General features: G+C 72.3%; 42 protein-coding genes and 1 tRNA gene. 25 read left to right on the top strand and 18 right to left on the bottom strand.

Going from position 1 to position 49,092, the window contains the following annotated elements:
• Positions 1 to 293 (top strand): tetratricopeptide repeat protein (locus tag VFV89_RS14320; protein ID WP_329706626.1); only part of this gene is annotated, 293 nt, incomplete at its 5' end.
• A 39-nt stretch (positions 294 to 332) separates the two neighbouring features.
• Here the strand turns inward: VFV89_RS14320 and VFV89_RS14315 are convergent.
• From VFV89_RS14315 to VFV89_RS14290, 6 genes are all read right to left on the bottom strand, one after another.
• Positions 333 to 1,103: an NUDIX hydrolase gene (locus VFV89_RS14315; RefSeq protein ID WP_329706625.1), complete on the bottom strand. Its 771-nt coding sequence runs from the start codon at positions 1,101 to 1,103 to the stop codon at positions 333 to 335.
• 30 nt (positions 1,104 to 1,133) lie between these two features.
• Entirely contained in the window at positions 1,134 to 4,745 is a 3,612-nt protein-coding gene (locus tag VFV89_RS14310) for an ATP-binding protein (RefSeq protein WP_329706624.1), read from the bottom strand.
• Between the two features lie 88 nt (positions 4,746 to 4,833).
• Positions 4,834 to 7,047, bottom strand: a complete 2,214-nt coding sequence (gene glgB, locus VFV89_RS14305) for a 1,4-alpha-glucan branching protein GlgB (protein ID WP_329706623.1) — start codon at positions 7,045 to 7,047, stop codon at positions 4,834 to 4,836.
• The gene (locus VFV89_RS14300) at positions 7,044 to 8,450 is read right to left on the bottom strand and encodes a maltokinase N-terminal cap-like domain-containing protein (RefSeq protein WP_329706622.1); all 1,407 of its coding nucleotides are present in this window, start codon (positions 8,448 to 8,450) and stop codon (positions 7,044 to 7,046) included. The genes glgB and VFV89_RS14300 overlap by 4 nt, the downstream gene beginning before the upstream one ends.
• On the bottom strand, positions 8,447 to 10,291 hold the full coding sequence (gene treS, locus VFV89_RS14295; protein WP_329706621.1) for a maltose alpha-D-glucosyltransferase: 1,845 nt from the start codon (positions 10,289 to 10,291) through the stop codon (positions 8,447 to 8,449). The genes VFV89_RS14300 and treS overlap by 4 nt, the downstream gene beginning before the upstream one ends.
• 2 nt (positions 10,292 to 10,293) lie before the next feature.
• Positions 10,294 to 12,270, bottom strand: a complete 1,977-nt coding sequence (locus VFV89_RS14290; protein ID WP_329706620.1) for an alpha-1,4-glucan--maltose-1-phosphate maltosyltransferase — start codon at positions 12,268 to 12,270, stop codon at positions 10,294 to 10,296.
• Positions 12,271 to 12,578: 308 nt separating this feature from the next.
• Here VFV89_RS14290 and glgP point away from each other — a divergent pair, with 308 nt between their 5' ends.
• Positions 12,579 to 15,155: an alpha-glucan family phosphorylase gene (glgP, locus tag VFV89_RS14285; RefSeq protein WP_329706619.1), complete on the top strand. Its 2,577-nt coding sequence runs from the start codon at positions 12,579 to 12,581 to the stop codon at positions 15,153 to 15,155.
• A gap of 13 nt (positions 15,156 to 15,168) precedes the next feature.
• Here glgP and VFV89_RS14280 read toward each other — a convergent pair whose 3' ends face one another.
• Positions 15,169 to 15,993 (bottom strand): MarR family winged helix-turn-helix transcriptional regulator, encoded by an 825-nt coding sequence (locus VFV89_RS14280; protein ID WP_329706618.1) that lies wholly within the window; start codon positions 15,991 to 15,993, stop codon positions 15,169 to 15,171.
• Positions 15,994 to 16,112: 119 nt separating this feature from the next.
• On the opposite strand from VFV89_RS14280, the gene VFV89_RS14275 reads away from it, so the two are divergent.
• Complete coding sequence (locus tag VFV89_RS14275) at positions 16,113 to 17,399, top strand: alpha/beta fold hydrolase (protein WP_329706617.1); 1,287 nt, start codon at positions 16,113 to 16,115, stop codon at positions 17,397 to 17,399.
• A gap of 12 nt (positions 17,400 to 17,411) precedes the next feature.
• Complete coding sequence (locus tag VFV89_RS14270; RefSeq protein ID WP_329706616.1) at positions 17,412 to 18,056, top strand: class I SAM-dependent methyltransferase; 645 nt, start codon at positions 17,412 to 17,414, stop codon at positions 18,054 to 18,056.
• A gap of 12 nt (positions 18,057 to 18,068) precedes the next feature.
• Here the strand turns inward: VFV89_RS14270 and VFV89_RS14265 are convergent, their stop codons facing one another.
• Positions 18,069 to 21,158, bottom strand: coding sequence for an ATP-binding protein (locus VFV89_RS14265; RefSeq protein WP_329706615.1), 3,090 nt, complete (start codon positions 21,156 to 21,158; stop codon positions 18,069 to 18,071).
• Positions 21,159 to 21,322: 164 nt separating this feature from the next.
• On the opposite strand from VFV89_RS14265, the gene VFV89_RS14260 reads away from it, so the two are divergent.
• The 6 genes from VFV89_RS14260 (at position 21,323) to VFV89_RS14235 (ending at position 28,519) form a co-directional block, all read left to right on the top strand.
• Positions 21,323 to 21,787: a MaoC family dehydratase gene (locus VFV89_RS14260; protein ID WP_329706614.1), complete on the top strand. Its 465-nt coding sequence runs from the start codon at positions 21,323 to 21,325 to the stop codon at positions 21,785 to 21,787.
• An 11-nt stretch (positions 21,788 to 21,798) separates the two neighbouring features.
• Positions 21,799 to 22,371, top strand: a complete 573-nt coding sequence (locus VFV89_RS14255) for an OsmC family protein (RefSeq protein ID WP_329706613.1) — start codon at positions 21,799 to 21,801, stop codon at positions 22,369 to 22,371.
• Positions 22,372 to 22,448: 77 nt separating this feature from the next.
• Positions 22,449 to 23,738 (top strand): NAD(P)-binding domain-containing protein, encoded by a 1,290-nt coding sequence (locus VFV89_RS14250; RefSeq protein ID WP_329706612.1) that lies wholly within the window; start codon positions 22,449 to 22,451, stop codon positions 23,736 to 23,738.
• Entirely contained in the window at positions 23,735 to 24,904 is a 1,170-nt protein-coding gene (locus VFV89_RS14245; protein WP_329706611.1) for an NAD(P)/FAD-dependent oxidoreductase, read from the top strand. Before VFV89_RS14250 ends, VFV89_RS14245 begins: the two co-directional genes overlap by 4 nt.
• Before the next feature lie 64 nt (positions 24,905 to 24,968).
• Positions 24,969 to 28,097: an ATP-binding protein gene (locus VFV89_RS14240; protein WP_329706610.1), complete on the top strand. Its 3,129-nt coding sequence runs from the start codon at positions 24,969 to 24,971 to the stop codon at positions 28,095 to 28,097.
• Positions 28,098 to 28,354: 257 nt separating this feature from the next.
• Positions 28,355 to 28,519 (top strand): hypothetical protein, encoded by a 165-nt coding sequence (locus VFV89_RS14235; protein WP_329706609.1) that lies wholly within the window; start codon positions 28,355 to 28,357, stop codon positions 28,517 to 28,519.
• Here VFV89_RS14235 and VFV89_RS14230 read toward each other — a convergent pair.
• From VFV89_RS14230 to VFV89_RS14220, 3 genes are all read right to left on the bottom strand, one after another.
• On the bottom strand, positions 28,500 to 29,786 hold the full coding sequence (locus VFV89_RS14230) for an NAD(P)/FAD-dependent oxidoreductase (protein ID WP_329706608.1): 1,287 nt from the start codon (positions 29,784 to 29,786) through the stop codon (positions 28,500 to 28,502). The two genes, VFV89_RS14235 and VFV89_RS14230, sit on opposite strands and share 20 nt — an antisense overlap.
• Positions 29,783 to 30,277 carry a PaaI family thioesterase gene (locus tag VFV89_RS14225; RefSeq protein ID WP_329706607.1) on the bottom strand — a complete coding sequence of 165 codons (495 nt, stop codon included), beginning with the start codon at positions 30,275 to 30,277 and terminating at the stop codon, positions 29,783 to 29,785. Before VFV89_RS14225 ends, VFV89_RS14230 begins: the two co-directional genes overlap by 4 nt.
• Before the next feature lie 113 nt (positions 30,278 to 30,390).
• Positions 30,391 to 30,879, bottom strand: a complete 489-nt coding sequence (locus VFV89_RS14220; RefSeq protein ID WP_329706606.1) for a DUF2867 domain-containing protein — start codon at positions 30,877 to 30,879, stop codon at positions 30,391 to 30,393.
• 57 nt (positions 30,880 to 30,936) lie between these two features.
• Between VFV89_RS14220 and VFV89_RS14215 the strand changes: the two genes are divergently transcribed.
• Positions 30,937 to 31,530: a TetR/AcrR family transcriptional regulator gene (locus VFV89_RS14215; RefSeq protein WP_329706605.1), complete on the top strand. Its 594-nt coding sequence runs from the start codon at positions 30,937 to 30,939 to the stop codon at positions 31,528 to 31,530.
• 29 nt (positions 31,531 to 31,559) lie between these two features.
• Here VFV89_RS14215 and VFV89_RS14210 read toward each other — a convergent pair whose 3' ends face one another.
• Positions 31,560 to 32,015, bottom strand: coding sequence for an HNH endonuclease signature motif containing protein (locus VFV89_RS14210; protein WP_329706604.1), 456 nt, complete (start codon positions 32,013 to 32,015; stop codon positions 31,560 to 31,562).
• A 593-nt stretch (positions 32,016 to 32,608) separates the two neighbouring features.
• Positions 32,609 to 33,505, bottom strand: a complete 897-nt coding sequence (locus VFV89_RS14205; protein ID WP_329706603.1) for a LysR family transcriptional regulator — start codon at positions 33,503 to 33,505, stop codon at positions 32,609 to 32,611.
• A gap of 83 nt (positions 33,506 to 33,588) precedes the next feature.
• Here VFV89_RS14205 and VFV89_RS14200 point away from each other — a divergent pair, with 83 nt between their 5' ends.
• On the top strand, positions 33,589 to 34,482 hold the full coding sequence (locus VFV89_RS14200; RefSeq protein ID WP_329706602.1) for an EamA family transporter: 894 nt from the start codon (positions 33,589 to 33,591) through the stop codon (positions 34,480 to 34,482).
• Between the two features lie 21 nt (positions 34,483 to 34,503).
• Here the strand turns inward: VFV89_RS14200 and glgX are convergent, their stop codons facing one another.
• Entirely contained in the window at positions 34,504 to 36,651 is a 2,148-nt protein-coding gene (glgX, locus tag VFV89_RS14195; protein WP_329706601.1) for a glycogen debranching protein GlgX, read from the bottom strand.
• Between the two features lie 50 nt (positions 36,652 to 36,701).
• On the opposite strand from glgX, the gene VFV89_RS14190 reads away from it, so the two are divergent.
• The 4 genes from VFV89_RS14190 to VFV89_RS14175 all read left to right on the top strand — a co-directional run bounded on the left by VFV89_RS14190 (position 36,702) and on the right by VFV89_RS14175 (position 39,774).
• Positions 36,702 to 37,502, top strand: a complete 801-nt coding sequence (locus VFV89_RS14190) for an enoyl-CoA hydratase/isomerase family protein (protein ID WP_414690389.1) — start codon at positions 36,702 to 36,704, stop codon at positions 37,500 to 37,502.
• Positions 37,503 to 37,517: 15 nt separating this feature from the next.
• Entirely contained in the window at positions 37,518 to 37,889 is a 372-nt protein-coding gene (locus VFV89_RS14185; RefSeq protein ID WP_329706599.1) for a hypothetical protein, read from the top strand.
• A gap of 79 nt (positions 37,890 to 37,968) precedes the next feature.
• The gene (locus VFV89_RS14180) at positions 37,969 to 38,781 is read left to right on the top strand and encodes an electron transfer flavoprotein subunit beta/FixA family protein (protein WP_329706598.1); all 813 of its coding nucleotides are present in this window, start codon (positions 37,969 to 37,971) and stop codon (positions 38,779 to 38,781) included.
• Positions 38,782 to 38,811: 30 nt separating this feature from the next.
• Positions 38,812 to 39,774: an electron transfer flavoprotein subunit alpha/FixB family protein gene (locus VFV89_RS14175; protein ID WP_329706597.1), complete on the top strand. Its 963-nt coding sequence runs from the start codon at positions 38,812 to 38,814 to the stop codon at positions 39,772 to 39,774.
• Between the two features lie 127 nt (positions 39,775 to 39,901).
• Here the strand turns inward: VFV89_RS14175 and VFV89_RS14170 are convergent, their stop codons facing one another.
• Together VFV89_RS14170 and VFV89_RS14165 are read right to left on the bottom strand one after the other, a co-directional pair.
• Positions 39,902 to 40,342 (bottom strand): hypothetical protein, encoded by a 441-nt coding sequence (locus VFV89_RS14170; RefSeq protein WP_329706596.1) that lies wholly within the window; start codon positions 40,340 to 40,342, stop codon positions 39,902 to 39,904.
• On the bottom strand, positions 40,339 to 40,812 hold the full coding sequence (locus VFV89_RS14165; protein ID WP_329706595.1) for a hypothetical protein: 474 nt from the start codon (positions 40,810 to 40,812) through the stop codon (positions 40,339 to 40,341). The genes VFV89_RS14170 and VFV89_RS14165 overlap by 4 nt, the downstream gene beginning before the upstream one ends.
• Positions 40,813 to 40,851: 39 nt before the next feature.
• Here VFV89_RS14165 and ligD (VFV89_RS14160) point away from each other — a divergent pair, with 39 nt between their 5' ends.
• Together ligD (VFV89_RS14160) and ligD (VFV89_RS14155) are read left to right on the top strand one after the other, a co-directional pair.
• Positions 40,852 to 41,802, top strand: a complete 951-nt coding sequence (gene ligD / locus VFV89_RS14160) for a non-homologous end-joining DNA ligase (RefSeq protein WP_329706594.1) — start codon at positions 40,852 to 40,854, stop codon at positions 41,800 to 41,802.
• 16 nt (positions 41,803 to 41,818) lie between these two features.
• Positions 41,819 to 42,709 carry a non-homologous end-joining DNA ligase gene (gene ligD, locus VFV89_RS14155; RefSeq protein WP_329706593.1) on the top strand — a complete coding sequence of 297 codons (891 nt, stop codon included), beginning with the start codon at positions 41,819 to 41,821 and terminating at the stop codon, positions 42,707 to 42,709.
• 282 nt (positions 42,710 to 42,991) lie between these two features.
• Here the strand turns inward: ligD (VFV89_RS14155) and VFV89_RS14150 are convergent, their stop codons facing one another.
• Positions 42,992 to 43,456 (bottom strand): DNA polymerase ligase N-terminal domain-containing protein, encoded by a 465-nt coding sequence (locus VFV89_RS14150; protein ID WP_329706592.1) that lies wholly within the window; start codon positions 43,454 to 43,456, stop codon positions 42,992 to 42,994.
• A gap of 32 nt (positions 43,457 to 43,488) precedes the next feature.
• Between VFV89_RS14150 and VFV89_RS14145 the strand changes: the two genes are divergently transcribed.
• From VFV89_RS14145 to VFV89_RS14115, 7 genes are all read left to right on the top strand, one after another.
• Positions 43,489 to 44,733: a glutamate-5-semialdehyde dehydrogenase gene (locus VFV89_RS14145; RefSeq protein WP_329706591.1), complete on the top strand. Its 1,245-nt coding sequence runs from the start codon at positions 43,489 to 43,491 to the stop codon at positions 44,731 to 44,733.
• A gap of 53 nt (positions 44,734 to 44,786) precedes the next feature.
• The gene (locus VFV89_RS14140) at positions 44,787 to 44,921 is read left to right on the top strand and encodes a hypothetical protein (protein ID WP_329706590.1); all 135 of its coding nucleotides are present in this window, start codon (positions 44,787 to 44,789) and stop codon (positions 44,919 to 44,921) included.
• Between the two features lie 16 nt (positions 44,922 to 44,937).
• On the top strand, positions 44,938 to 45,555 hold the full coding sequence (gene nadD, locus VFV89_RS14135; RefSeq protein WP_329706589.1) for a nicotinate-nucleotide adenylyltransferase: 618 nt from the start codon (positions 44,938 to 44,940) through the stop codon (positions 45,553 to 45,555).
• The gene (gene rsfS / locus VFV89_RS14130; protein ID WP_329706588.1) at positions 45,552 to 45,932 is read left to right on the top strand and encodes a ribosome silencing factor; all 381 of its coding nucleotides are present in this window, start codon (positions 45,552 to 45,554) and stop codon (positions 45,930 to 45,932) included. Before nadD ends, rsfS begins: the two co-directional genes overlap by 4 nt.
• A 3-nt stretch (positions 45,933 to 45,935) precedes the next feature.
• Positions 45,936 to 46,556 (top strand): histidine phosphatase family protein, encoded by a 621-nt coding sequence (locus VFV89_RS14125; RefSeq protein ID WP_329706587.1) that lies wholly within the window; start codon positions 45,936 to 45,938, stop codon positions 46,554 to 46,556.
• A 59-nt stretch (positions 46,557 to 46,615) separates the two neighbouring features.
• Positions 46,616 to 46,688: transfer RNA gene (locus VFV89_RS14120), tRNA-Ala, on the top strand.
• Between the two features lie 165 nt (positions 46,689 to 46,853).
• Entirely contained in the window at positions 46,854 to 48,284 is a 1,431-nt protein-coding gene (locus VFV89_RS14115; RefSeq protein ID WP_329706586.1) for a site-specific integrase, read from the top strand.
• Between the two features lie 19 nt (positions 48,285 to 48,303).
• Here VFV89_RS14115 and VFV89_RS14110 read toward each other — a convergent pair whose 3' ends face one another.
• Positions 48,304 to 48,480 carry a helix-turn-helix domain-containing protein gene (locus VFV89_RS14110; protein WP_329706585.1) on the bottom strand — a complete coding sequence of 59 codons (177 nt, stop codon included), beginning with the start codon at positions 48,478 to 48,480 and terminating at the stop codon, positions 48,304 to 48,306.
• Between the last annotated feature and the right edge of the window lie 612 nt (positions 48,481 to 49,092).

Here is a 49,092-nt window from a genome sequence, read left to right as displayed (position 1 = left end):
GGGCACGCGCGCTGCTGATGCAGCGCACCGCCGGGGTGGACCTGCAGGCTGCCCGGGACGCCGCGGCCGCCGCACCCGACGACGTGGAGGCCCAGATCCTCGTCGCCGACCTCGACCTGCTCGGAGGCCACGTCGACGACGCCTTCGGTCGGCTGCTCGACGTCGTACGACGTACCGCGGGGGAGGAGCGTGACCGCGCTCGGCTCCACCTGATCGAGCTGTTCGCCGTCGTCGGCAACGACGACCCGCGCGTGCTCAAGGGACGCCAGCAGCTGGCGTCCGCGCTCTTCTAGAGCCGGACGAGTCAGCGGGCGGACGGCTGCGGCACCAGCTCAGACCGGGCGCCCGGACTCGGTGTAGACGGGCCCGCCCCCCGACTCGAGCGCGGCGAGCGCGGAGTCGATCCGCCGGGCCGTGAAGTCGGCGCAGAGGTGGTGCACCTCGGTCATCGTGCAGAACCTGACCTGCACGATCTCGCGCGCCTGCGGCACCACGTCGGCCACCAGCGAGGCGTCGTGCACCCCGCCGTCGAACACCAGGCAGACCGCGTCGTCCCAGCCGCTCCACGGTGGCAGCCAGTCGGTGAGCAGGAGCCGGCCGGCCGGGAGCTGCAGCGCCAGCTCCTCCTCGACCTCGCGGGCCACGGCCAGCTGCGGTGACTCACCCACCTCGACGACCCCACCGGGCAGGTCCCAGTCCTGCTTGTAGGTCAGCCGGCACAGCAGCACCCGGCCCTCGCGGTCGCGGATCAGCATCTGGCTGATCGCGCGCTTGCGGGGGAGGAAGGAGTTCAGCAGAGCGCGGAAGCCCTCGGGCTCGTGCGCAGGCAGGTCGTCGGCCAGCCGTGCGTAGACGATCCGGTCCACCGGCTCTCCCTCGACGGTGACCCCGCGCATGATCCCCTCGCGCCGTAGCCCCGACCACGTCGCCACCCGCTGGGCGGTCTTGTCGTCCGGGTCCACCCAGGCCTCGACGCGGCGGTGGTCGGCGAGCGCGGCGGCCACCGCGGCCTGCACGTCCTCGATCGGCTGGCCCGATGGCCACTCCAGCCGGGCCACGCCGGCGCCCACGGTGGTCACGCGCACGGCGGCTGGGTCGGTCACTCCGCCGAGGCTAGCGGGACCATCGGTGCCTCAGGGCAGGAGGCGCTGGGCCAGCGGGACGAGGCCCTCGGCGCCCATGTCCTGGAACAGGTCCCGGACCGTCGTGGCCGCGTCGGTCGCGGTCTCGCCGAGCGCGTGCCGGCACCGGGCCTCACCGAGCCTGGCGTAGGCCTCCTCGAGCGGACACTCGTGCTCGGCCCAGGCCGACGCGGCTTCGGCGTGCAGCGCGACGGCGGTGGTGAGGTCTCCGCGGGCCTCGGCGAGCTCCGCCCGGGCCGAGGCGACGTTGTTGCGGTAGTAGCGCATCGTCGTCGGAGTCTGTGCCACCAGCTCGTCGATCACCTCAAGGTGGTCGGGATCGCCCCCGCCCGCGACCACTCGCGCGATGCGCGGGAGGTACTGGAGCAGGTTCGCGACGGCCTCGGGCGTCCGGACCAGGGCGACGAGGTCCTCCAACAGCTCACCGTGGCGCGCGGTCCCGGGAGGGTGGCACTCCGCGCTGAAGAGCACGAGGGAGGTGAGGAACTCGTGTGTCCCGCCGCGGGCCAGGTCGTACATGGCGGCGCTGAGCGACCGCGCCTCCATCTCGTCCCCGCCGATCCGGAGCGCCCACGCGCGGTAGACCTGGAAGACCACCCTCGACTCACCCTCGTCGACCGCGGACTGGCGCGTGTCGGCCTCCGCGCACCACCGCAGCGCCTCGGCCACCCGGCCGGCCATCAGCAGGCCCTCGATGTGGTTGCCCGCGTTGAGGAGATAGGTCGCCCACAACCCGCTCCGTTCGGCCAGGAGGATCGCGGCCTCACTGTAGGGAAGCGACGCCGTGACCGACGTCGTGAAGTACTCCAGGGTGGCCAGCTCGTCGTGCAAGGAGCTCATCGGGCCGGAGAGCTGCAGCTCCTCGGCCAGCGCCAGGCCGGCGGTCAGATACTGCCGCGCGCTCGGCTCACCGGCCCACAGGGCGCCGTGCCCACGCTGCTGCAGAGCCCGCACCTTGATGTCGCCGGGCAGATCGGGAAGGCGCTCCAGCAGCTCGAAGACCTTCTCCGTGACTCGCGCGGCCTCCGCAGGCAGCCCTGCCGAGTCGTGGTCCGAGGAGAGGTTGAGGTAGGCCTCGACCAGCTCCGGTCCGGGCGGTAGCGCCTCGAGCATGGCGACCGCCTCCCGGGCCGCGGCCGTCGCCTCGGGAGTGCGGAAGAGCTGCCGAAGCTCGATGGAGACGCGGATCATCGCGGCGCCCGCGACCAGCCGCTGGCCGTGATCGTCGGCAGACGCCTGGGCTTCGGTGTAGGTCGCCAGCGCGGCCTCCTCCCGGCCCAGCTTGGAGAGCGCACTGCCCAGGACCAGCAGGCGTGGGGCCCGCTCCGGGTCGTCCCCCGGAGTCAGCGCCAGCGACGCCTCGGCGTGCGTCAGCGCCGCCGCAGGGTCGTGGGAGATCGCCTGGAGTGCGGCCCTGTGCTGCCAGGTCGCTGCGAGCCCCGCGAGACGAGCGTGCGCCTCCGGGTCGGCGTCGACCGAGGTCCACCGGAGGGCCTCCGAGAAGTGGTGCGCCACCAGGGCGGCGTCACCGCTGCGCATCGCGTCGCCGACCGGCTCGGCCAGCCAGCGTCCGGCGAGCTCGTGGAACCGGGCGCGGTCGGCGCGCGGCAGCTCTCCGTAGGCGACGTCTGCGACCAGCGCGTGCGAGACGGCGTACTCCGACTCTCCGGCGATGCTGCTGCGCCGCGAGCGGCGGACGAACTCGCGGCGGGCCAGGTCGCGCATCCGGTCCTCGACGAGGGGACCGGCCGCCGCCGTCAGGTGCCCGACCGCGCCGGACCAGAAGGTGTGGCCGAGCACCGACGCGGCCTGGAGCGAGCGCTTCGCGTCGCCGCCGAGGGTGTCGATCCGGGCCGCGACCAGCGCCTGGAGCGAGCCGGGCGGCGCCGCGAGGTCCGCCTCGGCCGCACCGGCGAGCATCGCGAGGTACTCGCGGACGTAGAACGGGTTGCCGGCCGACCGCGTCAGCACCAGCTCGCGGAGCTCGTCGGGGAGCGGCTCCGACTCAAGCAGGGTCTCCACCAGTGCCGCGGTCTCGTCCTCGCTCAGGGCGGACAGGCTCACGGTGGTCGCGTTGCGGCCGGCGCCCCACGCCGGCACCCGTTCGTACAGCTCGGGCCGGGCCGTGGCCACGACCAGCAGCGGCACTCCGACGGTCCACTCCAGCAGCCGGCCGAGGAAGTCGAGCGTCGACCGGTCCGCCCAGTGCAGGTCCTCGAGGACGAGGACCACGGGGTCGTGCTCGGCGAGGAGCTCGAAGAAGCGGACCCACGCCTGGTGCAGCTCCTCCGGGGCTGCCTCCGCCACCGGCAGCCCGACCAGGGGCGAGAGCCGCGACACGAGCCAGGCTGTCTGGTCGGCCGGTGAGTCGCCGACGAGCTCGGCGACGGAGTCGGTCAACCGGCGCCGGGCCAGGTCGTCGGCATCGCCGTCCCGGACGCCGGTGTACGTCCTGACGATCTGCGCCAGCGCGGCCTGCGCGACCGAGACGCCGTAGGGCGGGCACGTCCCCGTCAGCCAGGTCGTCGGGGTCTCCCCGGCGGCCACCAGGTCGGCGAAGGCCTGCACCAGCCGCGACTTCCCCAGGCCGGGCTCGGCCACGACGGTGACCAGCTGCACCGACGACTCCCGCACCGAGCGGTTGAAGGAGCGCCCCAGCTGAGCCAGTTCCTCCTCCCGGCCCACCATGGGCGGGTCGTCCCCGAGGCGCAGGCCGGCGTCGCGAGTGCCGACGGCCACCCAGCCGTCGCCCCGCTGCTCGAACTCGACCACCGCCGCCGCCGCCGCGCGGGTAGATGCGTCGACCAGCACCGCGCCCGGGGGCGCGTCCGAACGCAGCCGGCGGGCGGTGGGCACGACCGGACCACTGACGGAGGGGCCGGTGACCAGCGCCGCGCCGGTCGCCACCCCCGCGTGCGAGCCCCGGCCGCCGAGCTCGGACACGCCCGCCAGCAGGACGAGCGCGGCCTGCACCGCGCGAGCCGGATCGTCCTCGTGGGACTGCGGTGCGCCGAAGACCGCCGTGAGCGAGACATCCCCGCCCTGCTCGAGCCGTCCGCCGTACCGCTCCACCGAGACGCGGACGAGGGACTCGAACCGGCGCACCAGGTCCTCGTAGTCCTCGGGGTCGAGCCCGATGTCGGGCTCGAGCTCGACGGACAGTGCCGTGACGACCTTGCGCTCCTGACGGGCCGGCGTCGGGGCCGTGACGGCGCCCGCGGGGCCGAGGTCCGGGGCGGTCAGGGCGACGACGGCGCGCAGCAGCGCGTCGGTGTCGTCGAGGAGCGGGCAGTGCAGCGCGTCGAACGGTGCCGGGAGGTCGTCGATGGTGACGTCGGCGGTCCGCACCTGGACGAGCGCGCCCCGCTGGTGTCCCCGACGGGCCTCGGAGTAGACCCACTCCGAGTCCACCGACTGCCGGGTCCAGAGCACGACGACCGCCTGCGCCGCGCCGAGCTCGCGCTGGATGGTCTGCTGGAACCGCTCCCCGGAGCGCAGGTGCCGGTCCCACCACACAGCGAGGCCCTGGCCTTCCAGCGTGGCCGCCACCCGCCGGGCCAGCTCCGCGCTCGCGGAGGCGTAGCTGAGGAAGACGTCAGCCACCGGCGCTCCCCGACCTGGCTCTCATGTCGCCAGATCGTAGGGCTCCGGTTCACCGGACCGCCTCGCGACGCTCAGGGGCTTCGCAAGCTCAGCCCGCAGCTGCTCGTCGGAACCACACCGTCGCCAACGGCGGCACCACGATGTCGGCGTACGCCGGCTGGCCGAGGTGGTCGCCCTCGAGCGCGGTGACCCCGCCCATGTTGCCCACGCCCGAGCCGGTGTAGCCCTCGGCGTCGGTGTTGAGCACCTCTTCCCAGATGCCCGCGGACGGCAGGCCGAGCCGGTAGCCCTCGTGGGGGATCGCCGCGAAGTTGGAGACGCAGACCAGGTCAGGGCCCGACCGGGCGCGCCGGATGAACGAGAAGACGTTGCGGCCGGCGTCGTTGGCGTCGATCCACTGGAAGCCGCCCCGGTCGTCGTCACGCTCGAACAGTGCGGGCGTGCCCTTGTAGACCGAGTTGAGGTCACGGACGAGGTGGGCGACCCCGAGGTGCTCGGGGTGGTCGAGCAGCCACCAGTCCAGCTCGCGGGACTCGGCCCACTCCGACTCCTGGCCGAGCTCGCAGCCCATGAACAGCAGCTGCTTCCCCGGGTGCGCCCACATGTAGCCGAGGTAGGCGCGCAGGTTGGCCAGCTGCTTCCAGCGGTCGCCGGGCATCTTGCGCAGCAGCGACCCCTTGCCGTGCACGACCTCGTCGTGGCTGATCGGCAGGACGTAGTTCTCCGACCAGGCGTAGACGAGGGAGAACGTCATCTCACCGTGGTGGTAGGACCGGTGGACCGGGTCCTGCTCGACGTAGCCCAGCGAGTCGTGCATCCAGCCCATGTTCCACTTGAAGCCGAAGCCGAGACCGCCCGACGAGGTCGGCCCGGTGACCTGCGGCCACGAGGTCGACTCCTCGGCGATCGTGGTGATGCCGGGGGCCCGCTTGTAGGTCGTGGCGTTCATCTCCTGGAGGAACTGCACCGCCTCGAGGTTCTCGCGACCGCCGTATTCGTTCGGCGTCCACTCGCCCTCCTCGCGCGAGTAGTCGAGGTAGAGCATCGAGGCCACCCCGTCGACCCGGAGCCCGTCGGCGTGGAACTCCTCGAGCCAGTAGAGGGCGTTGGCGTAGAGGAAGTTGCGCACCTCGTTGCGCCCGAAGTTGAAGATGTGCGAGCCCCACTCCTTGTGCCAGCCGCGCTGGGGGTTGGGGTCCTCGTAGAGCGGCGTGCCGTCGAAGCGCGGCAGCGCCCACTCGTCGGTGGCGAAGTGGCCCGGGACCCAGTCGAGGATCACACCGATGCCGGCCTGGTGCAGCCGGTCGACGAGCAGCCGGAAGCCGTCCGGCTCGCCGAACCGCGAGTCCGGCGCGAAGTACGACGTGACGTGGTAGCCCCACGAGCCGCCGAACGGGTGCTGCATCACCGGCATCAGCTCGACGTGGGTGAACCCCAGCTCGGAGAGGTACGCCGGCAGCTCCTCGGCGAGCTGCTCCCAGCTCCTGCCGCGCCGCCACGAGGCCAGGTGGATCTCGTAGATCGACATCGGCTCGTGCACGTGCTGCTTGCCCGGCCGTGACGACATCCACTCGTCGTCGCCCCACTGGTAGTGCGACTCGTAGACCTTCGACGCCGTGTCCGGTGGCACCTCGGCCCAGAAGGCCATCGGGTCGGCCTTCTCGCGCCACTGGCCGTCGGCGCCCAGCACGACGTACTTGTAGGCGTTGCCGGCGCCCACTCCGGGCACGAACAGCTCCCAGACACCGGACTGGCCGAGCTGGCGCATCGGGTGCTCGCGGCCGTCCCAGCTGTTGAAGTCGCCCTTGAGCCGCACCGCCCGCGCGGCCGGTGCCCAGACGGCGAACGACGTGCCGGTGACGGGCTCTCCCAGCGGCGGCTGGTAGTGGTGCACGCGGGCGCCGAGCACCGTCCACAGCAGCTCGTGGCGGCCCTCGTTGACCAGGTGCAGGTCCATCTCGCCCAGGGTCGGCAGGAACCGGTAGGGGTCGTCGACGGTGTGCGTGTGGCCGTCGTCGTAGGTCACGTCGACGCGGTAGTCCGGCACGTCCTCGCCGGGGAGCACGCCGACCCAGATGCCCTCGTGCTCGTGGGCGAGCTCGTAGGTCGTGCCGTCCCCGTGCCGCACCACCACCCGCTTGGCGAGCGGCTTGAGGACCCGGACCGTGACGCCGCCCTCGTAGGGGTGCGGTCCGAGGATCGAGTGCGGGCTGCCGTGCTCACCGCGGGCCAGCTGTGTCAGCAGGCCGGCGTCGACGGGGAGGACCGGGGGATGGGTGATGCTGTCCTTCGATGAGGTCATGCCGCTCCGATCCTGGCCACGGCCTGGAGCGGGATCGCCACCCAGGACGGGCGGTTGCGGGTCTCGTAGACGGTCTCGTAGACGGCCTTGTCGGCGAAGTAGGCGTCGAGCAGCACCCGCTGCTCGGGGGACAGCTCGCCACCGGCGTAGGCGTGGAGGAAGTGGAACTTGTTGCGCTCTGACCACTCCTGGGCGCGGGTGTCGATCAGGTCGGCGTCCGCCTCGCTGGTGCTCAGCGAGCGCTGCACCACGCGCGCGGCGTAGTCGAAGCTGCGCAGCATCCCCGCGACGTCGCGCCACGGCGAGTCGGGGAGCTGTCGCTCGGCCAGCGGCTTGGCCGGCTCGCCCTCGAAGTCGACGATCTTCCAGCCGTGCGACGTGCGCAGGGTCTGGCCGAGGTGCAGGTCGCCGTGCACCTGCTGGACCTCCAGCCCGTCCAGCTTCGCGACCGCGGCGAACGCCGCACGCAGCGTCGCGGCGTGCTCCCGCAGCTCCGGTACGACGCCCAATGCGGTCTCGAGCCGGCCGGTCATCGCCGCGGCGAGCTCGGCCGCCTCGGACGCGGGCCTGGTCTCGGCCGGGAAGTGCTCGCGCAGCGTGTGGTGCACCTCGCGCAGCGCCTCGCCGAGCCGGGACGACTCCCCGGCGAAGTCGCCGCCGGAGTCGCGCGCGTGCACCTCGGGGTCGGCGTAGAGCGCCCGGACGCTGGCCAGGGCAAGGTCCCACCCGTCGCTGGCCGTGCGCAGGAACTGCTGGAGCATCGCGAGCTGGAGCACGTCGTCGCCCTCGTCCAGCCGGGTCTCGAGCCAGCCGTAGAGCGCCGGGACGTGCTCGGACCCGGCGCGGGTGAGCACCTCGTGGACGGCGATGTCCGGGTTGACCCCGGGCGTCACCTTGCGGAACACCTTCATCAGCGAGTCCTCGCCGTAGGCCACCGAGGAGTTGGACTGCTCCCCGCTGAACAGCGTGGAGGAGGCCTCGAGGTCCAGCTCGTGGCCCGGCAGCCGGTGGAACTCCAGGCCGCCCTCGGTCGACTCGGCGGCGAACGCGCGCAGCCAGAGCGCCATCGCGTCACGGTCGTGCGCGGCGTCGTAGGCGTGTTGCCAGCCGCGGTCCGGGTCCTCCCACCAGCCGACGAACGCGTGGTCGAGCCGGTGCTCCGCGTCCTGGTAGTAGACCAGCGGCACCTGGTAGAGCTCGGTCTCGGTCGCCTCACCCGGGCTTGCGCCGGCGTCGGTGTAGGTCACCTCCACCAGGTGGATGAGGACGAGGGGTGGGCCTCCCGGCAGCTCGCCCACGGTGCGTACGTCGGTGACCGAGTAGGGGCGGCCCTTGCCGCCGAACCAGCGGGTCCGGTCGAGGAACTCCGAGAAGACGGAGGGGTCGAGATGGGAGGGGGTCACAGCAGCTGCGCCTCCTCGACGTCGGCCGGCACGAGCCGGAACCAGTAGAAGCCGTAGCCGCCCAGCGTCAGCAGGTAGGGCAGCTCACCGATCCGCGGGAACTCCACCCCGCCGATCAGCTCCACCGGCCGCAGCCCCTCGAACCGCCGCAGGTCGAGCTCGACCGGCTGCGGGAAGCGGGACAGGTTGTTGACGCAGATGATGACCTCGGTGGACCCGTCGTCGGTGACGTGCTCGCGGGCGTAGCTGAGGACCGACGGGTTGGAGCCGCCGAGGTCGGCGAAGGAGCCGAGCCCGAACGCGTCGTAGCGCCGCCGCGCCTGGATCATCCGCCGGGTCCAGTGCAGCAGCGAGGACGGGTTCTCGAGCTGTGCTTCCACGTTGACACTCTGGTACCCGTAGACCGGGTCCTGGATCGCGGGCAGGTGGAGCCTCCCGGGCGTGGCCGACGAGAAGCCGGCGTTGCGGTCCGGCGTCCACTGCATCGGGGTGCGGACGCCGTCGCGGTCACCGAGCCAGATGTTGTCGCCCATCCCGATCTCGTCGCCGTAGTAGAGGACCGGCGACCCGGGCAGCGACAGCAGGAGCGCGTTGAACAGCTCGATCTGGTTGGTGTCGTTGTCGAGCAGCGGCGCCAGACGTCGGCGGATCCCGATGTTGGCCTTCATGCGGGGGTCCTTGGCGTACTCGTCCCACATGTAGTCGCGGTCCTCGTCGGTGACCATCTCGAGCGTCAGCTCGTCGTGGTTGCGCAGGAAGATGCCCCACTGGCAGCCGGAGGGGATCGGCGGCGTCTGCTCGAGGATCTCCGAGATCGGGAACCTGGACTCCCGGCGTACCGCCATGAAGATGCGCGGCATCACCGGGAAGTGGAAGCACATGTGGCACTCGTCGCCGCCCGACTCGTAGTCGCCGAAGTAGTGCACGACGTCGGCCGGCCACTGGTTGGCCTCGGCCAGCAGGATCTTGCCGGGGTACTTCTCGTCGACGTACCTGCGCAGCCTCTTGAGGAAGGCGTGGGTCTCGGGGAGGTTCTCGCCGTTGGTGCCCTTGCGCTCGTAGAGGTAGGGCACGGCATCGAGCCGGAACCCGTCCAGGCCCATGTCGAACCAGAACGAGACCGCGTCGAGGATCGCCTGGTGGACCGCCGGGTTGTCGAAGTTGAGGTCGGGCTGGTGGCTGAAGAACCGGTGCCAGTAGTACTGCTGGCGGACCGGGTCCCAGGTCCAGTTGGACGGCTCGGTGTCGACGAAGATGATCCGGGCGTCGGGGTAGTTGTCGTCGGTGTCGGACCACACGTAGAAGTCGCCGTAGGGGCCGTCCGGGTCCTCGCGGCTGGCCTGGAACCACGGGTGCTGGTCGCTGGTGTGGTTCATGACGAAGTCGATGATCACGCGCAGGTCGCGCTGGTGGGCCGCGTCGAGGAACTCGTGGAAGTCCTCGACGGTGCCGATCTCGGGGAGGATGTCGGTGTAGTCGGAGACGTCGTAGCCACCGTCGCGCAGCGGGCTGGAGAAGAACGGCGGGATCCACAGGCAGTCGACGCCCAGCCACTGCAGGTAGTCGAGCTTCTCGATCAGCCCCTGGAAGTCCCCGACGCCGTCGCCGTTGGAGTCGCGGAACGAGCGGACCAGCACCTCGTAGAACACCGCGGTCTTGAACCAGTCGGGCGTGCTGCCCTCGGAGTCGGGGAACGGGTCGGTGTCCGGCGGTGCCTCGGTGTTGACGTGGGTGGGCTCCACGCCGTCGACGGTCGCGACCTCGACCGGCGGCGCCGCCATCGCGTCCGTGGCTCCGGGGGCCTGCGTGGTCTCGGTGTCGGTCCTCGCCTTCGGGGTCACCGTCAGCTCCTCACGCTCAGGATGTGCGCGGGCTCGTAGCCGGGGTCGAGCCGGACGTAGTTGTGCTGGCTCCAGCTCCAGTCCTCCCCGGTGATCTCGTCGTGGACCGCGAACGAGTCGCCCCAGCTGCGCCCGAGGGCCGGCAGGTCGAGGTGGACCGTCGTCTCGCGGGTCGCGTGGGGGTCGAGGTTGACCACGGTGATGACGGTGTCGGTCCGCCCGTGCTCGAGGGTCGCGCTCTTGGAGAAGACCAGCACGTTCTCGTCGTCGCTGTGGTGGATGACGGTGTTGCGCAGGAGCTGCAGGGCCGGGTGGTCGCGGCGAATCTCGTTGAGCCGCGTGAGGTACGGCGCCAGGGTGCGTCCCTCGGCCGCGGCGGCGTCCCAGTCACGGATCCGGATCTGGTACTTCTCGCTGTCGAGGTACTCCTCGCTGCCCGGCCGGACCGCGACGTGCTCGAACAGCTCATAGCCCGCGTAGACGCCCCAGCTCGGCGAACCCGTGGCGGCGACGGCCGCGCGGACCTTGAACGCCGCCGGGCCGCCGTACTGGAGGTAGGCGTGGAGGATGTCGGGGGTGTTCACGAAGAAGTTCGGCCGCATCACGTGGTCGGACTCGTGGGACACCTCGTGGAGGTACTCCTCGAGCTCCCACTTGGCGTTGCGCCAGGTGAAGTAGGTGTAGCTCTGGTGGAAGCCGACGGCGCCGAGGCCGTGCATCATCGGGGGCCGGGTGAACGCCTCGGACAGGAAGACGACGTCGGGGTCGGTGCGGCGGACCTCCTTGAGGAGCCACTCCCAGAACGCGACCGGCTTGGTGTGCGGGTTGTCCACCCGGAAGATCCGGACCCCGTGGTTCATCCAGTGCTTGACGACGCGGAGCACCTCGCGGCAGATGCCGACCGGGTCGTTGTCGAAGTTCATCGGGTAGATGTCCTGGTACTTCTTCGGCGGGTTCTCGGCGTAGGCGATCGTGCCGTCGAGCCGGGTGGTGAAGAACTGCGGGTGGCTGGTCACCCACGGGTGGTCGGGAGCCGCCTGGAGTGCGAGGTCGAGGGCCACCTCGAGGCCGAGGTCGCGGGCCCGCGCCACGAAGTCGTCGAAGTCCTCGATGGTCCCGAGGTCGGGGTGCACGGCGTCGTGGCCGCCGTGCCTGGAGCCGATCGCCCACGGTGAGCCCGGGTCGTCCGGCCCGGGGTCGAGGGTGTTGTTGGGCCCCTTGCGGTTGACCTCGCCGATGGGGTGGATCGGCGGCAGGTAGATCACGTCGAAGCCCATCGCGGCGACCGCGTCGAGCCGCTTCGCGGCGGTCTTGAAGCTGCCGCTGACGACCTTGCCGTCGGGGCCGATGCTCGCCCCCTCCGAGCGCGGGAAGAACTCATACCAGCTGCCGAACAGCGCTCGCTTGCGGTCGGCGTACGCCGGGTAGGGGCCCTCGACCGTGAGCAGCTCGCGGATCGGGTGTGCCTCCATCGCGGCCACGAGCTCCGGGTCCTGGAGCACCGCGAGCCGCGCGGCGGGGGGCCGGCCCGGGTCACCGGCCGCGTCGATCGCCCCCTGCAGCAGCCTGCCCTCGCGGCTGGCCGGGTCGACCTCGGCGAGCACCTTCTCGCAGAGCAGCTTGCCCTCCTCGAACATCAGGTCGACGTCGACGCCGGCCGGGATCTTGAGCCCGGCGTTGTGCTCCCACGTGGCGATCGGGTCCGACCAGGCCTGGATCTCGAAGGTCCAGGCGCCGGGGGCGTCAGGGGTCACCCACGCGTCGTACCGGTCGGGGACGGACTCGTGCTTGACCATGCGCACCGGTGGCCGCCGGCTGCCGTCCGGCGCGGTCAGCACCACCTCTGCGGCGAGCCGGTCGTGGCCCTCGCGGAAGACGGTCGCGCGCACCGGGAACGGTTCGCCGACGGTCGCCTTGGCCGGCTGTCGACCCAGGTCGACCACGGGCATGACGTCCATGACGGGGATGCGTCCGACCATTTCTCCAACCTAGCGAGGGCGCGGGGTGGCGGCGCAAGGCCGCTACGCGCCGCGCAGTACCCATGTGGGGGGCGAAGCTCGCGGGGGTAGACGACACGAGAGGCGGGCGGGTGCGTCCCCATGTCGCACCCACCCGCTCCAGACGTCCAACGAGATCGCATCCGTTGCGTTATGCCGTCCCTGACGGACTGGACCACCCGGGATGAGACGGGCGTGACCTGGGCGTGGCGAGAGCGTGACGAGAGCGTGATGAGTTCGCGTGGGTGAGGGCTTGGAACGATCAAACAACTCACGCTAGCGTCGGGCGGGTGCGTGCGATCCGACGTTTCACCGTCCGCCCCGTGCTCCCGGAGCCGATCTCGGCGCTCGGTGACCTGGCCAACAACCTGAGGTGGTCGTGGCACCCGCCGACCCAGGACGTCTTCGCCTCGGTCGACCCCGACCTGTGGGAGTCCACCGGGCGTGACCCGGTCAAGATGCTCGGCGAGGTGACCAAGGCCCGGCTCGAGGAGCTGGCCGCGGACGAGGGGTTCTGCGAGCGGCTCGGCGCCGTGGAGCGCGACCTCTCGGGCTACCTCTCCGAGGACCGGTGGTACCAGCGCCGGGTCCAGGACGGACCGCACGCGATCGGCTACTTCTCGCCCGAGTTCGGCATCACCGCGGTGCTGCCGCAATACTCCGGCGGCCTCGGCATCCTGGCCGGAGACCACCTCAAGGCGGCCAGCGACCTCGGGGTGCCGATCGTCGGTGTCGGGCTGCTCTACCGGCACGGCTACTTCAAGCAGTCGCTCTCGCGCGAGGGCTGGCAGCAGGAGAGCTACCCCGTCCTCGACCCCGACGGGCTCCCGATCTCGCTGCTGCGCGAGCCGGACGGCAGCCGGGCCACGATCGCGATCGACCTGCCCGACGGACCGCCGCTGGTCGCCCGGATCTGGGTGGTCCAGGTCGGCCGGGTGCCGCTGCTGATGTTGGACACCGACGTCGAGGGCAACCCGCAGCACTACGTCGACGTGACCGACCGCCTCTACGGCGGCAACAGCGAGCACCGGCTGCGCCAGGAGCTGCTGCTCGGCGTGGGCGGCGTCCGGGCGCTGCGCGTCTACTGCCGGCTGACCGGGCACCCGATGCCGGAGGTGTTCCACACCAACGAGGGCCACGCGGGCTTCCTCGGCATCGAGCGGATCCGCGAGCTCACCGTCGAGGACGGCGGTCCGCAGGTGGACTGGGACACCGCGCTCGAGATGGGCCGCGCCTCGACCGTCTTCACCACCCACCCGCCGGTGCCCGCGGGCATCGACCGGTTCCCGCGGACTCTGGTGGAGCAGTACTTCGGCGACAAGGGCGCCACGCCCGGCGTACCGCTGGAGAAGCTGCTCGCACTCGGCACCGAGGACTACGACGGTGGGGACCCGACGGTGTTCAACATGGCGGTGATGGGGTTCCGGCTGGCCCAGCGGGCCAACGGCGTCTCGAAGCTGCACGGTCACGTCAGCCGGGAGATGTTCAACGGGCTCTGGCCGGCCTTCGACGAGGCCGAGGTCCCGATCGGCTCGATCACCAACGGTGTGCACGCCCCGACGTGGGTGGCCCGGGAGCTGTTCGACCTCGCGGCCGCGCAGGGCGCCGACACGCACACCGATGACGTCGACGCCTTCTGGGCCGCCGTCGACAAGGTCCCTGCCATCGACGTCTGGGCGGCGAAGCGGCAGCTGCGCGAGCGGCTCGTCCTCGACGCACGCCGCCGGCTCACGAAGTCGTGGCAGGCGCGCGGCGCCGCCAAGGCCGAGCTCGCCTGGATCGACAACGCGCTCAGCCCCGACGTGCTGACGATCGGCTTCGCCCGGCGCGCCGCCTCCTACAAGCGGCTCACGCTGATGATGCGCGACCCGGAGCGGCTCAAGAGCCTGCTGCTGCACCCCGAGCGGCCGATCCAGATCGTCATCGCCGGCAAGGCGCACCCGGCCGACGACGGCGGCAAGAAGCTGATCCAGGACATCGTCAAGCTCTCCGACGACCCGGAGATCCGGCACCGGATCGTCTTCCTGCCCAACTACGACATCGCGATGGCGCAGCCGCTCTACCCGGGCTGTGACGTCTGGCTCAACAACCCGCTGCGCCCCTACGAGGCGTGCGGCACCTCCGGGATGAAGGCGGCGCTCAACGGCGGCCTCAACCTCTCGGTGCTCGACGGCTGGTGGGACGAGTGGTACGACGGCGACAACGGCTGGGCCATCCCGACCGCCGACGGGGTCGACGACGTCGACCAGCGTGACGACCTCGAGGCCGCCGCGCTCTACGACTTGATCGAGAACGACGTGGCCCCGCGCTTCTACGACCACGACCACGACGGCGTACCGACCCGCTGGCTGGAGATGGTCCGACACACGCTGAAGTCGCTCGGGCCGAAGGTGCTGGCGACCCGGATGGTCCGCGACTACGTGCGCGACCTCTACGCGCCCGCCGCTGCCAACACCCGGCTGCTCAACGCCGACTACGCCGGCGCGGCGCGGCTGGCGGCCTGGAAGAAGCGGGTCCGGGCCGGCTGGCCGTCGGTCCGCGTCGAGCACGTCGAGTCCTCCGGGGTCGGCGACGCCGCCGAGGTCGGCGCGGTCCTGAGCGTGCGGGCGTTCGTCTCGCTGGGCGACCTCGAGCCGGACGACGTCCACGTCCAGGTGCTGCACGGCAAGATCGACAGCAACGACGTGCTCACCGACATCACGGTCAAGGACCTCGCGATGGCCGAGTCCTACGACGGCGGCCGGTTCCGGTTCGACGGCGACGTCGAGCTCGACCGCGGTGGACCGTTCGGCTACACGGTGCGGGTGATCCCCAAGAACGACCTGCTCACCTCGGTGGCCGAGCTGGGCGTCGTCGCGGTCGCCTGACGGCGCACCGGGGCTAGAGATCCGCGGCAGCGACCGCCGCGGACAGCGGCTCGAGCGCGGCGACCAGCTCGTCGAGCTCGGCCGGGCTCAACGCGTCGTACGCCGGCGCCGCGAGCTCGTCGGTGAGCGCCTCGATGCTCCGCTTCCGCTCGCGGCCCGCGTCGGTGAACCCGCCCTCGGCGGTCACCAGCCCACGCTCACGCAGGCCGTCCACGACCGCGGCGAGCTGCGCCCTGGGCAGGTGCGAGACCCGGCCGAACTCCTCGGCCGGCATGTCGAGGGAGAGCGCGAGGAGGACGTGCGCCTCGGTGCGCCCGATCCCGTGCGCGGCCAACGCCACGTTGTGGCCGTCCCCGCGGTGCTCACGGAGCAGGGTCGTCGCGTGCCACAACCTGGCCACCGGCTCCTCGGGCACCGGCACCGCCCGGAGCCCGGCGTAGAGCACCCGGCCCTCGGTCGGTGCGCTGGTGCCGGCCCGGAGCGCGAGCTCGGCGGCACGCTCGACAAGGAGGGAGTCGGCGAGCTCGCCCAGGCCGTGCCGCACCGCCCGGGCGCTGCCCTGCTCCCGGACCGCGAGCGCCTTCTCCGGCGTCATCAGCGACCAGACGTAAGGGATGTGGCGTGCCACCTCACCCGGGGCGAAGTTGTAGAAGACCGCGTCCACGACCTCGGCCGGGGCCTGGCCCAGGGGCGCCGCCCGGCCGGCGAAGTAGCCGTCCCAGTAGTTGCGGCAGCCGAGGGCGAGGAACTCGTCGTTGCAGATCCCGGAGAACGTGGCCGTCGCCATCGGCTCGATGAGCTCGAACATCCGGCGGACCTGCGGCTGAGGGTGCGACATGGCGGCTGTCTCCCTGTGGTCGTGACGGCGCCCGGTAGGTGCCCGTTCACCACCTCCACGAACGGGCCGGCCCGGATCCGACACTGCTGCCCGATTCTTCGCTGCGCAAGAATCGATCCGTGCCGACCACGCGGATCCCCGGCTTCGTGCTCACCGACCACGTCGTCGAGGTGCCCCTCGACCACTCCGCACCCGACGACGGGCGCACGATCGAGGTCTTCGCCCGGGAGGTGGTCGCCGCCGGACCCGACCGACCCGAACGCCCCGAGCTCCCGTGGCTGGTGTTCCTCCAGGGCGGGCCGGGCGGGAAGTCGCCGCGGCCCGGCGACGGCGTCGGCGACGGCTGGCTCCGGCAGGCGACCCAGACCCACCGGGTGCTGCTGCTCGACCAGCGCGGCACCGGCCGGAGCACGCCGCTGACCCGGCGCACGGTTGCCGGCTGGTCGGACGCCGAGATCGCGGCGTACCTCCGGCAGATGCGCGCCGACAGCATCGTGCGGGACTGCGAGGTGCTGCGCGAGCGGGTGGCCGGCGGTCGGCCCTGGGAGACGCTGGGCCAGAGCTACGGCGGGTGGGTCACGATGACCTACCTGTCGCTGGCGCCGGAGGGGCTCGAGGCCTGCTACGTCACCGGTGGCCTGCCCGGCCTGACCGCCACCGCCGACGACGTCTACGCGCGGACCTACCCGAGGGTGGCGGCCAAGAACGCCGAGTTCTACGCGCGCCACCCCGGTGACGCGCAGGTGGTGCGCCGGATCGCCAACCACCTCGACGCGCACGTGGTCGAGCTGCCCGACGGCGACCGGCTGACGACGCGGAGGCTGAGGCGGCTCGGCAGCGAGTTCGGGATGAGCTACGGCTTCGAGCGGGTGCACTGGCTGCTCGACGAGGCGTTCCACGGCCACGAGCTGGCGGACGTCTTCCTCCACGGGGTGCAGGCGCTCACCGGGCACATCGAGGGGCCGCTGTTCCCGCTCCAGGAGTTCCTCTACGGCCAGCCCGGCTCGGGTGCCAGTGCCTGGGCCGCCGAGCGCGCCATGCAGCAGCACCCGGAGTTCGAGGAGCACCGCGACCCGCTGCTGTTCACCGGCGAGATGTTCTACCCCTGGATGTTCGAGGAGGTCCGGGCGCTCCGGCCGTTCCGTGGGGCGGCCGAGCTGCTGGCGGCCTACGACGACTGGGGGCCGATCTACGACCTCGACGTGCTGGCCGCCAACGAGGTGCCGGTGCTCGCCGCGGTCTACCACGACGACATGTACGTCGACGCCGGGCTGCAGCTCGAGACCGCCCGCCTCGTCGGCAATGTGCGGGCCTGGGTCACCAACGAGTTCGAGCACGACGGCCTGCGCGCCGACGGGGCCCGGGTGCTCGGCCGGCTGATGGACATGCGCGCCGGCCGGGTGTGAGACGCTGCGCCGATGGATCCCGACGCCGAGTCGATCGGCGACTGGCTGCAGCAGGACCCGAGCGACCCCGGAGCGGTCGCCGACCGCTACGACGCGTGGGCGCAGAGCTACGACGACGACCTGGCCGCGTGGTCCTACCAGGCTCCGGCCCGGGTCGTGGCGACCGTGCTCACCCGGCACCCCGCGGCGGACTCCGTCCTCGACGTCGGGTGCGGCACCGGGCTGGTCGGCCGGGCACTTCGCGAGCGCGGGTTCACCGGCCGGATCCACGGGCTGGACATCTCGCAGGCGTCGCTCGAGGTCGCCCGCGAGAGCGGGGCCTACGACGCGCTCGAGGTCGCTGACCTGCAGCAGCCACTCGCTCTGGCCGACGACAGCGTCGACGCCGTCGTCTGCGTGGGGGTGATGACCTACCTCCCGGACGTCGAGGCGGTGTGGCGGCAGTTCGCCAGGGTGGCCCGGCCGCAGGGCATCGTCGTCGTCACCCAGCGCGAGGACCTGTGGCCCGCCCGGGACTGCCAGGCCGTGGTCGACCGCCTGCACGCCGAAGGTGTGTGGACGCCGCTGGAGGTCGCCGGCCCGGCGCCGTACCTCCCGGAGGGCTATGGAGGGACGCCGGCGGTCGGTTGCTACTACCTGACCGCGATCGTCAGCTGACCCGCGGCTCGCTCACCCGACGGCGGGGACCGTCGCGACGGCGCCGAGCCCGGCCAGGGTCGCGACGCCCTCGTCGACCAGCCCGGGGTCGCCGGACGTCGCCTGCACGACGGCACACTCGTAGCGCTCGCCGAGCCGTTGCCACGCGGCGACCGCCTCGGTGACCGGTCCGCCGAGCGTGGGCGCCCACGGCCCCGGCGGGTCGGCAGGAGCGCCGACCGGGACCCCCGCGCGGCGGAGGTATGCCGTGAGCTCGGCCGCGACCACCGCGAACCCGGCCTCCGCCGCCCGCCGCAGGGCCCGGACGGTCGCGGGGCGAGCGTCCGCCAGGGTGCCGTCCAGCCAGCCGAGCTCGGCCCCCGCGACCTCCAGCACACCGGCCACGTACGCGCTCTGCGTCCGACGCGGGTCGGACCACGCCTCGGCCAGCACCTCACCGGCCCGCGGGTCCGCGCGACGGGCGAGCAGCCTGGCCAGGATGCTGCGGGCGAGCGGGGCCATGACGCCGGGTTCTCCCGGGGTGGCCAGCATCTGCGCGAGCTCGTCCACGGCCGAGTCCCAGAGTCCTCCCGACGCCCGCGCCGCCGCCCGGGTGAGGCGCAGGCGGTACTGGCCGGAGAAGAACTCGCACTCGTCGGCCAGCGTCAGTCCTCGCGCGACCAGTGCCTCGACGTCGCCCAACCGTCCGATCCGGAACGCCGAGCCGGCGGCGTTGACCAGGCAGCGCACCTGCGTTTCGAGGCGGGGGTCGACGGCCGCGAGCTCCACCGCGCGATCGAGGTCCTCCAGACCTGACAGGTCGCCACGGGCCACCCGCGCCTCGCCCAGGTAGCACATCGAGCGGGCCGCCAGGTCGGTCCGGTCGAGGTCGGTCGCGATCGCCAGCGCCTCGAGCGCCGCGGTCTCCGACTCCGCCGACGGCTGGGCGACGACGGACACCGACGGCAGGTTGCTGTTGGCCCTGGCCAGCTCGGTGAGCGCGTCGCCCAGGCGGGGCACGTCCCCCTCCCGCCGCGACAGGTCCACCGCGCGCTGCGCGGCGTCCCGCGCCGCCTCCGGCCCGCGCGCGAACATCGAAGCTCGCGCCAGCACGGGCAGCGCGTCCATCAGCACCGTCCGGTCGCCGGTACGGTCGGCGAGCCGTACGGCCTCCTCCGCTCCGGAGAAGGCCGCGTCGAACCGGTTCACCAGGTAGGACGAGTAGCTGCGCTGCAGCCAGAGCCGTGCGGCGACGTCGTCGGGCACGAGCTGGGAGTCGAGCACGAGCTTGAGGATCTCCGCGCACTGGCGGTGCGCCCCCTGCCGCGCGGCCTCGGCGGCTGCGTCCGGTCCGATCTCGACCAGCTCGGGGTAGCGCCGGCCCAGGGCGGCGTGGTGCACCAGGCGCGCCTTCGACACGTCCGGCTCCGCCCAGAGGACGTCCAGGACCTCGCGGTGTGCCGCCACCCGCTCGGTGCCGGTGAGCGAGGACTCGACCGCCCGGCGGGCGAGCTCGTGGCGGAAGGAGACCCAGTCGGGATCCCCGACCAGCTCACCGGACCGCTCCGCCTCGACCATGGCGTCGGGGCCGCTCGCGAGCGCGTCCGCGAGCCAGCGCTCGCAGCGGCCGGGCACCACGCTCAACCGGCGTAGCAGCGCCCGCACCGCCGGGTCCAGCGCCGCGATCCGGCCGAGCACCGCGTCCCGCACGGTGGTGGGGACAGTGCCCGCGCCGGCGGCGACGGCCTCGGTCACGAAGAAGGCGTTGCCGCCGGTGATGCGGTGCATCTCGGCGGCCTCGGCCTCGGGGTAGCCGCTGAGCTCGCGCACCGCGGATACGGACAGTGGCGTCAGGGGCAGCCGGACCACGTGGTCGCCGAGCAGCTGCCCGAGGAGCTGGGTCAGCGGGTGGTCCGGAGCCAGCCCGTTCGAGCGGAACGTCGTCAGCAGCACCACGGGAACCGTCGTCACCCGACGGGCCAGGTAGCGCATCGCGTCGAGGGTGGCGTCGTCCGCCCAGTGCAGGTCCTCGATCACCGCGATCGTCGGACGGCGCCCGAGGAAGCCCAGGAGTGCAGGAAGCACCTGCGGCAGCTCGGCTGTCGTCATCAGCTCCTGCAGGTCGCCACCGGCGTCGCCGGACGCGGACACCATGTCCTGGAAGGGGCCGAGGCTTCGCGGCGCGACCAGGTCGTCACAGCTGCCGAGGAGCGCCGTCACCACGTCGGGGCCGTCGCCGGCGACGGCCGCGAGCACTCCGGCGACCAGTGCCGACTTGCCCACGCCGGCGTCGCCGGAGACGAGGACGACGCTGCCCCGGCCACGACGCGCCGCCGAGACACACCGGTCCAGCACGGCGAGCTCGTCGTCGCGCTCGAGCAGCGCCGGCCCCGGCCGGGCCGCGGTGGACGGCAGGTCGTCCGCGTCGTCGTCGAGCGCGAGCAGGGCCTCTCGCAGCGCCTGCGCCTCGGCCGGTGGTTCGACCTGCAGCTCGTCGGCAAGGACCCGCTCCATCGCGGCGTACGCGCGCAGCCCGCCCCCACGGTCCCGACGCTGCAGGGCCGACCGCAGCAGCCCCAGGTGAGCCGCCTCGTTGACCGGATCGAGCCGCAGCACCCCCGCCCACAACCCCGCGGCTGCGAGCAGCTCGAGCACCAGCGCACGCTGCCGGGCGCGATGCTCGTCCACCCAGTCCTCGAGGACCTCCGGAAGGAGGACTGCCGGTCGGTCCCTCACCAGCTCCGCACAGGCGGCCGCGTCCGGAGGGTCTGCCTGCAGCGCCCGGTGGGCGGCTGCCTCGAAGTCGGCCACGTCGACCCGGACCCGGTGGCCACCGGCGAGCGCGAGGGCGTCCTGGCGGACCTCGAGCGCACCCGGCGCGGACGACAACGCCCTGCGCGCGTAGTGCGCCGCCTTGTGCAGCCGGGGGAGCGCGCGGTCGGTCGGGACGTCGGGCCACAGCGCGTCGACGACCCGCTCCCGGTGCAGCCGGGCGCCCGGCGTCAGCGCGAGGAGCGCCACGAGCTCGGCGGACTTCCGGCGGTGCCAGACAGCCTCGTCCAGCTCGACGCCGTCCACCGCGACGGAGAAGCCGTCGAGGAGCCGGACGTCGATCTCCGCCATTGCCGCATGCTAGGGCGCAAGAGCTCGCTCGAGTGCTCGGCGGCGAGCTCCGCCGGCTGGAGACATCCCCGCGCGGCGTTCCTTCCGCGGCCTTCCCTCGCCATGGCTGCCCGTCGAGGCCGGGGGGAAGGTTCGGGGAAGGTGCCGTCTCGATGCTTCCGGCCATGGACAGCACCGAGCTCGGCGCCTCCGCCCGGAGGACCCGGACCGTGACGGAGCGCGACATCGCGCTCTTCACCGAGATCACCGGCGACCGCAACCCGATCCACTACGACTCCGAGCTCGCTGCGGCCAGCCGCTTCGGCTCGATCGTCGTCCAGGGCGGGGTCACCTCCGGGCTGATGAACGCGCTGGTCGCCGAGCAGCTGCCCGGACCGGGCAGCGTCTTCCTCGAGGTGGCCTGGCGGTTCCTGGCCCCGGTGCGTCCCGGTGACGTGATCACCGCCGAGGCGCTCGTCACCTCGGTCCGCTCGGACAAGCCGGTCACGACCCTGGCCACCCGGGTCGTCAACCAGGCCGGCACCACGGTTCTCGACGGCACCGCCGTCGTGTGGCGGGACCCGGTCGTGGCCGCCGCCAGCAACGGTGCGCAGCACCACCACTCCAGCCGGGACCTCCGGCACCACTGAAAGGAACCTCAATGAGCATCACCACCGAGAACCCCCGCACCAACGGTGTGGACGTCGCGACGCTGTTCGCGACTCTCGACGCGGTCAAGGGCCAGCCCGAGATCGCGAAGTTCCAGTTCCGCGCCACCAACGAGTGGCTCGGCGGGACGCACAGCCGCTCGCGCTACTCCGGCTTCTACGGAGCCATGCAGGAGATGGAGCACAAGCACGTCACCGAGGTCGAGTCGGACCACCCGGCCGTCCTCGTCGGACAGGACGAGGCGCCGACCCCGGTCGAGTACCTGCTGCACGGCATCGCGGCCTGCCTGACCGCGGGGATCGCCAACGTGGCGGCCGCCCGCGGCGTCGAGCTCACCAAGGTCAGCTCGACGGTCGAGGGCGACATCGACCTCCTCGGGATCCTCGGGCTCTCCGGCGGCAGCGTCCGCAACGGCTACCAGGGCATCAAGGTGACCTTCCACGTCGAGGGCGATGCGGACGACGCGACGCTGCGCGCGATCGTCGAGCAGTCGCGCCGCCGGTCGGCCGTCTACGACGCCCTGACCCAGCCCACGCCCGTCTCCATCGAGGTGACGACCGGCTGACCGCCGGCTCGTCACCCAGGTCCGGGCCGACCTCCACCAACCCCGCGGGGGCCGGCCCGGACACGGAAGGAATCGTCATGACCACCCTGCACACCATCGACACCGTCGTCGTCGGAGCCGGCCACGCCGGTCTCGCCGTGAGCCGGCTGCTCACCGAGGCCGGACGCGAGCACGTCGTGCTCGACCGTGGCCGGGTGGGAGACCGCTGGCGCACCGCGCGCTGGGACTCGCTCCACCTGCTCAGCCCCAACTGGCTCAACCGGCTCCCGGGCTGGCGCACGCCGGACAACCCTGACGGCTTCATGTCCTCCGGTGAGTTCGTCGACCTGCTCGAGCGCTACGCCGCCTCCTTCGACGCACCCGTCCTGACCGGAACGACCGTGATGTCTCTGACCACGGCATCCACGGGCGGGTACGACGTGCGCACCGACCACGCCACCTGGCGAGCGAGGTCGGTCGTGGTGGCCACCGGCCCCCACGGCGTACCTGTCGTGCCGGCCGCGATCCGGAATCCCGACGCGCGGGTGGTCACCAGCGACCGGTACCGCAACCCGGACCGGCTCGCCGCGGGCGGCGTCCTCGTCGTGGGCGCCTCGGCGTCCGGTGTGCAGATCGCCGACGAGCTCGCCCGGGCCGGCCGTGACGTCGTGCTCGCCGTCGGGCGGCACACGCGCGTGCCCCGCCGCTACCGGGGGATGGACCTCTTCTGGTGGCTCGAGGCGACCGGCCGGCTCGCGCGCACCATCGACCGGGTGCCGGACCCCGTCGCGGCTCGCCGGGACCCGTCCCTGCAGCTGGTCGGTCGCTCGCGCCCCGACGAGGTCGCGAGCGAGGTCGACCTGGCGGCGCTCCAGCGCATCGGCGTCCGGCTGACCGGCCGGCTCGAGAGCCTGGAGGGCCGGAAGGCGCGGTTCGGGGGCCGGCTCGCCGCCGACGCGGCGGACGCCGACCGGAGCATGTCCAGGCTGCTCGACTCGATCGACCGCTACGTCGACTGCGCCGGCCTGACCCGCGAGGTCCTCGCACCCGTCCGCCCCAACGCCGTCATCGCCGACCCGGGCCCCTCGCGGCTCGACCTGCGCGCGGAGCGGATCCGCACGGTCGTGCTGGCCACCGGCTTCCGCCCGGACAACGGTTGGGTCCAGCTGCCGATCACCGACGCCGACGGGACCATCCGGCAGACCCGAGGCGTGACCGACGCCCCCGGTGTCTACGTGGTCGGGCAGCGGTTCCAGCACCGGCGCGACTCCGGCTTCATCGGCGGAGCCCGTCATGACGCCCAGGCGGTCGTGCACCACCTGACCGACGGCGTCGTACCGATGCCCCAGCACGGACACACCGCCCTGACCGGGGAGGAGCCGGCATGAACGACTACGACGCCGTCATCGTCGGTGGCCGGGTCGCGGGGGCGTCGACGGCAGTGCTGCTGGCCCGGGCCGGCCTGCGGGTGGCCGTGGTGGAGCGCTCGCGCCTCGGCACGGACACCGTCTCCACCCACGCGCTGATGCGGGCCGGCGTCCTGCAGCTCTCCCGGTGGGGCCTGCTCCCGGAGCTGGTCGCCGCCGGGACCCCGGCGATCCGTCAGACGGCCTTCCACTACGCCGACGGCGCGGACGCGCACGTCACGCTCCGGGCGACGCGAGGCGTCGACGCGCTCTACGCGCCACGACGACGTCTCCTGGACCGGGTGCTGGTCGAGGCGGCTGCGGCCGCCGGGGCAGACGTGCTGCACGAGACGCCCGTGGTGGGCCTGCGCCGCGACGACGGCGGCCGGGTCCTCGGCGTCCGCGTCCGGGCCGCTGACCGGCGCGAGGTCGCTATCGGTGCCGCTCTCACCGTCGGTGCGGACGGGCTCGGCTCCCTCGTCGCCCGCGAGGCCGGCGCCGAGCTCCTCAGCAGGGGCCGGGCGGCCAGCGCGGTCCTCTACCGCTACGTCGACCGGGTGCCGTCGTCGGGCTACGTCTGGGCCTACGGCACGGCGGCAGCGGCGGGGCTGATCCCGACCGACGAGGACCAGACGTGCGTGTTCGTCTCGACCACGCCGGCCCGGATGAGAGCGTTGCGCCGCGACGGCGCGGAGGCCGCCTTCCACAGCCTGCTCGACGCGGTCCCCGCCGCACTCTCCGGCGCGGTCCGGGCCGGAAGATCCGCGGGCCGGCTGCACGGCTGGCACGGCGCGCCGGGCCAGGTCCGGCGTTCCTGTGGTCCGGGGTGGGCTCTCGTCGGCGACGCCGGCTACTACAAGGACCCGATCACCACCCACGGGATCACCGACGCACTCCGCGACGCCGAGCTGCTGTCCGACGCGGTCCTCGAGGGGCTCGGCGGAGGGTCGCCGGTGGTCGCGCTGGCCCGCTACGAGGCCACCCGCGACCGGCTGTCGAGGGCGTTGTACGACGTCACGGAGTCCGTCGCCCGCTACGACTGGGACGGGGACCAGATCCGGGCGCTGCTGCGCCGGGTGAGCTCGGCCATGAGCGACGAGCTGGACCACCTGGATGCCCGGCCGGCCCGTCGCCCAGAGCGTGTCTGACATGAGCGTTGGTAGCCTGCCCGGCACCACACGGGGGTCCAGCAGGCAGCCCAGAGGTGCCGTGATGAGCGTCCAGGTCAGGCTTCTCGGCGGCTTCGGCGTGAGCGTGGACGGCGCACCCGTCGAGGTGGACGCGTGGGGGCGTCGACAGGCGGCGCAGCTCGTGCAGCTCCTCGCGCTCGCCCGCGACCGGCGGATGCACCGCGAACAGGTGGTCGACGCCCTCTGGCGGGGACTGGCCTGGGATGCCGCCGCCCCACGGCTGCACAAGGCGGCCCACTACGCCCGGCGGGCGCTGGGCGACGCGGACGCGGTCGTCCTGCGCCACGAGCTCGTGGCGCTGTTCCCGGGTCGCGACGACGTCGTGGTGGACGTCCACGAGTTCGCCCGGACCGCCCAGCTGGCGCTGCGGAGCGGTGACGCGACGCGGGCCACGGATGCGCTGGAGTGGTACGCCGGGCCGTTGCTCCCGGCGGACCCGTACGCGTCGTGGGCCGAGGAGCCGCGCCGGACCGCCCGGGAGCAGCACCTGCAGCTGCTCCGGCTGGTGGGCCGCTGGGACGACGTCCTCGCCGAGGACCCCTCCGACGAGGACGCTCACCTGGCCCTGGCCCGGAGGCGTGCCGAGACCCGCGACGTCCGCGGTGCCCTGGTCCAGCTCGAACGGCTGGAGCAGGCGCTGCGCCGGGAGCTCGGTGCAGCCCCCGGCCCCGAGGCGGTCCGGCTGCGCGAGGAGCTGGAGCAGCGCGCCGCCATCGAGAGGGGATCGCCCGCGGTCAGTGCCTCCTCGGACGGCGCAGCCGCCCGGCTCTTCGGACGGCGCACCGTGGGCGACCAGATCCGCGCCATCCTCGCCGAGGCCGAGACCGGGCGGGGGATCACCGTGCTGGTCGCGGGCCCGACCGGGGTGGGGAAGTCGGCGGTCCTCGACCTGGCCGGCTCACTGGCTCGCCGCAAGGGCTGGAAGGTGGCGCGCGGGGCGGCGTCGTCGGTGGAGGGGCCGTGGCCCTACTCGCCGGTGCTCGAAGCCCTGTGCACGCTCGCCCGCCGCCACCCCGCGCTGCTCGACGGCCTGGGTGACAGCTACCGGATGGAGATCGAGCAGGCCATGACCGGACAGGAGCTCGGATGGAGCGGTGAGAACAGCCACCAGAAGCTGTTCGTCGCCGCCGCCGAGCTGCTGCGGGTGGCGGCCGCGGGCTCGGGGCTGGTGCTGATGGTCGACGACGTCCACGACGCCGACGAGGCGTCGTTGCGCCTCCTGCACTACCTCTCCCGGTTCGTCGTCGACGAGAGGATCGTCCTGGTGCTCGCCCATCGCGAGCCGGCGCCGGTGCACCTCGAGGAGGTCACCGCCAGCATGGCGTCGCGTGGTGCCGGACGGCTCATCGAGCTCGACCCTCTGGATCCGGGAGCCTCGCAGCGGCTGCTCGTGGACAGGTTCCCGGACCTGGACCCGGACGCCGCCGAGGAGATCGCGCAGACGGCCGGGGGGCTGCCGTTCCTGATGATCGAGATGGCGCGCGCTCGGGTGAGCGGGTCCGGTTCGGTCTCGGCGATGCTCCCGCCCGACGCGATGCGGACCTTCCAGCGGGTCGCCCTGCTCGGCCAGGGCTTCAGCACCGACGAGCTCCTTGCGATAGGCGACGGCTCTGAGGACGAGGTCTACGGTCACCTCGAGCTCGCGCTCGCCGCCCTGGTGGTCGTGCCCGCCGAGAGCGGCTTCCGGTTCCGGCACCCGCTGGTCCGGGACGGACTGGTGCGCGAGGTCCCGCCGCACGAGCTCGCTCGTGGCCACCAGCGCGTGGCCGAGGCGCTGGCCCGGCTCGATCGCCCGCCCGGCCAGGTCGCCCACCACTACCTCGCCGCGGGGCTCGGCTCGCGCGCGGTCCCCTACGCCGTCCGGGCCGTGGAGACCGCCGGCGCGCTGGGCGCCTACCGAGACGCGCTGACCCTCGTCGACGGCGTACGCGACCACGCCGGGCCCGACCACCTGCCGGGTCTCCTGGCGAGGCGCGGCGATCTCCTCATGGCCTTGGGGGAGCCGGGCGCGGTGGAGGCCTACACCGAGGCGGCTCGGGTCACCACGGGCACCCGGCACCGGCTGGTCCGCGCCCGCCTGGCCAGGGCCGCGGCGGTCGAGGGAGACCTGGAGGTCGCCCGCTCGGCGCTGGCCGGCCTGGAGCTCGAGGGCGACGAGGCCGACGCGTCGCTGCTGCTCGGCCAGGGCATGGTGGCCTACTTCAGCGGCGACATGGACACCGCCCGCGAGGTCGCGACCGAGGCCCGTCAACGGCTCCGCGGGATCGACGACCCGTGGCAGGTGGTCGACCTCGTCGGGCTGCACGGCCTGTTGGCCCACCAGCGCGGCGAGTGGTTCCCCGAGTTCCGCACCGAGCTGCGCCGGACGCACGGCCAGGAGCGACTGGCGGGCGCGCTGTTCGACGCCCACCTGTGCGTGGCGGAGAACCTGCTCTACGGCCGCGAGCCGTATCCCGAGATCATCGCCGAGGCCGAGCAGCTCCGGCAGCGCGCGAGCGCCGCCGGTGCGCTGCGTGGCGTCGCCTTCGCCTCCGCGCTGATCGGTGAGGCGGCGATGATGATGGGCGACCTGGCCCGCGCGGAGGAGGAGCTCGAGGAGGCCATCGCCCTCAACGCCGACCTCGAGGCCATCGGAGGCCAGGCCCACGGCATGCAGAGGCTCGCCGAGGTGCGGCTGGCCCAGGGCCGCCCCGACGAGGCCCGGAAGCTGCTCGACGAGGCGCTGCTGCTGGCGCGCTGGTCGCCGATGGGCATGCACCTGCTCCAACGCATCTTCGGGACCCTGATCACCTCGGCTCCCGACCCGAGGGCGGCCCGGCTGATGGTCGACCGGGCCGAGGCCACGCTGGGCGAGCCGGACCGGTGCTGGTTCTGCACCGTGATGCTCGCGGTGCCCGCCGCGACCGCATGTGCCCGCGTCGGCGACCTGGCCGACGCCCACCGGTTCCTCGCGGCCGCGGAACGATCGGTGTCGCTCTGGGGAGTCAGCTCGTGGCAGGCCGCGGTGCTGGAGGCACGGGCGACGGTCGCGCTGGCCGAGGGCGATGCCGAGGGCTACCACCGGCTGAGCACGGAGGCGGCCGACGCCTACGCCGCGGTGGGACACGACCAGGACGCCGCCCGCTGCCTGGCCGCGGCCGCGGCCGGCTGACTCACCGCGGCGGCAGAGCTCGCGTCCTTCGGCGTCGAGGGCGAGACCGACATCTTCAACACCGACCTCGGCCGGGGCGTGCTGCAGGTGTCCGGTCCCGACGAGCTGGCGGACCGCACCGGTGAGGCGATGCTCGCGATCAACGCGCCGTCGGCCGGAATCTGGACGACCGTGACGAGCGCCGCGCACGACGACGAGGAGCTCAGCGGCGAACACGTCTCGGGTTCGTTGCCGAGAAGGGCTGGTTCCGCTCCGATGTGGCATTCGACGACCTGGTCGAGGCGTTCTGCATCATCACCTGCGGCGAGACCTATGTCCGCTTCGGCCTCCAGGACGGCAGGTCCGGGGACGACGACAAGGCGTTCGTGAGCCGCACCGTCCGCGAGACGATTCTCGTGCCCACTAGCTCGCTGACCCCATGAGCGGGGAGTGGTGAGGCCGTTGGTTCAGGTCGAGGTGAACGAGCAGGGGTGGTCGTCCGGCGCCGGTCAACCAGCTCGCAGCGATGCGGCTCCGGTTTCCGGGGATGGCGGCGAGGTGGTAGCCGCGGGCGGCGACGCGGGCCGCTGGTCCGGTGAGGGGGAGGCCGAGTGGCCGGGCCACCGCCTGCCAGCCACCGAGGTCGGCGGCCAGGCCGAGGTCGTGGTGGCGGTAAGGGCGCGCCGTACCGCGGCCGAGCGACTCCAGCACCGCGTCGGCGACCGTCCTGCCCTGACGCATCGCGTGCTGCGCGGTCTGCGCGGTGTCGTGTCCGGGGCGGGTGAGGTCCGCGACCGCGGCGAGATCACCCAGGGCGAAGACGCCGGGCGCCCCGGCCACCGCGAGCCGCTCGTCCACCCTGACGCGCCCGCGCTCGAGGGGGAGTCCGAGGCGATGCACCAGGGGGTTCGGCGTCACGCCGCCGCACCACACGACGGTGCGGCTCGGGATCCAGCGACCGTCGCTTGTCCTGACCCCGGCCTGTGCCACCTCGGCCACGGTGGTGCGGAGCCTCACGTCCACGCCCCGGCGCCGGAGCACCGCCAGAGCCCGGCCGCCGAGGTCGCGACCCAGCTCGGGCAGGACTCGGGAGGTCGCGTCCACGAGGACCCAGCGCGGCCTCAGCGGGGGGTCGGACCGGTGGTGGCGCGCGAACGCCTGAGTCAACCGGTGGAGGAAGGCCACCAGCTCGGTGCCCGCGAAGCCCGCACCGATGACGACGAACGTCGTTCGCTCGGCCCGCACCTGCGGGTCGTCGGTCGCCATCGCAAGCTCGAGCTGCTGGAGTACGTGGTCGCGGAGGAAGGCGGCTTCGGCCGTCGTCTTGAACCCCACTGCGTGCTCTGTCAGGCCCGGGATCGTCACTGGGCTGGAGACGCTGCCCGCGGCCAGGACGAGACGATCCCAGGCCAGCACGCTGCGGCTGCCTTCGGGGTCGGTCACCCACGCCCGCCGGCCCGGGAGGTCGAGGTCGTCGACGTTGCCGAGGACCAGCCGGGAGCGGAGCCGGCCGGTCAGCGGGACCGTGACCGCCCGGGGGTCCAGGAGCCCGCCCGCCACCTCGGGGAGGAGGGGCGTGTACAGGAGGTGGTCCCGCGGCGTCACGACGGTGATGTCGGCCTCGTCGAGCGAGAGCCGGCTCTCCAGACGGCGAACGGCGTGGAAGCCGCCGAAGCCGCACCCGACGACGAGGACGTGCGGGCGCGTCATGGTCGGCGCACCAGGCACGTGGAGCTCGCGAGTGCGATGAGTCGTCCGTCGGCGTCCTCGACGCGGGCCGACGCGACCATCGTGGTCCTGCCCTGGTGGTCGACCTCGCCCGTGCAGACGAGCGGTCCGCCGCTGAGCACGGCCGGGCGCAGGAACCTGATGCTGAGCTCGGCAGTCACGTATCCGACCGCCGGCGGGAGCAGGGAGTGCACGGCGCAGCCCATCGCCGTGTCCACGACCGCCGCCAGCACGCCGCCGTGCACGATGCCGAACGGGTTCAGGTGGTACTCGTCGGGGTCGAGCCGGAAGCTCACCCGTCCGGGGTTGGCCTCGACCGGCTCGAGGCCGAGGGTCCGCACCGCCGGCGGGAGCGGCAGCTCGCCGGTGCCGATGGCTCGCAGGACGTCGAGCCCGTCCCGGTCCAGGCCCGCAAGCGCCGTGGGGGCGGGGTCGTCCCACTCATAGGTGCGCTGACGCGTGTCGGTCGACATGTGTACCTCCTGCGTTGGGGCGCCGGTCGTCGACGCCGGTGTGTGCGGACGCCCAGCCGAAGAGGCACGCGAGGACCACGAGGACCGCGAGTCGGTGCCTTCGAAGGGCGCCTTCACGAGGTGACCCCCAGTCGGCGAGAAGCCCGCGCCAGCATCGCGCGCACCACCCAGGGATGGACGACTCGGACGACGCGGGAGTACGTCCGCCCTCGTCGGTTGTGCAGCTGGACGACGGTGCTGAGCACGACCCTCTCCGGCTCGACGAGCACCGAGCCGCGAAAGGAGAGGTGGTTGCGGTCCGAGCCGACGAGGACCTCGTCGGGTCTCCAGTCGGTTGTCGCGAAGTCCCGTCCGCTGCCCGGCTCGATGCCGACCAGTCGGACCACGACCTCGCGCAGCCCGAACAGGGCACGGACCCCGAAGGGCGGGGAGTCGAAGATTGCGGCGGCCCACTCCTGTGGGTTGTGCGCCGGAGTGCCACGCGGGAGATGGACGGCGAACGCGTCGGCCCAGTCGACGCGCGACAACGCTCTGGAGAGCAGCACCGTTGTCGGCACCGGGGTCGGGTGCGGCCGCTGGTGGTGCGTGATGTGCACGGTCATCCTTCTCCTTCCGTACGCCTCCGTATGGTGGCTGTCTCCGTACGGTACCGTATGGACGTGCGAGAAGTGAAGCGCGAATCCTTGAGCAGAGCGGACTGGGTGGAGGCCGCGCTCGACGCGTTGGCGCGAGGTGGGCTGGCAGCGGTGGCCGTCGAACCGCTGGCCAAACAGCTCGGGACGACCAAGGGCAGCTTCTACTGGCACTTCGCCGACCGGAACGCACTCCTCGAGGCGACGCTCGAGAGGTGGGAGCAACGCGACACCGAGCAGGTGATCGCCGCCCTCGACGACACCCGGGACGCCCTGGAGAGGCTGCGCCGGCTGCTCCGCGTCGCGTTCATGTCGGTCCGGGCCAACACCGCGAACGGCGGCGGCAGCGTGGAGCTGGCCCTCCAGGCCAGCGCTTCACACCCGCTGGTTGCTGGCACGCTCAACCGCGTGACCACGCGGCGGCTGGGCCAGCTCACCCAGCTCTACACCGCTGTGGGCCTGCCCCGGAGCAGAGCCCGAGACCACGGTCTACTTGCCTACACGGCATTCCTCGGGCACCTGCAGCTCGCGCACGCCACGCCCGACCTGCTGCCGAAGGGACGCGCATTCAGAACGCACGTCGAGGAGACGATCGACGCGCTGGTCAACCTCGAGGCCTGAACACGCCTTGGGGTGGTGGCTCACCCGGATCAGGTTCGTCGGTGGAAGGTGTATTTGCCGGTGGGGAGCTTCTTCAGCTGGTAGCGGGTGTCGTGGGCTCGGTGGTGGTGCCAGGGGCAGATCATGATGCCGTCGCGGTTGGTGCCGCCGCCGTCGGCCCACCGGGTGGGGTGGTGCATGTGGGTGCGGCCGGGTGGTTCGTCGCAGCCCTCGACCTGGCAGCCGCCGGCCCTGGGCAGCTTGGTGGCCGGGTAGCGGAGCACGTACTCGGTGAACGCCTGGCCGAGCCGTTCGGACGTCGGGCGCCGCTCACCCGGGTCGAGCGGGCCGGCTGGCCCTTCGCGGAACTGCAGCTCGGCGAGCGCGTTGGTGGTCTCGGTGTGGTCCATCGACCACACCGGGGCCTCGGCCACCGAGGCCAGTTCAGAGCGCGTGTGAGCGATCGCCGTGGTCACCCGGTGCGGGTGCTGCGCGATCGCTGACATGACCCCACTCCACCACCCGCAGCCGACCGTCGCTCGCGGCCGGGATCCCACTGTGGACAACCGGTTCCGGCCCACTGGTTGTGGACGGCACGTGGACGATCCGGGGCCGCCGGGTGCCTTCGCTGCGGGGGTCTCGACAGGCTCGACCCGCGGTGCGCCAGCAGGTGCCTACCCTGCGGAGGCTTCGAGGCTCGGCCGTGACCGGCCTCGCACCTCAGCCACCGTGCCGGTGAGGATCCACGACGGTGGCTGAGGTGCGAGGCGCCCCAGCGCCTGTCCTGAGGTGCGAAGCGAGGCGAGCCGCGAAGGGCCGAGCCTCGAAGTCAGGCGAGCTGGGGCTGGGACTCACCCCAGTGCCCGGGCTGCGGAGGTCTCGACAGGCTCGACCCGCAGTGCGCCAGCAGGTGCCTACCCTGCCGCGGCTTCGAGGCTCGGCCGTGAGGCGCCGCCCCAGCGGCTGTCATGAGGTGCGAAGCGAAGCGAGCCGCGAAGGGCCGAGCCTCGAAGCCGGGCGAGCCGGGGCTGGGACTCACCCGAGTGCCCAGGCTGCGGAGGTCTCGACAGGCTCGACCCGCGGTGCGCGAGAAGTGTGCCTACCCTGCGAGGCCACCGTCCGGCGCGCCCACGTCGGCGCGGGTCAGCTGCTCGAGCACGACCCGCAGCGGCGGCCAGCGGTCACGTCCGCGGCGGGAGACGGCGTACCCGCGCAGCCAGACACTCGGATCCTTCAGTGGCCGGACCGTCACGCCGCGGCGGGAGGTCCGCCCGCGGGGGAGAAGGGCGACGCCGAGCCTCGCCGCGATGAGGTCGTCGACGAGCTCGAGGGCGTCGACCCGGTGGGTGACCCGTGGTGTGAAGCCGGTGAGCGACGCCAGGGTGCGCAGCACGTCCTCGTCGGCGGTGTGGCGGGAGTTCACGATCCAGTCGTGGTCGGCGTACGACGCGAACGGCGCCCGCCGGTCCGAGGTCGGGACGCCGAGGCCCCACTCGACGTCCCAGAGCGGAGTGACGTGGTGCTCGCTGAGCCACGAGGCCGGCGCGAGGTTGTAGTCGTAGGTCAGCGCGAGGTCGACGTCGTCGCGGGCGAGCAGGTCGAGCGCCTCCGGGGGCTCCTGCTCGACGATCTGCAGCTCGACGCCGGGATGCAGCGGGGCGAGCTCGGCCACGGCCGGGAGCAGCGAGAGCCGGATGGCGGTGGCGAAGCCGGCCACCCGCACGACGCCGATGGGCTCCGCGCCGGGGTCCAGGTCGAGCCGGGCGGCGTCGACCCCGGCCAGGATCGTGACGGCGTGCTCGGCCAGCCGGTGGCCGGCCGGCGTGAGGCGGACCCGGCGGCCGTCGGGCTCGACGAGCGGCGTACCGACCTCCCTGGCCAGCGCCGCGATGGCCTGGGACACGCTCGAGGTGGTCGTGCCCAGCCCCGCCGCGACCTCGCGCATCGACCCGAGCCGGGAGAGGTCGAGCAGCATCTGGAGTCGGCGTAGGTCCACCCGACGATTGTTTAGTCGATGTGAACGGTATGTCCAGCAAAGTCACGTGGACACGAACGTTCAGAGCCCGTTGACTTGGTCGCATGTCCCGCTCCGCGACCCGCGTCGGCGCCTCGATGGCGATGGTGTCGATGCTCTGTGTCCAGCTGGGGCTGGCCGTCTCGGTCGGGCTGGTCGACCAGATCGGCGCGACGGGCGCGGCCTGGCTGAGGCTGTTCTGGGCGGGCGTCATCCTGCTGGCCGTCGTGCGGCCGCGACGCTCCCAGTTCAGCGGTCACGCCCTCCGGGCGGGGATCGCACTCGGCGTCGTCACGGCGGGCGTCACGCTGCTGTTCATGGCGGCCGTGGCCCGGCTCCCGCTCGGTACGGCGAGCGCGATCGAGTTCCTCGGACCGCTCGGTGTGGCCGTCGCCCGGAGCCCCGGCGTGGGCCGGCTCTGGGCGCTCGCGGCGGCCGCCGGAGTGCTGTGTCTGACCCACCCGTGGACGGGCACCGTCGACGTGGCCGGTGTTGCGTTCGCGCTGGCCGCCGCGGTCTGCTGGGCCGTCTACATCCTGCTCACCCAGCGGATCGGGGACGCCGTCTCGGGCATTGCGGGGCTCGCGATCTCCATGCCCACCGCCGCCCTCGTGGCGACCGCGGCCGTCGGCTGGCAGGTGTTCGGGCGGCTCACCCCCGAGCTGCTGCTCATCGGCATCGGACTGGCGGTCCTGCTCCCGGTGGTCCCGTTCATCCTCGAGCTGCTCGCCCTGCGACGGCTCGAGGCTGGGGCCTTCGGCACGCTGATGGCGCTCGAGCCGGCCTTCGCCCTGACGATCGGGCTGGTCGCGCTGCACCAGAACCCAGCCCCGATCGCGGTCGTCGGCGTGGGTCTCGTGGTCGCGGCCGGCATCGGCGCAGAACGCTCGGGTGCCCGCAGGCCGGCAGCGCCGACCGGTGCCCCCGAGCCGGCCGCCGCGCCGGTGCCGGTCGGCTGACCCGCGTCCGGGGCAGACGCCTCAGGTCTCCTGCATCACGACCACGCTCCGCCCACCGAGGCGGATCAGGTCGCCGGCCTTGACCGGCGTACCGACCGGGAGCTTGGGGTCGGTCGAGAGCACGACCTCCCCGGTCTGGACCCAGTCGTTCTCCGGGATCACCACCGGGACGGCCCTCGGGCCGGAGTTGAAGTACATCGCGAACGAGGAGTCGACCTGCTGCTCGCCGCGCGGCCCGGGCGAGCGCAGCGGCGCGCCGGAGACGAACATGCCGAGCGTGGTCAGGGCGTGGTCGTGCCAGTCGTCGCCGGTCATCTCGCGCCCGGAGGGGTGCAGCCAGGCCAGGTCCTTCGGGCCACCGCGGATCGTGGGCCTGCCCTCGAAGAAGTGCCGCTGCCGCAGCGCCGGGTGCTCCCTGCGCAGCCGCAGCGCGACCTTGGTGACCTCGTAGACGTCGAGCCAGGCGTCGTCGGGTCGCCAGTCGATCCACGAGATCTCGTTGTCCTGGCAGTAGGCGTTGTTGTTGCCGCGCTGGGTGCGGCCGCGCTCGTCGCCGGCGGTGATCATCGGTACGCCGTTGGAGAGGCAGAGTGTCGCCATCAGGTTCGCGGCCTGCCGGCGCCGCAAGGCCACGATGCGCTGGTCGTCGGTCTCGCCCTCGACCCCGTGGTTCCAAGACCGGTTGTTGTCCGAGCCGTCCTGGTTGCCCTCGCCGTTCGCCTCGTTGTGCTTGTGGTCGTAGCTGACCAGGTCGCGCACGGTGAAGCCGTCGTGGGCGGTGACGAGGTTGACCGAGGCGTACGGCGAGCGGCCGTCGTCGGCGTAGAGGTCCGACGACCCGGCGATCCGGGTGGCGACGTCGCGGATGCCGGAGGAGCGTCCGTTCCAGAAGTCGCGGATCTCGTCGCGGAACTGGTCGTTCCACTCGATCCAGGGCGGCGGGAACTCGCCGACCCGGTAGCCGTCGGTGGACGCGTCCCAGGGCTCGGCGATCAGCTTCACGTGACGCAGCACCGGGTCCTGGCCGATGGCCACGAGGAGGTGGCTGCGCATGTCGACCGCGCGGCCGGTGCGGGTCAGTGCCGAGAGCAGGTCGAAGCGGAACCCGTCGACGTGCATCTCGGTGACCCAGTAGCGCAGCGAGTCGAGGATCATCCGCAGCGCGAACGGGTGGCTGGCGTCGACGGTGTTGCCGCAGCCGGTGACGTCCCAGTAGCGGTCGTGGAACCCCTCGCCGGCGGGGCCGGGCGGGACCCGGTGGTAGATCTTGTCGTCCAGTCCGCGGAAGCACAGCGTCGGCCCGGTGACGCCGGCCTCGGCGGTGTGGTTGTAGACGACGTCGAGGATGACCTCGAGCCCGGCGTCGTGGAACGCCTTGACCATCGCCTTGAACTCGGTGACCTGCTGGCCGCGGTCGCCGCTCGAGGAGTACGCCGCGTGCGGGGCGAAGAAGCCGATCGAGTTGTAGCCCCAGTAGTTGGTCAGCCCCCGCGCGGCCACCGCGGGCTCGGTCACGAACTGGTGGATGGGCAGCAGCTCGACCGCGGTGACGCCGAGGTCGCGGAGGTAGTCGGTGACGGTGGGCGTGGCCAGTCCGGCGTACGTCCCGCGCAGCTCCTCCGGCACCCGGTCGTGCAGCCGGGTCATCCCCTTGACGTGCAGCTCGTAGATCACCGTGTCGCGCCAGCGGCGGCGCATCGGCTGGTCCTCGCCCCAGTCGAAGCCGTTGTCGACCACCACGCTGAGCGGCACCTTCCCGGCCGAGTCCTGGAAGTCGCGCACCGTCGGCGCACCGAGGGTGTACCCGAAGATCGCCGGGTCCTGGACCAGCTCGCCGCTGATCGCCCGCGCGTAGGGGTCGAGCAGCACCTTCTGCGGGTTGAACCGCAGCCCCTGGTCCGGCGCCCACGGGCCGGCCAGCCGGTAGCCGTAGCGCTGGCCCGGCTCGATCCCGGGAAGCGCACCGTGCCAGATGCCGAGCGAGCGCTCGGTCAACCGGTGCCTCGTCTCGGTGCCGTCGTCGGCGAACAGGCACAGGTAGGCGGCGGTCGCCTCGGGCGCCCAGACCGCGAAGTTCGTCGACTCCTCCGACCAGGTCGACCCGAGGTGGTGGTTGGTGCCGGGCCAGATCGGCGCCACCTCGTCGCGGGTCCGCCAGAGTCCGGGCACCCGGCCACTCTAGAGAGGCGCGTCCCGGCGCTCTGGGACATCCCGGCACAATGCCGGGCATGGGTGAGTTCGCCAGGGAGTTTGTCAGCCTCGACGTGGCCGACGGGGTCGGCACCATCCGCCTGGACCGGCCGAAGATGAACGCGATCAGCTTCCAGGTCCAGGCCGAGCTGCGCGAGGCCGCCGCAGAGGCGACCGAGCGTGACGACGTACGCGCGGTCGTGGTCTACGGCGGTGAGAAGGTCTTCGCGGCCGGCAACGACGTCAAGGAGATGGCCGAGCTGTCCTACGCCGACATGCTCAAGCGCGGTGAGTCGGTGCAGTCCGCGGTCACCGCCGTCGCCCGGATCCCCAAGCCGGTCGTGGCCGCGGTCACGGGCTATGCGCTCGGTGGTGGCTGCGAGCTCGCGCTGGCCGCAGACGTGCGGTTCGCCGCGGAGGACGCCCAGCTCGGGCAGCCCGAGGTGCTGCTCGGGATCATCCCCGGAGCCGGCGGCACCCAGCGGCTGAGCCGGCTGGTCGGCCCGAGCCGGGCCAAGGAGCTCATCTACACCGGCCGGTTCGTCAAGGCCGACGAGGCGCTGGCGATGGGGCTCGTCGACCGGGTGCTGCCCGCGGAGCAGGTGTACGACGAGGCGGTCGCCTGGGCCGGACAGTTCAGGGGCGCAGCCGCGCTGGCGCTGCGCGCGGCGAAGGAGGCGGTCGACCGGGGTCTCGAGGTCGACCTCGACACCGGGCTGGAGATCGAGCGGGCGGCGTTCGCGGCGCTGTTCGCCACCGAGGACCGCACCACCGGTATGCGATCCTTCGTCGAGCAGGGACCGGGCAAGGCAACCTTCGAAGGTCGTTGAGCGGGACGGGGAACGATGGCGGACAAGACCGACGCGAAGGCCGAGGCCTCGGGCACGTCGGGCCGTGCCACTCGCGGCGCCGGCACCGTGGCCCGCACCCGGCTCGTCGCCGCACAGGTGGTCTGGCTGCTGTTCCTGACCGCCGCGCTCTTCCTCGCCGTCGGTGCGCTGCTCATCGCGCTGGACGCCAACCGCGACAACGAGCTGGTGAAGTTCGTGCTCGCCGGTGCGGACCGCGTCGACCTCGGCATCTTCTCCAAGGACAACGGCATCAAGCAGTTCCACGGCCCGGACGCGGAGACCAAGAACGCCCTGTTCAACTGGGGCCTCGGCGCAGCCGCCTGGCTGTTCGTCGGGCGGGTCCTCTATCGCACGATCCGGCCCTGAGGCCGTTCCGGACTGTGAGGAAGCCCTCGCCGGACCGTGGTGTAACTCGGTGTGACACGACGGTAGCCTCCGAAGCACCATGAACATTCTTGTCTGTGTCAAGTACGTCCCGGACGCCACCGCTGACCGCAGGTTCGAGGACGACAACACCGTCGACCGCGTCGGCGTCGACGGTCTCCTCTCCGAGCTCGACGAGTACGCCGTGGAGCAGGCCCTCCAGCTCAAGGAGAAGGCCGGCGAAGCCAGCGATGGGCAGAGTGTGGAGGTCACCGCACTCTGCGTCGGCCCCGAGAAGGCGGTCGACGCGGTGCGCAAGGCGCTCCAGATGGGCGCCGACAAGGCCATCCACGTCGTCGACGACGCGATCGCGGGCTCCGACGCCGCGGCCACCTCGCTGGTGCTCGCGAAGGCGGTGGAGAAGGCCGGCTCCGAGGGAGGCGTGGACCTGGTGATGTGCGGCATGGCCTCGACCGACGGCTCGATGAGCGTCGTACCGGCCATGCTGGCCGAGCGGCTCTCCTGGCCGCAGGTCACGATGGCGTCGGTGGTCGAGACCCAGGGAGACCAGGTCCGGATCAAGCGCGACGGCGACACCGCCACCGAGGTGATCGGCGCGACGATGCCGCTGGTGCTGTCGGTGACCGACCAGTCCGGCGAGGCCCGCTACCCGTCGTTCAAGGGGATCATGGCGGCCAAGAAGAAGCCGCTCGAGACCTGGTCGCTGAGCGACATCGGCGTCGACGCCGGTGAGGTCGGCCTCTCCGCGGCGTGGACCGCGGTCGAGGACACCACCGAGCGCCCGCCGCGCAGCCAGGGCGAGATCGTCAAGGACGAGGACGGCTCCGGCGCGATCGCGCTGACCGAGTTCCTCGCCGCCAAGAAGTTCATCTGAGCCACTTCGCCGAACCGAACAGGGATACCCATGTCTGAAGTTCTCGTGCTCGTCGACCACGTCGACGGTGCCGTTCGCAAGCCGACCTACGAGCTGCTGACCATCGCCAAGCGGCTCGGCGAGCCGTCGGCGGTCTTCATCGGCGAGGTCGGCAAGGGCGCCGAGGTGGCCGAGAAGGTCAAGAAGTACGGCGCCGAGAAGGTCTACGTCGTCGACGACGCCCAGATCAAGGGCTACCTCGTCGCACCGAAGGCCGAGGCCCTCCAGCAGGTGGCGGAGAAGGTCTCGCCGGCGGCGATCCTGATCCCCTCCAACGTCGAGGGCAAGGAGATCGCCGGCCGGCTCGCCATCAAGCTCGAGTCCGGGCTGATCACCGACGCCGTCGACGTCTCGGCGGACGGGGGAGCGCCGGTCACCACGCAGAGCGTGTTCGCCGGCAACTACACAGTGACCGCGAAGGTCACCAAGGGCACCCCGATCATCACCGTCAAGCCCAACTCCGCCGCCCCGCAGGAGTCCGAGGGTGCCGGCAGCGTCGAGGAGTTCTCCGCCGAGATCTCCGACAGCGCCAAGGGTGCCCAGATCGTCGCCACCCAGCCGCGCAAGGCGACCGGCCGCCCCGACCTCAACGAGGCCGCGATCATCGTGTCCGGCGGCCGCGGCACCGGCGGCGACTTCGCCCCGGTCGAAGGGCTGGCCGACGCCCTCGGCGGCGCCGTGGGCGCCTCCCGGGCCGCGGTCGACTCGGGCTGGATCCCGCACTCGTTCCAGATCGGTCAGACCGGCAAGACCGTCTCGCCGCAGCTCTACATCGCGGCCGGCATCTCCGGTGCCATCCAGCACCGGGCCGGGATGCAGACCTCGAAGACCATCGTCGCGGTCAACAAGGACGAGGAGGCGCCGATCTTCGAGCTCGTCGACTTCGGTGTCGTCGGCGACCTCAAGACGGTGCTTCCGGCGGCGACCGACGAGGTCAACAAGCGCAAGGGCTGACGGCTTCGCCGCAGGTGGGGCCGGGACTTGACCTGCGCTCGTCGAGCCTGTCGAGACGTCCGCAGCTGGGGCGCCCGGGTGAGTCCCGGCGCCGGCTGCGGGGATCTCGACAGGCTCGATCAGCGCTTCAGGCAGGTGCCTCGTCAGGCATGTGCCGGGCGGCGAGCCAGAAGCAGACGCTGGCGGCGGCCATGGCGAGCAGGCCGCCCATGAGGCCGTAGTAGGCGTAGAGCAGGACGCCCGCCACGCCGGCGTACGCCGCCCAGCGCACGGGCCGCGCGCTGCCGACGTACAGCCCGCCGATGAGCGCGAGTGCGATTGCGGCGACGATGAAGAACCTGGCCACCGAGTCCGTGCCGGCGTAGCTGCCACCGGTCAGGCCCGGGACGAACACTCCCGGCGTGAACGAGGTGTCGCACACGTAGGTGCCGAAGTAGTCGTAGTAGCAGTAGTTGGTGTAGTAGCCGGAGGTCACATGACCCGGCGTACCGACGAGGAACCGCCACGGCAGCCCGAGGGAGAGGACCGCGAGCGCGGTCCCGAGCCAGGCGAGGGTGCGCGTCCTCATCGCCGTCCGGGCAGCAGCCACAGGTGCGCGAGGGCGCACGCGACCGCCATCGTCTGCGCGAAGCTGGTGGCGTAGCCGATGAAGGGCAGCACGAGCGCGACCCAGTAGAAGACCAGGCCGACGGTGGCGAGCGCCACGACGTCCCAGACCCGCCGGGGCTCGCCCTTCCAGACCAGCGGGAGCAGGTGCGCGGCCGCCATCACGGTCGCGAAGATCGCCCACGTCGTCCAGTCCTGGTAGCCGCGCTGGCCGTTCACCATCACCGCGAGCGCGAGGACGGTCAGCCCCACGACGAGCACCGCGAGGACGGCCCGGACCAGGGGGCCCCGGTCCGCGGGCTGCCGCGGCGCACGCGGTGGCGGCGGCGGGGGCACCGGCGGCATCGGCTGCGTACCGGTCCCGCCCGGGGGAGCCGGAGGGGGCGGCGGCATGGGGTTGACGGGCTGTGTCGCGTCTGGTGGCTGGGTCACGCGTTGACCCTACGGTGGCGCGGCGGGTACAGATGGCAGGTGAGCACCGACGTCCCTCAGCCGGCGCTGGCCACGTTGAGCCACGAGCGGTTCTGGGAGCCGGGCTGGGTCTACGAGCGCAAGCTCGACGGCCAGCGCTGCCTCGCGGTCCGCAGCAGCAGCGGGACGAAGCTCTACTCCCGCTCCGGGCGCGACGTGACCGTGGCCTTCCCCGAGATCGCCGAGGCCCTCGAGAAGCAGGCGTCCACCGACTTCGTGATCGACGGGGAGGTGGTGGCGTTCGAGGGGTCGCGGACGTCGTTCGCCAGGCTCCAGCCGCGGATCCACGTGAGCAGCGCCGAGAAGGCGCGGCGGAGCGGGGTCCCGGTCTACTTCTACGTCTTCGACGTGCTGCGGGTCGACGGCGCGGACGTGCGCGGCGAGCCGATGCTGGACCGGAAGCGGCGGCTGCGCCAGCTGCTCACCTTCGAGGGGCCGATCCGCTACACCCCGCACCGCCGCAGGGGTGGTGAGGAGTACTTCGCCGAGGCCTGCCGCAAGGGCTGGGAGGGGCTGATCGCCAAGCGCGCGGACGCGGCGTACGCCACCGGCCGCACCGACCGCTGGCTGAAATTCAAGTGCGAGGCCGGGCAGGAGCTCGTCGTGGTCGGCTGGACCGACCCGGAGGGGTCGCGGGTGGCGCTCGGAGCGCTGCTGCTCGCCTACTGGGACCGGAAGGACGGGGAGGACCTGGTGTACGCCGGCAAGGTCGGCACCGGCTTCTCGCAGTCGGTCCTGCGCGACCTGCACGACAGGCTGTCCCGTATCGAGCGCAACACCACGCCGTGCACGCGGGGCTCGTCGATCCCGCGCAAGGGGGTGCACTGGGCCGAACCCCGGCTGGTCGCGGAGGTCGCGTTCACGGAGTGGACCCGCGACGGCCAGCTACGGCACCCGCGCTACCTCGGGCTGCGCACGGACAAGAAGGCGGCCGATGTCGTCCGCGAGTGAGGCTGGGCCTGTCCAAGTGGCGAGCGTCGAGATCAGCAGGCCCGACAAGGTGCTCTTCCCCGACGACCCAGCCCACACGTACGCAGTGACCAAGCTCGACCTGGCGCGCTACTACGCCGAGGTCGCCGAGGTGATGCTCCCGCACCTGCGCGGCCGTCCGGTCAACATGCAGCGGTTCCCGGACGGCATCGGCGGCATGGCGTTCTACGAGAAGAAGGTGCCGTCACACTTCCCGGACTGGATGAGCACCGTCGAGGTGCACACCGAGGACGGCCGTCAGCGGCAGGTCGTCGTCGACGACCGGCGGAGCCTGGTCTACCTCGCCCAGCAGGCCTGCATCACGCCACACACCTGGCTGTGCACCGAGAAGGACCTCGAGCACCCCGACCAGCTGGTCTTCGACCTCGACCCGTCCGACGACAGCCTGGCGAAGGTACGCCGCGCAACCCGGATGGTCGGTGAGCTGCTCGACGACCTCGGGCTGACGACCTATCTCAAGACCACGGGCTCGCGCGGTTACCACGTGCTGGTGCCCCTGCGGCCGAGCCTCGGGTTCGACGAGGTCCGCGACTTCGCCCGCGCCTGCGGCGAGCGGCTTGCCGCCGCCGCGCCCGAGCTGCTCACCATGGAGCAGCGCAAGGCCAAGCGCGGTGACCGGGTCTTCGTCGACATCGGTCGCAACGCCTACGGCCAGACCGCGGTCCCGGCGTACGCCGTCCGCGCACGTCCCGGTGCGCCGGTCTCCTTCCCGATCACCTGGGACGAGCTCACGAAGGTGAGGCCGGCCCAGGTGACGGTGAAGACTGTCCGGCGCCGGCTGAGCGGCCGCGAATGCCCCTGGAAGGACCTCCGCCGGCACGCCCAGACGCTCACCAGAGCCAACAGGAAGCTCGCCGCCCGCGGCTGAGGTGCGAGGCGCTTCACCCGGCACGGTGGCTGAGGTGTGAGGCCTCGTAGCCTCCGCACGGTAGGCACCTACCGGGCCACCGCTGGTCGAGCCTGTCGAGACCTCCGCAGCGATGGCACTCGGGGCGGGGACCTACCGGGCCGCCGCTGGTCGAGCCTGTCGAGACCTCCGCAGCGATGGCACTCGGGGTTGGTCCCAGCCCCGGGTCACCTGGCTTCGAGGCTCGGCCCTTCGAGGCTCGCTTCGCTCGCGCCTCAGGGCAGGCGCGGCCCGCCTCGCACCTCAGCCACCGTCGACCTCGAGCCGGCGGTCGCTGAGGACCGAGCCCATGTCCTCGGTGGTCCACTCGTGGCCGGGTACGGCGTACTCGTCGTCGACCTTCACCAGGATCCAGTTCCGGTCGTCACCGCCCATCCGGGTCTGTGACAGCGCGAAGGCGCCGCGCAGCTTGTGACCGGCCAGGACGAACCGCAGGTGTCCGTCGTCCAGCGCGGTCCGCGGGTCGGCGGCGGGCTGGTAGAACCCGGTGTCCCAGACGACCTTGCGCTCGTCCTCGAGCTCCAGGTGCTCGTCGAGCTCGTGGTCCTCGACCTGCACGGCGAGCCGACGAGCGCCGGCGTCCAGGGTCGGTCCCTTGGGCACCGCCCAGGAGACCAGGACGCGCTCCACCTCGAGCCGCAGGTCGAAGTGGAGCGTCGTTGCGTGGTGGCGGTTCACCACGAATCTCAGCGGTTCGGACGCGGCCATCGCCCCCGAGTCTGCCGCCTAGGCTCTTCGGTATGAGCGAGGACGTCCTCGACGCCGCCCGGCGAGCCCGCGAGGCGAGCCACGGGCTCGCCCTGGCCACCCGCGTGGAGAAGGACGCCGCCCTCCTGGCGATGGCCGAGGCGCTGCTGGCGCGGTGGAGCGAGGTCCTCGACGCCAACACCGAGGACGTGGCGCGCGCCGAGGCGGACGGTACGCCGGCCAACATCGTCGATCGGCTGCGGCTGACCCCGCAGCGGCTCGAGGACATGGCCCGCGGGCTGCGCGAGGTGGCGGCGCTCCCGGACCCGGTCGGCGAGGTCGTCCGCGGCGGCATCCTGGCCAACGGGCTCGAGCTGCGGCAGGTGCGGGTGCCGTTCGGCGTGGTCGGGATGATCTACGAGGCCCGGCCCAACGTGACCGCCGACGCCGCTGGGATCTGCCTCAAGTCCGGCAACGCCGTGCTGCTGCGCGGCTCCTCCTCGGCCCGGTCCAGCAACGCGGCGATCGTCGCGGTGCTCCGCGACGCCGCGGCCTCCGCCGGCCTCGATGCCGACGTTGTCCAGCTGGTCCCCGGTGACACCCACGACTCGGTCAAGGCGCTGATGCAGGCACGCGGCCTGGTCGACGTGCTCATCCCGCGCGGGGGAGCCCAGCTGATCAGCTCAGTGGTCGAGCAGGCGTCCGTCCCGGTGATCGAGACCGGCGTCGGCAACTGCCACGTCTACGTCGATCGGGCCGCCGACCTCGACAAGGCACTGGCCATCGTGCTCAACGCCAAGACCCAGCGAACCAGCGTCTGCAACGCCGCCGAGTCCCTGCTGGTGCACGCGGACGTGGCTGAGGAGTTCCTGCCCCGGGTGGTGGCAGCCCTGCAGGAGGCCGGGGTGACCATCCATGGCGACGAGGCGTTCGCGGCGTACGACGGCGTGCTGCCCGCCACGGACGCCGACTGGGGCGAGGAGTACCTCTCGCTCGACATCTCGGCCCGCGTCGTACCCGAGCTCGACGAGGCGATCGCCCACGTCCGGCGCTGGTCGAGCCAGCACAGCGACGCGATCGTCACCGAGGACCAGCGTGCCGCCCGCCGGTTCACCGCCGAGGTGGACTCCGCCGCGGTGCTGGTCAACGCCTCGACGCGGTTCACCGACGGGGCCGAGTTCGGCTTCGGCGCGGAGATCGGGATCAGCACCCAGAAGCTGCACGCCCGCGGCCCGATGGGGCTGCCCGAGATGACGTCGACGAAGTACGTCGTGGTCGGGGACGGCCACGTGCGCTGACCGCGGCGAAACCGGGTGCCCTTGACCGACGACGCGGCCTATAGGGTGTGCCCATGACTTCCGCGCAGATCGTGGCGATGGCGGCCGACGAGCGCATCAGCTTCGCCGTCGGCGGCGGCGTCCTCCTGCTCCTGTTCGGGCTGCTGATCGCCCTGGCCGCCTTCGGCGGCGGACGCGAGCACTCCTGACTCCCTTGGCGGCCAGATGACGCGTCGGGTCGGCGTGATGGGCGGGACCTTCGACCCCATCCACCACGGTCACCTGGTCGCCGCCTCCGAGGTGCAGGCCTGGTTCGACCTCGACGAGGTGGTCTTCGTCCCCACCGGCGACCCGTGGCAGAAGTCCGAGCGCGACGTCACTCCCGCCGAGCACCGCTACCTGATGACCGTGATCGCGACGGCGTCCAACCCGAGGTTCAACGTCTCCCGGGTCGACATCGACCGGGCCGGGCCGACGTACACCGTGGACACCCTCAAGGACCTGCAGGCGCTGATGCCGGACGCCTCGCTCTACTTCATCACCGGCGCCGACGCGCTCGCCGAAATCTTCACCTGGCGGGCCGCCGACGACCTGTTCGAGCTGGCGCAGTTCGTGGGCTGCACCCGGCCCGGCCACGAGATGGACCCCGAGACCCTGGCGGCGATCCCGTCGGACAAGGTGACGATGGTCGAGATCCCGGCGCTGGCGATCTCCTCCACCGAGTGTCGTTCCCGGACCCGCCGCGGGGAACCGGTCTGGTACCTCGTCCCCGACGGGGTCGTCCAGTACATCGCCAAGCACCACCTCTACCCGCCCGACCCTGGAGCCCCTGAACCACAGTGACCGCCACCGACCACGCCGTCGAGCTCGTCGTGACCGCCGCGCGCGCGGCCTCGGACAAGCTGGCCCAGCAGATCATCGCCTTCGACGTGAGCGACCAGCTCGCGATCACCGACGCCTTCCTGCTGGCCTCCGCCTCCAACGACCGCCAGGTGCGCGCCGTCGTCGACGAGATCGAGGACAAGCTGCGCGAGATCGGCGCCAAGCCGATCCGCCGCGAGGGGGAGCGCGACGGCCGCTGGGTGCTCATCGACTACGGCGAGATCGTCGTGCACGTGCAGCACGAGGAGGAGCGGCAGTTCTACGCGCTGGAGCGGCTCTGGCGCGACTGCCCGACCATCCCGCTGCCCGCGGACGTCACGAGCTCCCCGCGCGGCTGACCCGTGGTCGACCTGATCCTCCTGCGGCACGGCCGCACCGACTGGAACGCCGCGCGCCGGATCCAGGGGCAGTCCGACTCCCAGCTCGACCCGCTCGGCCACGCGCAGGCCGAGGCGGTCGCGCCGGTGCTCGCCGCGCTGGCGCCCGACGTGCTCTGGGCCTCCGACTCCGACCGGGCCCGCGACACGGCGTCGTACGTCGCTGCCGCCTGCGGGCTCACGCCGCGGTTCGACCAGCGGCTCCGGGAGTACTCCCTCGGCCACCGTGAGGGGCTCTACCACCACGAGTTCGAGGCGGAGGCTCCCGAGGAGTACGCCGAGTTCGTCCGGGCCAACTGGGACGCCGTCGACGGCGCCGAGAAGCAGTCGGAGGTCGCCGCGCGGATGACCGACGCGCTGGCCGAGGCGGCCGCCGCGGTGCCGGCCGACGGCACGGCCCTGGTGGTCTCGCACGGCGCCGCGATCCGCACCGCCGTCGCCGCCATGCTGGGCTGGCCCTCCGAGGACGCGCTGACCGTGCACGGGATGGACAACTGCGGCTGGGCGGTCCTGCGCCGCCGTACGCCCGACGCGCGCTGGCGGCTGCATGCCTACAACCGGACGGTGCCGATTCGCTCCCTGTGAGGGCCGTTGGCTAAGATTCCGCGAGTTGTCCGCAGGGCTTCCACCTCGGGCAACGCCTTGGGGCTGTGGCGCAGCTGGTAGCGCATCTGCATGGCATGCAGAGGGTCAGGGGTTCGAGTCCCCTCAGCTCCACTCATCTCTGCAGGTCAGACGGGGTGTCCGGCCCCGTCTGATGTCATTTCGGGGCTTCTCCTCGGGCGTCGTGCCCTAACGTGCCCGAAGCCTCGAGCCATCGGTTGCTTCTCCCAAGCGTCCGCGGTTCCCGGCCGCGGGCGCCCGACGGCGAGGAGACCCCCCGTGGCCACCCCGAGAAGCACCCGCTCCACCCCGCGCAAGCCGACCAGGACGTCGTTCGGCAACGTCCGCCGACTGCCCAGCGGCCGCTGGCAGGCGCGGTTCACCGATTCGCGCGAGGAGCGGCACACCGCCCCGGTGACCTTTGTGTCCAAGCGGGAGGCGGAGGACTACCTGGCCACGGTCCGCGCCGACATGGTCCGCGGCGCGTGGCGGGCACCCGAGCTCGGCGCGGTCACCCTGGCCGACTACAGCGCGAGCCTGCTCGCGGTCCGGGTCGACCTGGCCCCGAAGACCCGGCAGCTCTACGACGAGCTTGCCCGGCTGTGGATCAACGCCACTCATGAGCTGCCGCCCGGCCGCGGGGGAGCGGTACGCACGATCAACCTGGGCGAGATGGAGCTGGGCTTGCTCACGGTGGCCGTGATCCGGGAGTGGTACGCCGCGGCGATCCGCACCACCGACATGCGGGCCGCCACCCGCGCCACCGAGAGCCAGCGACGCCAGCGCGAGAAGGTGCACGCCGCGAGGTCCTGGGCGCTGGACCAGGGGCTCCGGGTCGGCACCACCGGACGGCTCCCGGCGGCGGTGCTGCGGGACTGGGAGGCCGCGGGCTGTCCCGGCCCCGGCCCGGCACCGACAGTCGCACGGCCCGCGGCGGGTGCCAACCCGCCCGGCCGCGCCCGCGTGGCGCAGGCCTACCGCTACCTCAAGACGGTGCTGCAGCAGGCCGTCCGCGACGGCCGGATCGATGCCAACCCGTGCCAGATCCCATCCGCCGGGCTGATCCGCACCCCGGAGCGGGTACCAGCCACGCCTGAGCAGGTCGACGCTCTGGCCGCGGCGATGCCGCCCCGGTGGGCGGCCGCGGTTCAGGTCGCTGCCTGGTCCGGCCTGCGTGCCGGTGAGCTGTTCGGGCTGGCCCGCCGCCACGTCGATCTCGAGGCCGGGACGCTGCGGGTCGAGCGTGCCGTCACCTACCTGCCCGGCGAGCCGCCTTTCCTCGGCACGACGAAGACCGAGAGCTCACGCCGCACCGTGCACCTGCCGCCGCACGTCGTTGCTCTGCTGGCCGAGCACATGGAGCATTTCACCGGCAAGGGACCTGATGCCTTGGTCTTCGCCGACGAAGGAGGACGGATCGCTCCCGCCAACCTTCGCCAGCGTGGCTTCCGCCGAGCACGGAACCAGATCGGCCGCCCCGAGCTGACCTGGCACGACCTGCGGCACACCGGCGCGACCATCGCCGCACAGGCCGGCGCCAGCCTGCGCGAGCTTCAGCACCGGCTCGGCCACTCCACGGTGCGGGCCGCGATGATCTACCAGCACGCCGACGCCCAGCGCGACCGCGAGCTCGCCCAGACCATGAGCCAGCTCGCCGCTGGCCTACCCGGCGACGTCGTGGCTTTGCGGAGCCGGGAGTCGTCCGCCTGACGCTGCTCCGGCCGTTGGTTTACGAGGCGGACGGGAGCGAGTCCACGTAGGCGCGAAGATCGGTGGCCCGCACCCGGCGACATCCGTCGATCTTGACCGAGGTCAGGATGCCGGCGGCGATCAGTTCGTAGACCTTGGCACGACTGATACCCAGACTGCGAGCCACTTCGGGGACCTTAAGTAGCAGGTTCTCCATGTCATCACCTCTTTCTCAGAGGCAACATCGATCACGGTGGAGCGGACGCGGTGGACGCCCGTGGACGCTAACGGCTCGACGAGAAGCGCATCGAGATGACACGCCCGTGCATGGTGAGCCGGGTGGTGAGGCAAGTGGTGATCGATCCGGATAGTCACCGCGACTTGATGGCGTTGTGAGCGGTCAGCCGCAAGTGCTGATGTCGTAGTAACCATCTGCGTCCGTTTCGTCGTACAAAGCGCTGCCGCTGGTGTTGTGACGACTCGACGGGGTCCAGATCGCTTGGTCCGTTGGACGTGTCTGCGCTCCGGCTCTACATGGCCCCGCTACGCCGGAAGCACGAGCCCGACCCGCGCGACCTCGGTAGGTCCGCAACGAACCCGGGATGGGCTACCGGTTCGAACCATCGCCGCCCGACATCGTCCGACGCCGGTCCGTGATCCGCACACGACACGGAGGCCCGGCTTGGCGTCCTTTGCAGCCGTACATGTCGATGGCAGCGCCCCGGCGCACCTCCACGTCGCCGACTTGGGGCCATGAGCCCATGGCCACGGCGACCTCGACCAACCGATGCCACCTTGCCGACCGGCCCAGACGCACGACCCTCAAGCA

Origin of the sequence: Nocardioides sp., assembly GCF_036274455.1 — a bacterium.
GTDB lineage: Bacteria > Actinomycetota > Actinomycetes > Propionibacteriales > Nocardioidaceae > Nocardioides.
This window is presented reverse-complemented; position numbering and strand designations above follow the sequence as displayed.

Excerpts from the sequence above, each read along its gene's own strand:
- VFV89_RS14220 (WP_329706606.1), bottom strand. The coding sequence starts at position 30,879 with ATGACCGTGCACATCACGCACCACCAGCGGCCGCACCCGACCCCGGTG.
- nadD (WP_329706589.1), top strand. The coding sequence starts at position 44,938 with ATGACGCGTCGGGTCGGCGTGATGGGCGGGACCTTCGACCCCATCCAC.
- VFV89_RS14145 (WP_329706591.1), top strand. The coding sequence starts at position 43,489 with ATGAGCGAGGACGTCCTCGACGCCGCCCGGCGAGCCCGCGAGGCGAGC.
- VFV89_RS14170 (WP_329706596.1), bottom strand. The coding sequence starts at position 40,342 with ATGAGGACGCGCACCCTCGCCTGGCTCGGGACCGCGCTCGCGGTCCTC.
- VFV89_RS14110 (WP_329706585.1), bottom strand. The coding sequence starts at position 48,480 with ATGGAGAACCTGCTACTTAAGGTCCCCGAAGTGGCTCGCAGTCTGGGT.
- VFV89_RS14250 (WP_329706612.1), top strand. The coding sequence starts at position 22,449 with ATGACCACCCTGCACACCATCGACACCGTCGTCGTCGGAGCCGGCCAC.
- VFV89_RS14255 (WP_329706613.1), top strand. The coding sequence starts at position 21,799 with ATGAGCATCACCACCGAGAACCCCCGCACCAACGGTGTGGACGTCGCG.
- VFV89_RS14240 (WP_329706610.1), top strand. The coding sequence starts at position 24,969 with ATGAGCGTCCAGGTCAGGCTTCTCGGCGGCTTCGGCGTGAGCGTGGAC.
- VFV89_RS14270 (WP_329706616.1), top strand. The coding sequence starts at position 17,412 with ATGGATCCCGACGCCGAGTCGATCGGCGACTGGCTGCAGCAGGACCCG.
- VFV89_RS14175 (WP_329706597.1), top strand. The coding sequence starts at position 38,812 with ATGTCTGAAGTTCTCGTGCTCGTCGACCACGTCGACGGTGCCGTTCGC.
- VFV89_RS14185 (WP_329706599.1), top strand. The coding sequence starts at position 37,518 with ATGGCGGACAAGACCGACGCGAAGGCCGAGGCCTCGGGCACGTCGGGC.
- VFV89_RS14230 (WP_329706608.1), bottom strand. The coding sequence starts at position 29,786 with ATGACGCGCCCGCACGTCCTCGTCGTCGGGTGCGGCTTCGGCGGCTTC.
- VFV89_RS14140 (WP_329706590.1), top strand. The coding sequence starts at position 44,787 with ATGACTTCCGCGCAGATCGTGGCGATGGCGGCCGACGAGCGCATCAGC.
- VFV89_RS14180 (WP_329706598.1), top strand. The coding sequence starts at position 37,969 with ATGAACATTCTTGTCTGTGTCAAGTACGTCCCGGACGCCACCGCTGAC.
- VFV89_RS14190 (WP_414690389.1), top strand. The coding sequence starts at position 36,702 with ATGCCGGGCATGGGTGAGTTCGCCAGGGAGTTTGTCAGCCTCGACGTG.
- VFV89_RS14225 (WP_329706607.1), bottom strand. The coding sequence starts at position 30,277 with ATGTCGACCGACACGCGTCAGCGCACCTATGAGTGGGACGACCCCGCC.
- VFV89_RS14150 (WP_329706592.1), bottom strand. The coding sequence starts at position 43,456 with ATGGCCGCGTCCGAACCGCTGAGATTCGTGGTGAACCGCCACCACGCA.
- VFV89_RS14280 (WP_329706618.1), bottom strand. The coding sequence starts at position 15,993 with ATGTCGCACCCTCAGCCGCAGGTCCGCCGGATGTTCGAGCTCATCGAG.
- VFV89_RS14200 (WP_329706602.1), top strand. The coding sequence starts at position 33,589 with ATGTCCCGCTCCGCGACCCGCGTCGGCGCCTCGATGGCGATGGTGTCG.
- VFV89_RS14245 (WP_329706611.1), top strand. The coding sequence starts at position 23,735 with ATGAACGACTACGACGCCGTCATCGTCGGTGGCCGGGTCGCGGGGGCG.
- VFV89_RS14265 (WP_329706615.1), bottom strand. The coding sequence starts at position 21,158 with ATGGCGGAGATCGACGTCCGGCTCCTCGACGGCTTCTCCGTCGCGGTG.
- VFV89_RS14210 (WP_329706604.1), bottom strand. The coding sequence starts at position 32,015 with ATGTCAGCGATCGCGCAGCACCCGCACCGGGTGACCACGGCGATCGCT.
- VFV89_RS14260 (WP_329706614.1), top strand. The coding sequence starts at position 21,323 with ATGGACAGCACCGAGCTCGGCGCCTCCGCCCGGAGGACCCGGACCGTG.
- glgB (WP_329706623.1), bottom strand. The coding sequence starts at position 7,047 with ATGACCTCATCGAAGGACAGCATCACCCATCCCCCGGTCCTCCCCGTC.
- VFV89_RS14290 (WP_329706620.1), bottom strand. The coding sequence starts at position 12,270 with ATGGTCGGACGCATCCCCGTCATGGACGTCATGCCCGTGGTCGACCTG.